61 protein-coding genes and 1 tRNA gene (2 of these 62 cut by a window edge) are annotated in these 54,236 nt (G+C 70.1%); 42 read left to right on the top strand and 20 right to left on the bottom strand.

The genetic code is table 11. The features are described 5' to 3' along the window. The 3 genes from MICNX66_RS11050 to MICNX66_RS11040 form a co-directional block, all read right to left on the bottom strand. Positions 1-152 carry the beginning of an acyl-CoA carboxylase subunit beta gene (locus MICNX66_RS11050; protein WP_370428473.1) on the bottom strand. 1,438 nt of this gene lie to the left of the window's left edge, so only the first 152 of its 1,590 coding nucleotides appear in the window; its start codon is at positions 150-152; its stop codon lies beyond the left edge, outside the window. Between the two features lie 87 nt (positions 153-239). After that, positions 240-1,229 carry a hypothetical protein gene (locus MICNX66_RS11045; protein ID WP_187661919.1) on the bottom strand — a complete coding sequence of 330 codons (990 nt, stop codon included), beginning with the start codon at positions 1,227-1,229 and terminating at the stop codon, positions 240-242. 79 nt (positions 1,230-1,308) lie between these two features. Further along, complete coding sequence (locus MICNX66_RS11040; protein WP_060923420.1) at positions 1,309-2,001, bottom strand: phosphocholine cytidylyltransferase family protein; 693 nt, start codon at positions 1,999-2,001, stop codon at positions 1,309-1,311. Between the two features lie 247 nt (positions 2,002-2,248). Here MICNX66_RS11040 and MICNX66_RS17025 point away from each other — a divergent pair, with 247 nt between their 5' ends. Genes MICNX66_RS17025 through MICNX66_RS11025 form a run of 3 tightly spaced genes read left to right on the top strand, consistent with a single transcriptional unit; the run spans position 2,249 to position 6,100 of the window. After that, complete coding sequence (locus MICNX66_RS17025; RefSeq protein WP_332107623.1) at positions 2,249-4,252, top strand: ABC transporter ATP-binding protein; 2,004 nt, start codon at positions 2,249-2,251, stop codon at positions 4,250-4,252. Next, positions 4,228-5,793 carry a hypothetical protein gene (locus MICNX66_RS11030; protein ID WP_187661918.1) on the top strand — a complete coding sequence of 522 codons (1,566 nt, stop codon included), beginning with the start codon at positions 4,228-4,230 and terminating at the stop codon, positions 5,791-5,793. The genes MICNX66_RS17025 and MICNX66_RS11030 overlap by 25 nt, the downstream gene beginning before the upstream one ends. Before the next feature lie 40 nt (positions 5,794-5,833). After that, positions 5,834-6,100, top strand: coding sequence for a DUF3039 domain-containing protein (locus MICNX66_RS11025; protein WP_060923586.1), 267 nt, complete (start codon positions 5,834-5,836; stop codon positions 6,098-6,100). A 21-nt stretch (positions 6,101-6,121) separates the two neighbouring features. Here MICNX66_RS11025 and MICNX66_RS11020 read toward each other — a convergent pair whose 3' ends face one another. Next, complete coding sequence (locus tag MICNX66_RS11020; protein WP_187661917.1) at positions 6,122-7,447, bottom strand: nicotinate phosphoribosyltransferase; 1,326 nt, start codon at positions 7,445-7,447, stop codon at positions 6,122-6,124. A 62-nt stretch (positions 7,448-7,509) separates the two neighbouring features. Between MICNX66_RS11020 and murI the strand changes: the two genes are divergently transcribed. The 4 genes from murI to MICNX66_RS11000 all read left to right on the top strand — a co-directional run bounded on the left by murI (position 7,510) and on the right by MICNX66_RS11000 (position 10,734). Further along, positions 7,510-8,346: a glutamate racemase gene (gene murI / locus MICNX66_RS11015; RefSeq protein ID WP_187661916.1), complete on the top strand. Its 837-nt coding sequence runs from the start codon at positions 7,510-7,512 to the stop codon at positions 8,344-8,346. Between the two features lie 33 nt (positions 8,347-8,379). Further along, positions 8,380-9,117 (top strand): ribonuclease PH, encoded by a 738-nt coding sequence (rph, locus tag MICNX66_RS11010; protein ID WP_187661915.1) that lies wholly within the window; start codon positions 8,380-8,382, stop codon positions 9,115-9,117. A gap of 2 nt (positions 9,118-9,119) precedes the next feature. Then, positions 9,120-9,713: an RdgB/HAM1 family non-canonical purine NTP pyrophosphatase gene (gene rdgB, locus MICNX66_RS11005; protein WP_187661914.1), complete on the top strand. Its 594-nt coding sequence runs from the start codon at positions 9,120-9,122 to the stop codon at positions 9,711-9,713. Between the two features lie 100 nt (positions 9,714-9,813). After that, positions 9,814-10,734 carry a cation diffusion facilitator family transporter gene (locus MICNX66_RS11000; protein WP_025105315.1) on the top strand — a complete coding sequence of 307 codons (921 nt, stop codon included), beginning with the start codon at positions 9,814-9,816 and terminating at the stop codon, positions 10,732-10,734. Positions 10,735-10,743: 9 nt separating this feature from the next. Here MICNX66_RS11000 and ligD read toward each other — a convergent pair whose 3' ends face one another. Further along, entirely contained in the window at positions 10,744-12,729 is a 1,986-nt protein-coding gene (gene ligD / locus MICNX66_RS10995; protein ID WP_187661913.1) for a non-homologous end-joining DNA ligase, read from the bottom strand. Between the two features lie 57 nt (positions 12,730-12,786). Between ligD and ku the strand changes: the two genes are divergently transcribed. Then, complete coding sequence (gene ku, locus MICNX66_RS10990) at positions 12,787-13,599, top strand: non-homologous end joining protein Ku (RefSeq protein WP_187661912.1); 813 nt, start codon at positions 12,787-12,789, stop codon at positions 13,597-13,599. Positions 13,600-13,611: 12 nt separating this feature from the next. Here ku and MICNX66_RS10985 read toward each other — a convergent pair whose 3' ends face one another. The 6 genes from MICNX66_RS10985 to MICNX66_RS10960 all read right to left on the bottom strand — a co-directional run bounded on the left by MICNX66_RS10985 (position 13,612) and on the right by MICNX66_RS10960 (position 17,071). Continuing rightward, positions 13,612-14,376, bottom strand: a complete 765-nt coding sequence (locus MICNX66_RS10985; protein ID WP_187661911.1) for a DedA family protein — start codon at positions 14,374-14,376, stop codon at positions 13,612-13,614. A gap of 78 nt (positions 14,377-14,454) precedes the next feature. Beyond that, positions 14,455-14,536: transfer RNA gene (locus tag MICNX66_RS10980), tRNA-Leu, on the bottom strand. A 67-nt stretch (positions 14,537-14,603) separates the two neighbouring features. Continuing rightward, the gene (locus MICNX66_RS10975; RefSeq protein ID WP_187661910.1) at positions 14,604-15,185 is read right to left on the bottom strand and encodes a hypothetical protein; all 582 of its coding nucleotides are present in this window, start codon (positions 15,183-15,185) and stop codon (positions 14,604-14,606) included. After that, positions 15,182-16,027, bottom strand: a complete 846-nt coding sequence (locus MICNX66_RS10970) for an endonuclease/exonuclease/phosphatase family protein (RefSeq protein ID WP_187661909.1) — start codon at positions 16,025-16,027, stop codon at positions 15,182-15,184. The genes MICNX66_RS10975 and MICNX66_RS10970 overlap by 4 nt, the downstream gene beginning before the upstream one ends. Continuing rightward, positions 16,024-16,821, bottom strand: coding sequence for a glycosyltransferase family 2 protein (locus MICNX66_RS10965; protein ID WP_187661908.1), 798 nt, complete (start codon positions 16,819-16,821; stop codon positions 16,024-16,026). Before MICNX66_RS10965 ends, MICNX66_RS10970 begins: the two co-directional genes overlap by 4 nt. 94 nt (positions 16,822-16,915) lie before the next feature. Beyond that, complete coding sequence (locus MICNX66_RS10960; protein WP_187661907.1) at positions 16,916-17,071, bottom strand: hypothetical protein; 156 nt, start codon at positions 17,069-17,071, stop codon at positions 16,916-16,918. A gap of 104 nt (positions 17,072-17,175) precedes the next feature. On the opposite strand from MICNX66_RS10960, the gene MICNX66_RS10955 reads away from it, so the two are divergent. The 5 genes from MICNX66_RS10955 (at position 17,176) to MICNX66_RS10935 (ending at position 21,610) form a co-directional block, all read left to right on the top strand. Next, positions 17,176-18,159, top strand: coding sequence for a hypothetical protein (locus tag MICNX66_RS10955; RefSeq protein WP_187661906.1), 984 nt, complete (start codon positions 17,176-17,178; stop codon positions 18,157-18,159). A 143-nt stretch (positions 18,160-18,302) separates the two neighbouring features. Then, a complete protein-coding gene (locus tag MICNX66_RS10950) occupies positions 18,303-19,484 on the top strand; it encodes a CpaF family protein (protein ID WP_187661905.1) in 1,182 nt (393 codons plus the stop codon). Beyond that, a complete protein-coding gene (locus tag MICNX66_RS10945; RefSeq protein ID WP_187661904.1) occupies positions 19,481-20,338 on the top strand; it encodes a type II secretion system F family protein in 858 nt (285 codons plus the stop codon). Before MICNX66_RS10950 ends, MICNX66_RS10945 begins: the two co-directional genes overlap by 4 nt. Beyond that, positions 20,335-21,273, top strand: a complete 939-nt coding sequence (locus MICNX66_RS10940) for a type II secretion system F family protein (RefSeq protein WP_187661903.1) — start codon at positions 20,335-20,337, stop codon at positions 21,271-21,273. Before MICNX66_RS10945 ends, MICNX66_RS10940 begins: the two co-directional genes overlap by 4 nt. A 40-nt stretch (positions 21,274-21,313) precedes the next feature. Further along, complete coding sequence (locus MICNX66_RS10935) at positions 21,314-21,610, top strand: DUF7882 family protein (protein WP_187661902.1); 297 nt, start codon at positions 21,314-21,316, stop codon at positions 21,608-21,610. Positions 21,611-21,634: 24 nt separating this feature from the next. Here the strand turns inward: MICNX66_RS10935 and MICNX66_RS10930 are convergent, their stop codons facing one another. The 4 genes from MICNX66_RS10930 to MICNX66_RS10915 form a co-directional block, all read right to left on the bottom strand. After that, positions 21,635-21,907, bottom strand: a complete 273-nt coding sequence (locus tag MICNX66_RS10930; RefSeq protein WP_187661901.1) for a hypothetical protein — start codon at positions 21,905-21,907, stop codon at positions 21,635-21,637. A 10-nt stretch (positions 21,908-21,917) separates the two neighbouring features. Beyond that, positions 21,918-22,097, bottom strand: a complete 180-nt coding sequence (locus MICNX66_RS10925; protein ID WP_187661900.1) for a hypothetical protein — start codon at positions 22,095-22,097, stop codon at positions 21,918-21,920. Positions 22,098-22,179: 82 nt separating this feature from the next. Then, a complete protein-coding gene (locus MICNX66_RS10920) occupies positions 22,180-22,524 on the bottom strand; it encodes a hypothetical protein (RefSeq protein ID WP_187661899.1) in 345 nt (114 codons plus the stop codon). Between the two features lie 15 nt (positions 22,525-22,539). Next, positions 22,540-23,184, bottom strand: coding sequence for a hypothetical protein (locus MICNX66_RS10915; RefSeq protein WP_187661898.1), 645 nt, complete (start codon positions 23,182-23,184; stop codon positions 22,540-22,542). Positions 23,185-23,602: 418 nt separating this feature from the next. On the opposite strand from MICNX66_RS10915, the gene MICNX66_RS10910 reads away from it, so the two are divergent. The 4 genes from MICNX66_RS10910 to MICNX66_RS10895 are packed head-to-tail and all read left to right on the top strand — an operon-like array spanning position 23,603 to position 25,046. Further along, positions 23,603-23,782: a hypothetical protein gene (locus MICNX66_RS10910; protein ID WP_187661897.1), complete on the top strand. Its 180-nt coding sequence runs from the start codon at positions 23,603-23,605 to the stop codon at positions 23,780-23,782. A 1-nt stretch (position 23,783) separates the two neighbouring features. Continuing rightward, on the top strand, positions 23,784-24,185 hold the full coding sequence (locus MICNX66_RS10905; protein ID WP_187661896.1) for a TadE/TadG family type IV pilus assembly protein: 402 nt from the start codon (positions 23,784-23,786) through the stop codon (positions 24,183-24,185). Next, the gene (locus MICNX66_RS10900) at positions 24,175-24,609 is read left to right on the top strand and encodes a TadE family protein (RefSeq protein ID WP_187661895.1); all 435 of its coding nucleotides are present in this window, start codon (positions 24,175-24,177) and stop codon (positions 24,607-24,609) included. The genes MICNX66_RS10905 and MICNX66_RS10900 overlap by 11 nt, the downstream gene beginning before the upstream one ends. Further along, entirely contained in the window at positions 24,606-25,046 is a 441-nt protein-coding gene (locus MICNX66_RS10895; protein ID WP_187661894.1) for a pilus assembly protein TadG-related protein, read from the top strand. The genes MICNX66_RS10900 and MICNX66_RS10895 overlap by 4 nt, the downstream gene beginning before the upstream one ends. Positions 25,047-25,057: 11 nt before the next feature. Here the strand turns inward: MICNX66_RS10895 and MICNX66_RS10890 are convergent, their stop codons facing one another. Continuing rightward, positions 25,058-26,299, bottom strand: a complete 1,242-nt coding sequence (locus tag MICNX66_RS10890) for an MFS transporter (RefSeq protein ID WP_187664188.1) — start codon at positions 26,297-26,299, stop codon at positions 25,058-25,060. A 122-nt stretch (positions 26,300-26,421) separates the two neighbouring features. Between MICNX66_RS10890 and prfB the strand changes: the two genes are divergently transcribed. After that, positions 26,422-27,531 carry a peptide chain release factor 2 gene (gene prfB / locus MICNX66_RS10885; protein WP_187661893.1) on the top strand — a complete coding sequence of 370 codons (1,110 nt, stop codon included), beginning with the start codon at positions 26,422-26,424 and terminating at the stop codon, positions 27,529-27,531. A gap of 57 nt (positions 27,532-27,588) precedes the next feature. Here prfB and MICNX66_RS16895 read toward each other — a convergent pair whose 3' ends face one another. Further along, a complete protein-coding gene (locus MICNX66_RS16895; protein ID WP_232089051.1) occupies positions 27,589-28,932 on the bottom strand; it encodes a DUF2510 domain-containing protein in 1,344 nt (447 codons plus the stop codon). Positions 28,933-29,106: 174 nt separating this feature from the next. Here MICNX66_RS16895 and ftsE point away from each other — a divergent pair, with 174 nt between their 5' ends. From ftsE to smpB, 3 genes are all read left to right on the top strand, one after another. After that, complete coding sequence (gene ftsE, locus MICNX66_RS10875; RefSeq protein ID WP_187661892.1) at positions 29,107-30,213, top strand: cell division ATP-binding protein FtsE; 1,107 nt, start codon at positions 29,107-29,109, stop codon at positions 30,211-30,213. Then, a complete protein-coding gene (gene ftsX / locus MICNX66_RS10870; RefSeq protein ID WP_187661891.1) occupies positions 30,210-31,124 on the top strand; it encodes a permease-like cell division protein FtsX in 915 nt (304 codons plus the stop codon). Before ftsE ends, ftsX begins: the two co-directional genes overlap by 4 nt. 68 nt (positions 31,125-31,192) lie before the next feature. Beyond that, a complete protein-coding gene (gene smpB, locus MICNX66_RS10865; protein WP_050722832.1) occupies positions 31,193-31,669 on the top strand; it encodes an SsrA-binding protein SmpB in 477 nt (158 codons plus the stop codon). 11 nt (positions 31,670-31,680) lie between these two features. Here the strand turns inward: smpB and MICNX66_RS10860 are convergent, their stop codons facing one another. After that, the gene (locus MICNX66_RS10860) at positions 31,681-33,543 is read right to left on the bottom strand and encodes a S9 family peptidase (RefSeq protein ID WP_187661890.1); all 1,863 of its coding nucleotides are present in this window, start codon (positions 33,541-33,543) and stop codon (positions 31,681-31,683) included. 184 nt (positions 33,544-33,727) lie between these two features. Between MICNX66_RS10860 and MICNX66_RS10855 the strand changes: the two genes are divergently transcribed. Together MICNX66_RS10855 and metE are read left to right on the top strand one after the other, a co-directional pair. Beyond that, positions 33,728-34,675, top strand: coding sequence for a methylenetetrahydrofolate reductase (locus MICNX66_RS10855; RefSeq protein WP_187661889.1), 948 nt, complete (start codon positions 33,728-33,730; stop codon positions 34,673-34,675). Between the two features lie 21 nt (positions 34,676-34,696). After that, the gene (gene metE / locus MICNX66_RS10850) at positions 34,697-37,006 is read left to right on the top strand and encodes a 5-methyltetrahydropteroyltriglutamate--homocysteine S-methyltransferase (protein ID WP_187661888.1); all 2,310 of its coding nucleotides are present in this window, start codon (positions 34,697-34,699) and stop codon (positions 37,004-37,006) included. 64 nt (positions 37,007-37,070) lie between these two features. Here the strand turns inward: metE and lexA are convergent, their stop codons facing one another. Further along, a complete protein-coding gene (lexA, locus tag MICNX66_RS10845) occupies positions 37,071-37,757 on the bottom strand; it encodes a transcriptional repressor LexA (RefSeq protein ID WP_187661887.1) in 687 nt (228 codons plus the stop codon). Positions 37,758-38,040: 283 nt separating this feature from the next. Between lexA and MICNX66_RS10840 the strand changes: the two genes are divergently transcribed. From MICNX66_RS10840 to MICNX66_RS10815, 6 genes are all read left to right on the top strand, one after another. Next, positions 38,041-38,409: a LysM peptidoglycan-binding domain-containing protein gene (locus MICNX66_RS10840; protein WP_187661886.1), complete on the top strand. Its 369-nt coding sequence runs from the start codon at positions 38,041-38,043 to the stop codon at positions 38,407-38,409. Between the two features lie 64 nt (positions 38,410-38,473). Further along, positions 38,474-39,568, top strand: coding sequence for a histidinol-phosphate transaminase (locus MICNX66_RS10835; RefSeq protein WP_187661885.1), 1,095 nt, complete (start codon positions 38,474-38,476; stop codon positions 39,566-39,568). Next, positions 39,565-40,182 carry an imidazoleglycerol-phosphate dehydratase HisB gene (hisB, locus tag MICNX66_RS10830; RefSeq protein ID WP_187661884.1) on the top strand — a complete coding sequence of 206 codons (618 nt, stop codon included), beginning with the start codon at positions 39,565-39,567 and terminating at the stop codon, positions 40,180-40,182. The genes MICNX66_RS10835 and hisB overlap by 4 nt, the downstream gene beginning before the upstream one ends. Beyond that, entirely contained in the window at positions 40,179-40,814 is a 636-nt protein-coding gene (hisH, locus tag MICNX66_RS10825; RefSeq protein ID WP_187661883.1) for an imidazole glycerol phosphate synthase subunit HisH, read from the top strand. The genes hisB and hisH overlap by 4 nt, the downstream gene beginning before the upstream one ends. Positions 40,815-40,926: 112 nt before the next feature. Next, positions 40,927-41,673, top strand: a complete 747-nt coding sequence (gene priA / locus MICNX66_RS10820) for a bifunctional 1-(5-phosphoribosyl)-5-((5-phosphoribosylamino)methylideneamino)imidazole-4-carboxamide isomerase/phosphoribosylanthranilate isomerase PriA (RefSeq protein ID WP_025105284.1) — start codon at positions 40,927-40,929, stop codon at positions 41,671-41,673. Then, entirely contained in the window at positions 41,657-42,454 is a 798-nt protein-coding gene (locus MICNX66_RS10815; protein WP_187661882.1) for an SseB family protein, read from the top strand. Before priA ends, MICNX66_RS10815 begins: the two co-directional genes overlap by 17 nt. 18 nt (positions 42,455-42,472) lie before the next feature. On the opposite strand, the gene MICNX66_RS10810 is transcribed toward MICNX66_RS10815, so the two are convergent. Continuing rightward, positions 42,473-42,871, bottom strand: a complete 399-nt coding sequence (locus MICNX66_RS10810; RefSeq protein WP_060922526.1) for a DUF1844 domain-containing protein — start codon at positions 42,869-42,871, stop codon at positions 42,473-42,475. A gap of 233 nt (positions 42,872-43,104) precedes the next feature. Between MICNX66_RS10810 and infC the strand changes: the two genes are divergently transcribed. From infC to pheT, 13 genes are all read left to right on the top strand, one after another. Continuing rightward, positions 43,105-43,743 (top strand): translation initiation factor IF-3, encoded by a 639-nt coding sequence (infC, locus tag MICNX66_RS10805; protein ID WP_370428515.1) that lies wholly within the window; start codon positions 43,105-43,107, stop codon positions 43,741-43,743. 72 nt (positions 43,744-43,815) lie between these two features. Continuing rightward, complete coding sequence (gene rpmI, locus MICNX66_RS10800) at positions 43,816-44,010, top strand: 50S ribosomal protein L35 (protein ID WP_025105280.1); 195 nt, start codon at positions 43,816-43,818, stop codon at positions 44,008-44,010. 31 nt (positions 44,011-44,041) lie between these two features. Further along, the gene (gene rplT / locus MICNX66_RS10795; RefSeq protein ID WP_187661881.1) at positions 44,042-44,428 is read left to right on the top strand and encodes a 50S ribosomal protein L20; all 387 of its coding nucleotides are present in this window, start codon (positions 44,042-44,044) and stop codon (positions 44,426-44,428) included. An 88-nt stretch (positions 44,429-44,516) separates the two neighbouring features. After that, positions 44,517-45,329, top strand: coding sequence for a TrmH family RNA methyltransferase (locus MICNX66_RS10790; protein WP_187661880.1), 813 nt, complete (start codon positions 44,517-44,519; stop codon positions 45,327-45,329). 23 nt (positions 45,330-45,352) lie between these two features. Beyond that, positions 45,353-46,024 carry a response regulator transcription factor gene (locus MICNX66_RS10785; protein WP_187661879.1) on the top strand — a complete coding sequence of 224 codons (672 nt, stop codon included), beginning with the start codon at positions 45,353-45,355 and terminating at the stop codon, positions 46,022-46,024. A gap of 3 nt (positions 46,025-46,027) precedes the next feature. Then, on the top strand, positions 46,028-47,401 hold the full coding sequence (locus tag MICNX66_RS10780) for a sensor histidine kinase (RefSeq protein ID WP_187661878.1): 1,374 nt from the start codon (positions 46,028-46,030) through the stop codon (positions 47,399-47,401). Continuing rightward, entirely contained in the window at positions 47,398-48,360 is a 963-nt protein-coding gene (locus tag MICNX66_RS10775) for a TAXI family TRAP transporter solute-binding subunit (protein ID WP_232089049.1), read from the top strand. The genes MICNX66_RS10780 and MICNX66_RS10775 overlap by 4 nt, the downstream gene beginning before the upstream one ends. Before the next feature lie 262 nt (positions 48,361-48,622). Beyond that, the gene (locus tag MICNX66_RS10770; RefSeq protein WP_060922536.1) at positions 48,623-49,369 is read left to right on the top strand and encodes an amino acid ABC transporter ATP-binding protein; all 747 of its coding nucleotides are present in this window, start codon (positions 48,623-48,625) and stop codon (positions 49,367-49,369) included. Positions 49,370-49,415: 46 nt separating this feature from the next. Further along, positions 49,416-50,330 carry a glutamate ABC transporter substrate-binding protein gene (locus MICNX66_RS10765; RefSeq protein WP_187661877.1) on the top strand — a complete coding sequence of 305 codons (915 nt, stop codon included), beginning with the start codon at positions 49,416-49,418 and terminating at the stop codon, positions 50,328-50,330. A gap of 84 nt (positions 50,331-50,414) precedes the next feature. After that, complete coding sequence (locus MICNX66_RS10760) at positions 50,415-51,062, top strand: amino acid ABC transporter permease (RefSeq protein ID WP_062636670.1); 648 nt, start codon at positions 50,415-50,417, stop codon at positions 51,060-51,062. Further along, positions 51,059-51,985, top strand: a complete 927-nt coding sequence (locus MICNX66_RS10755; protein ID WP_187661876.1) for an amino acid ABC transporter permease — start codon at positions 51,059-51,061, stop codon at positions 51,983-51,985. The genes MICNX66_RS10760 and MICNX66_RS10755 overlap by 4 nt, the downstream gene beginning before the upstream one ends. 49 nt (positions 51,986-52,034) lie before the next feature. Further along, positions 52,035-53,075 carry a phenylalanine--tRNA ligase subunit alpha gene (gene pheS, locus MICNX66_RS10750; protein ID WP_187661875.1) on the top strand — a complete coding sequence of 347 codons (1,041 nt, stop codon included), beginning with the start codon at positions 52,035-52,037 and terminating at the stop codon, positions 53,073-53,075. Then, positions 53,075-54,236 carry the 5' portion of a phenylalanine--tRNA ligase subunit beta gene (pheT, locus tag MICNX66_RS10745; RefSeq protein WP_187661874.1) on the top strand. It continues 1,385 nt past the right edge of the window, so 1,162 of the gene's 2,547 nt are visible here — the first part of the coding sequence; it begins with the start codon at positions 53,075-53,077; its stop codon lies beyond the right edge, outside the window. The genes pheS and pheT overlap by 1 nt, the downstream gene beginning before the upstream one ends.

The raw sequence follows: 54,236 nt of genomic DNA, 5'->3' as shown, positions 1-54,236 counted from the left end.
AGGAGTTCGATGCGCTCGCGGGCGGTCATCTTGCCCTTCGCGTGCTGCTTCTCCTTCGCCTTCGCCTCGGCGTCGACGACGGCCTCGGTGTAGCGAGCGCGCAGGTCCGCGATCTTGCCGGCGGTGGTAAAGGGGTCGGGCTTGTCCGTCACGGATTCCACCCTAGCGTCGGGTCCGCGCCGTCCGTTGGATGATCGGCACAACGGGTCGACGGATCCTTTGGCGAGGTGCGCGCCCCCTCACTTCCCGGTCGCGTCGGAACCCGGGCGCGGCGGCAGATCGTGGTCGCCGCCGCTATCACCCGCCTCGATCTCGTCCGCCGCATGCTCACGCCGGCGTCCGGCGATCTCACCCACCCGATGACCCACCCACCCCGCTCCGCGCGCCACGGTGCCGGCGGCTCCGGCGACGGCGGTGCCGGCGTAGCGCGCCCCCCGGAGCATCCGCAGCTCCATCTTCTCGGCGCCGGGCACGGGCTCCAGCTCGGCCGGCAGGGTGAGCGGTGCGGCGCCGAACGCGCGGTGGGACGTGGTGAGCACCCGGCGGCCGAGGATGTGATTGCCCGCCCCGCCGATGGCCGCGCCGATCCCGAAGGGCATCGCCTTGCCGATGAACGAGGCGCCGCCCCTGGCCGCGAACTGCTTCACGAACATCCCCTTGAGCTGGTCCACCAGGGGTCCCACCGCGGCGCGGGGCAGCGACTTCGTCACCATCTCGCCCCAGTACGCCGAGCGGCTGCCCCCGCGCCCCGCGACCTGCCGGGCGAGCTGGCCGACGAGGTCGACGCCCTCCTTGCCGAGCATGAGCGTCATGACGAGAGCGCGTGCGCGGTCGGGGTTGCCGACCGCGATGCCGTGCACCTCGGCCACCGACTGCGCGAAGAGGGCCGTGGACTCCACGAATCCCACGGTCTCGACGCCGGAGAGCGCGAGCGTGATCCCGGTGCCGATGCCGGGCACGACGGCGGTCGCCCCCACCGCGGCCCCACCCGTCGTGACGGCCGCGAGGTAGCGCCGCTCCAGGATCCGGATGATCTCGTCGGGCGTCGCGTGGGGGTTGCGGAGCCGGATGCTGCGGATGTGGGCGAGCACCAGCGGCCGCTGGATCGACAGGACCCGATCGAGCCCGCGCACCATCATGGGGTGCTCGGGGGAGCCGACCGGGGGTACGCCCTTGTCCCACGGGGCGTCGTCCGGCAGGGAGTGGATCTTGTGCACCTTGGGGGCCATGCGCCGATCCTATGGAGCCCGTCCGCGAAAACACCGAGAGCCCCGGTCCGTGGCGGAACGGGGCTCTCGGAGGGGAGCGTCACACGAAGAGGTTCGCGCGCTCCAGGTCCTCTGCGAAGTCGACCTCGACCGCGTACAGGTCGGAGACGTCCATCGGCTCGAGCAGCAGGCCGTCCTCGGCGATCGCCAGCTCGAGGCCGCGCTCGAAGTAGTCCTGGTCCTCGACGCGCTGCAGCTGGCGCATGAACGCCTTCTTGAAGCCCGACGAGATGTAGTTGATGCCGACGGCCTCGCCCAGGCCGCCCTTGACCGACTTGGACAGCTCCTTGATGAAGCCCTCCGCCGTGACGGTGTACTTCACCTCTTCGTCGCTGACCTTGGCGGTGTTGACGGTGACGAACGACTGGTCGCGCTCGATGTATGCGGCGGCGCGGCCGAGGATCATCGGGTCGAAGACGACATCGCCGTTCATCCACAGCACGCCGCTCTTGCCGGTGGCGCTCAGGGCGCGCAGAAGGCTCTTCGACGTGTTCGTCTCGTCGTAGCGGTCGTTGTGGACGTAGTTCACGGAGGGGAAGGCCTCGATGATGGTCTCGGCGCGGTAGCCCACCACCGTGGTGATGCGTGCGTCGGAGCCGAAAGCGGCGCGGATGTTGTCGTGCTGCTGGCCCATGATCGTGCGGCCGTCGTTGAGCTCGGTGAGCGGCTTGGGCAGCGCGCGGCCGAGGCGAGAGCCCATGCCGGCTGCGAGGATGACGGTCTGAAGAGTCACGAATACTCCTAAGGAAGTTGTGTTCACGGTCGGTTCACCGACCAGACACTTCGTCGTGCCGGGGATCATGCTAGCGATTCCCCCTGAGAACCCCGGGGCCAGGCAGGCCCCGTTGCCATTTCGTGATCGAGTACACACGCAACGCACAGGGACGACAACCCCCTTGCGGAAAGCGCCGGGGAGGGATCCGGTTGCGGAATGTCGCGTGGGGCCTTGGCTCTCAGCCACCCGTTGATACCGTAGGACGGTGACTTCCTCCCCTGATGACCCCACCCCCCAGGCAGAGGGAGCCGAGACTCCGACCGAGGCCTCCGCGCCCGCTCGGAAACCGGCCGCCAAGAGACCTGCCGCGTCCACCGCCGCGAAGAAGTCGACCTCGGCCTCGGCCAAGGCGCAGACGGCCGCAGCGGACAAGCCGGCTGCGAAGAAGCCCGCGGCCGCGAAGAGCACCGCGGCGAAGTCTGCTGCTGCGAAGACCACGGCTGCGAAGAGCACCGCGGCGAAGTCTGCTGCGGCGAAGACCACGGCCGCGAAGACCGCGGCTCCGAAGTCGGCAGCTGCGAAGACGACGGCCGCCACACCCTCCGCCGCGAAGACCACGGCCGCGAAGTCCACCGCGGCGAAGTCCTCCACTTCGACGAGGACTGCCGCGGCGAAGAAGCCGACCGCCGCGCGGACGGCGAGGCCCGCACCGACCAAGGCGGCAGCCGAGAAGGCCGCGCCCACGGCTGAGGTCGTGGTCGAGCCCACCCCCGCGGCGAGTGTCGATCCCGCGACCGCTCCAGCAGGCGCTCGCACGGCGTCCGCCGCCCGCGCGGCTGCGGCGAAGAACACGGCCGCACGCTCGACCGGCTCGAAGCGTCCGGCCGCGACATCGACGAAGGCGGCGAGCACATCGGCGGCCAAGACGGCTGCGGCCAAGACGGCTGCGGCCAAGGCCGCCGCGGCGAAGACCGCTGCCGCGAAGGCCTCGGCGGCCAAGACGACGGCCAAGACCACCGCCGCCAAGACCGCTGCGGCGAAGGCAGCCGCGGCGAAGGCGGCTGCGGCGAAGGCCGCCGAAGATGAGGCAGCGAAGGCCGCCGAAGACGAGGCCGTGAAGGCCGAGGCCGCGGAGGCCCAGGCGGCTGAGGTCGGGACCGTCGAGTCCGCAGCCGCAGAGGTGAGCACGGCCGAGACGCAGCCGGAGGAGTCCGGCGCGGTGCAGGCGCAGACCGTGGCCGCAGAGACCGTCGAGACGGACGAGGCCAGCACCTCGTCCGTCGAGACGGCGACACCGGCCCGAGACACCGCCGAGGAAGCGACGCCGGTCGAGGAGCCTGCTGCGGCGGAGTCCGTGGTGGAGGTGTCGGACACCGCGCTGCCGGTGACCAAGGAGCCCGCGCCCGATGACCGACGCGTCGCGGAGGAGGAGACCGTCGAGGTCGTCGAAGCGGTGATCGCCGAGGAGCCCCCGACCGAGGCCGATGACTCGGCGGCAGCCGAGCCCGCCACAGAGGCGATCCGCATCCGCGGTCTCGTGAAGCAGTTCGGCGAGAACCGCGCGGTCGACGGCATCGACCTCACCGTGCCCGCGGCCTCCTTCTACGGCATCGTCGGCCCCAACGGCGCCGGCAAGACCACGACCCTCTCGATCGTCGCGGGTCTCCTGCGCGCGGACGAGGGCAGCGTCCTCATCTGCGGCATCGACCAGGCGGCCGAGCCCCTGGCGGCGAAGCGCGTCATGGGCGTCCTGCCCGACCGGCTGCGCACCTTCGACCGGCTCACCGGCCGACAGCTGCTGTATTACTACGGGCTGCTGCGTGGGCTCTCCGCCGACGTCATCGAGAAGCGCACCGGCGACCTCGCCAGGGCCTTCGACCTCGGCGACGCCCTGAACCGGGTCGTGTCGGACTATTCCGCGGGCATGACGAAGAAGATCATGCTCGCCGGCGCGATGATCCACTCTCCGCGCGTCCTCGTTCTCGACGAACCGTTCGAATCCGTCGATCCGGTCTCCTCCGCCGTGATCCTCGACATCCTCCGCGCCTACGTCTCGCACGGCGGCACGGTGATCCTGTCGAGCCATGGGATGGATCTCGTCGAGCGCGTGTGCTCCCGGGTGGCCATCATCGTCAACGGTGAGGTGCTGGCCGAGGGCACGATCGACGAGGTGCGCGCGGGACAGACGCTCGAATCGCGCTTCGTGGAGCTCGCAGGTTCCAGCGGAGAGGTGGAGGGGCTCGAGTGGCTGCACACGTTCTCCGACTGAGGTTCGCGCTTCTCCTGGGCGCCCTGCGCGGGGAACACCGGGCGCGCACCCTGCTCTCCTTCGGCGCGGTCGTCGCGGTCACCGTGGTGGTCTGCGTGGCGGTCTTCAGCCTCGGCGACGCGCCGGTGCCGGTCTCCCAGGCCGTGACGGTGCTCGGTGGCGCTGCCCTTCTGCTCGGCTTCCTCGTGGGGCCGCTGCTCGTGGGAGCCGTCGATCAGCTCGATCCGCGGCGCTTCGCGGTGTTCGGCGTCGACGAGCGGAAGATGCCAGGGGTGCTGGCGCTCGCGTCGCTGGTCAGCGTGCCGAGCCTCGCGCTCCTCGCGGTCTACATCAGCGTGACGGTCGTCGCGATCCGCGCCGGCGCGCCGTGGGTGCCGGCCGTCCTCTTGGCGGTGATCGGGCTGCTGTCGACCATCCTCCTCTCCCGGGTCGGGATGGCGCTCAATGCGCTCCTGCTCCCGGAGCGTCGTTCCCGGGAGCTCACCGCGCTGTTCGCCCTGGCCCTGATCGTCATCGCGTTCCCGGTCGCCGTGTTCCTCGGCTCGCTCCGCTGGGACGGTGAGGTGCCGGCGTCACTGGCGACCCTGACCTCGGTGATCGGCTTCACGCCGCTCGCCGCCTCGCCGGCGGCGATGTTCGCGGCGGCCGAAGGCGAGACGGCCGCGGCCTGGGGAAGCGGACTGGTGGCTGCCGTCACCCTCGCGCTGCTGTGGTTCGCCTGGACCTGGTTCGTACGGCGCCTGCTGACGACGACCGAGCGTCCGGTGGCGGCGCGCGAGCGCAGCGGACTCGGCTGGTTCGGCCTGCTGCCCTCCAACGCCTTCGGCGCCATCGCGTCGCGAAGCCTCGTGTACTGGCTGCGCGACCGCCGGTACATCATGAACATCATCGTCGTGCCCGTGGCGGGCGTGCTGACGGTGTTCCCGCTGATCGTCGCGGGCGTGCCGGTCGAGATCGCCGCCCTCGTCCCCGTGCCCGTCATGGCCCTCTTCTTCGGATGGCTGCCCCACAATGACGTCGCCTACGACTCGACGGCCCTCTGGACGCACGTCGCGAGCGGTGTCCGCGGGGTTCCGGACCGTCTCGGACGCCTGGTGCCGGTGCTCCTGGTCGCCGTGCCGGTGCTGGCGATCGCCGTACCGCTCTCGCTCCTGCTGGCCGGGCGCTGGAGTCTTCTCCTCCCGCTCGTCGGCCTCGGTGCGAGCCTGCTGTTCTCCGCCCTCGGCATCTCCAGCGTGGTGTCGGTGGTGGCGCCGTACGCGGTCTCCCGTCCCGGGGACAGCCCGTTCCAGCAGCCGCAGCGCCCGACCTCCCGAGGGATCTACGGCCCGGCGGCGGCGTTCCTCGGTGCGATCGTCCTGAGCGTGCCCACCATCTGGCTGTTCGGTGCGAGCATCGTCGCCGATCCGGGCTTCGCGCCGGCGGCTTTCTGGGTCGGCATCGCCACCGGCATCGTCGCCTTCATCGGAGGAGCTGTGATCGGCGGACGCATCTTCGAGCACAGCGGCGAACGTCTGATGGAGTTCGTCGAGACCGCGTGAGACCGCCCCGCCGAGGCGGAGACGCGGCTAGAATCGCGGGATGAGTACTCCGCTGGACAGCCCCGATCAGGGCGGCGTGGCAACGCTTGATCGCGAACTGGAAGAGCTCCTCCGCGAGGAGAACATCGAACCGGGCGACCACGAGCGCTTCTCGCACTACGTCAAGAAGGACAAGATCCTCGAGTCGGCGATCACAGGCAAGCCCGTCCGCGCGCTCTGCGGCAAGAAGTGGACGCCGGGCCGTGATCCGGAGAAGTTCCCGATCTGCCCGACGTGCAAGGAGATCTACGAGTCGATGGTCGGCTGACCGCCGTCGCTCGGCCCCGCTTCAGTCCGCCTCGACGTAGACCGTCGGGATCGCCGGATCGGACTTGCTGAGTGCCAACGCACGCACCGGCAGCTCTTCACGGACACGCAGGTGATGCGCGCGGGCGGCTGCCGTCCCTGCGGCGCCCTCGAAGGCGGTCTCGATCTCTCCGCCCTCGACGAGGGTGACCTGGAGCGGTCGGCCGTCCGGGTGCTCGGCAGGCGTGTCCAGCGCCTCGAACCCGTCCGAGACGACGACCGTCTCCGCCGCGGCGACCCCGTCGCTGAGCGTACGGAACGCCGCCTTGCGGCCCCCGAACGACGCCTTGTCCGCGGACGCCTTGGCGACCCCGACCCACGAGCCGTCGGCGTCCTGCCGGGCGACGAGCTTGTAGACCATGCTCGCCGTGGGGTATCCGGAACCGGTCACGACGGAGGTGCCGACGCCGTACGCGTCCACGGGGGAGGCCGCTAGCGCGGCGATCGCGTACTCGTCGAGGTCGCTCGTGACCGTGATGCGGGTCTCGGTGGCGCCGAGCTCGTCCAGTTGCGCTCGGACCTCGGCGGCGACGGTCGGCAGGTCCCCGGAGTCGATGCGGACGCCGCCGAGCCCGGTCCCGGCCACCCGGATCGCCGTCTCGACGCCGGTGCGGATGTCGTAGGTGTCGACGAGGAGCGTCGTGTCCACGCCCATGCTCTCGACTTGAGCACGGAAGGCGTCCTCCTCGCTGTCGTGCAGCAGCGTCCACGAGTGCGCAGCGGTGCCCATGGTCGGGATTCCCCAGGCGCGGCCGGCCTCGAGGTTGCTCGTGGCGCCGAACCCGGCGATGTACGCCGCCCGTGCTGCGGCGACAGCGGAGCGCTCGGCTGCCCGCCGGGAGCCCATCTCGGCGAGAGGACGCTCGCCGGCGGCGATGCTCATGCGGGCCGCGGCCGTGGCGACCGCGGAGTCGTGGTTGAGGACGCTCAGGGCGAGCGTCTCCAGGACGACGGCGTCCGCGAACGATCCCTCGACCGTGAGGATGGGCGACCCGGGGAAGTAGAGCTCGCCCTCGCGGTAGCCCCGGATCGTGCCGGTGAAGCGATAGCGCTCGAGGGAGGCGAGGGTCTCGGCGTCGACGACGCGCTCGTCGCGGACGAAGCGCAGCTCGTCGTCGCCGAAACGGAAGTCGCGCAGCAGGCCGAGCAGTCGTCCGGTTCCGGCGACGACGCCGAAGCGGCGTCCGCCGGACAGGCGTCGGGAGAAGAGCTCGAAGACACTCGGGCGGGAGGCGGTGCCGTCCCGGAGCGAGGCGGCGAGCATCGTGAGCTCGTAACGGTCGGTGAGCAGCGCCGTCGACGTGGTCATGCGCTCAGCTTAGTGAGGCCGTGATGCACGAGGCGGCGCGCACGCGGGTAGGCTGGGGAGTCATGAACGACGCGCCCATCGGGATCTTCGACTCCGGTGTCGGCGGGCTCACGGTGGCCAGGGCCATCCGCGCCCAGCTGCCCCGCGAATCGTTCGTCTACATCGGCGACACCGCCCACTCGCCGTACGGCCCCAAGCCCATCGCCGACGTCCGACGCTATGCGCTCGAAGTGCTCGACACCCTGGTCGACCAGGGCGTGAAGATGCTGGTCATCGCCTGCAACACGGCGTCGGCGGCGATGCTGCGCGACGCACGCGAACGCTACGACGTGCCGGTGGTCGAGGTGATCGGCCCCGCCGTGCGCCGCGCGGTGTCGACCACGAGGAACGGCCGTGTCGGTGTGATCGGCACGGTCGGCACGATCGGTTCGCGGGCCTACCAGGACATGCTCGAGGTGAACGAGCGCCTGCAGGTGTTCACCGCCGCGTGCCCCCGGTTCGTCGAGTTCGTCGAGGCCGGTGTCACCGGCACCCCCGAGGTGCTGGCCGTCGCCGAGGAGTACCTCGCGCCACTGCGCGAGGCCGACGTGGACACGCTCGTCCTCGGGTGCACGCACTACCCGTTCCTCCGCGGCGCCATCAGTTACGTCATGGGGGAGGGCGTGACCCTGGTCTCCAGCGACGACGAGACCGCGGGCGACGTCTACCGCCAGCTCGTCCGCGGCGACCTGCTGGCGCCCGCCGATGCCACCGCCACCTACGTCTACGAGGCCACGGGCGACTCCGCCGACGACTTCACGGCGCTCGCCAACCGACTCATGGGTCGCGAGGTGCGCGACGTGCAGCTCGTCCAGACCGGCGTCATCACGCTTCCCGATTCCGCCCTCGACGCGCGCTGAGCCCGTCGCTCCATCCCCGACCGAGAGAAGCTCATGACCGACATCGTCCGCGCCGACGGCCGTTCCACCTCGCAGCTGCGCGAGATCACCATCGAGCGCGGCTGGAGCGCGCAGGCCGAGGGGTCGGCTCTCATCAGCTTCGGCGGCACGAAGGTGCTGTGCACCGCCTCGTTCACGAACGGCGTGCCGCGGTGGCTCACCGGCAAGGGCAAGGGCTGGGTCACGGCCGAGTATGCGATGCTCCCGCGAGCGACGAACAGCCGCAACGACCGGGAGAGCGTGAAGGGCCGCATCGGCGGTCGGACGCACGAGATCTCCCGACTCATCGGCCGCGCGCTGCGCGCCGTCGTCGACACCAAGGCGCTCGGCGAGAACACCATCGTCATCGACTGCGACGTGCTCCAGGCCGACGGTGGCACCCGCACCGCGGCGATCACCGGCGCCTATGTCGCCCTGGCCGACGCGATCGAGTGGGGCCGGGAGAAGAAGTTCATCGGCAAGAACTCGACGCCGCTGCTCGACTCCGTCTCCGCGGTGTCCGTCGGCATCGTGGACGGGGAGCCGATGCTCGACCTCGCCTACGTCGAGGATGTCCGCGCCGAGACCGACATGAACGTCGTCGTGACCGGCCGCGGCCTGTTCGTCGAGGTGCAGGGCACGGCCGAAGGGGCGCCGTTCGACAAGCGTGAGCTCGACGCGCTCCTCGACCTCGGCGTCGCCGGCTGCGCGGACCTGAAGGAACGGCAGCTCGCCGCTCTGGCAGGAGCCTGAGCATGCGCGTCGTCCTGGCGACCCACAACCCGCATAAGGTGGCGGAGTTCCAGCAGATCGTGCAGCAGACACGGCCCGACCTGGAGGTCGTCGGCTACGACGGCCCCGAGCCGGTCGAGGACGGAGTGACGTTCGCTGAGAACGCGCTCCTCAAGGCGCGAGCGGCCGCCGCGCACACCGGCCTCGCGGCGCTCGCCGACGACTCCGGCATCTGCGTGGACGTGCTCGGCGGGTCGCCCGGAGTGTTCTCGGCGTACTGGGCCGGTCAGAAGAAGGACGCCGCGGCGAACCTGGAGCTGCTGCTCGATCAGCTGCGCGACATCGCCGACCGTCATCGCTCCGCGCACTTCACCTCGACGATCGCCCTCGTCCTCCCGGACGGTCGCGAGCACGTGGTGGAGGGGATCTGGCCAGGACGGCTCGCCCGCGAGGCGTCGGGAGCCGGCGGTTTCGGGTACGACCCGATCTTCATCCCGGACGGTCAGCCGGACGGCGCACAGCGCACGGTCGGGGAGTACTCGGCGGAGGAGAAACAGGCGCAGTCCCACCGCGCGCGCGCCTTCGCCGCGCTCGTGCCGCTGCTCGCCGCGCTCTGAGGGACCCGCAGAAGAACCCCTGCTGACGGTGAGAATCGTTACTGTTCCCGACTAGCCGGGAACGGCCTTGTCGGGCCCACCGCCGGGCTAGCCTGGGGGCATGCACGATCATGCGCCCGCCCCTGGCGGTCTCCGTTCGGCGAGCAGCCGCCGCCTCCTCGCGATCTCCCTGACCCTCACGGCCACGGTGATGATCGTGCAGGTCGTCGGCGCCCTCCTCACCGGCTCGCTGGCGCTGCTCGCGGACGCTGCGCACATGTTCACGGACGCCTCGGCGCTCGTGATCGCACTGATCGCCGCGACCGTGGCGGCGCGCCCCGCGGACGACCGCCGGACGTTCGGCTACCAGCGGGCCGAGGTGTTCGGCGCACTCATCAACGCGGTCATCCTCATCGCCCTCGCCACGGTCGTCGCCGTGCAGGGCGTGCAGCGGCTGCTGAACCCCTCCGAGGTCGAGGTCGCGGGAGGGCTGATGCTCGTCGTCGCCGTCGTCGGCCTCGTCGCGAACGCGGTGTCGATGTGGCTGCTCAGCCGGGCCCAGCGGACGAACCTCAACGTGCGCGGCGCCTACCTCGAGGTGATGGGCGACCTGCTCGGCTCACTGATGGTCATCATCGCGGCCGGTGTGATCCTCGTGACGGGCTGGATGCCGGCCGACGCCCTCGCCTCGCTGTTCATCGCGGCGATGATCATCCCCCGGGCATTCGTCCTGCTCAAGGAGGTGTTCTCCGTCCTCGCCGAGTCGGCGCCGAAGGGCATGGCCGTCGGGGAGATCCGCACTCACCTGCTCGGCTACGACGGCGTCGTCGGAGTCCATGACGTGCACGTGTGGCAGCTCACCCGCGGAGCCCCCGTCTTCACCGCGCACGTCAGCGTGCGCCCGGACCTGCTGGCGGACGGCCGCTCGGCGGCGCTGCTGTCGGAGATGCAGGCATGCCTCGCGGATCACTTCGACGTGGCGCACTCCACGTTCCAGATCGAACCGGCCGAGCAGAGCGACTGCGAACCGCACCACGCCTGAGGGAGCCGCTCACGCCTCGACGGTGATCTCGTCGACCGTCTTGTCCGGGCGCAGACCCCGCCAGCGGGCGTGCCGGAGGATGCCGTCCGGCGTCCAGTTCGCGAACTCCACCTCGCCCACGAGTTCGGGGCGCACCCACAGGGCGTCCGAGGCGTCCGGGCGGGGGACGCCGTCGAGCGGTGCGCGTGGCACCCGCAGCGGCTCCAGGCGGGCCAGGAGGTCGCGGAGGATGCGATCCGTGAAGCCGGTGCCCACGCGGCCGATGTAGCGGAGGTCGCCACCCTCCGGGATCGCGAGGAGGAGAGAGCCGAGAGTGCCCTCGCGCTCGCCCTTCCCCGGGCGGATGCCGACGATCACCGCCTCCTGCATGCGGGTGTTCTTGAGCTTGAGCCAGGAGGGTGAGCGCTGGCCGGCACGGTACCGGGAGGCGGGATCCTTCACGACGACGCCCTCCAGCCCGAACTCCTCGCTGGCGGCGAGCGCTGCGTCCACGTCGTCGAAGACGGGAGGGACCTGGATGGGCGCGTCGACCCCCGCCACGATGTCGCGGAGCAGAGTGCGGCGCTCGCGGAGCGGCATCCCGGTGAGATCGTGGCCGTCGAGACGGAGCAGGTCGAACAGCATGTACACGACCGGTGTGCGCACGACCTCGCGCTCGATCTCCCGGGGCCGGGTGAGGTGCATGCGGTTCTGCAGCAGGGAGAAGCTCGGCCGGGCGGCGCTGTCGAAGGCGACGATCTCCCCGTCGACGATCGCCTCGTCGACCGGGAGGAACGGGGCACCGTCGGCCGTCAGCTCGGGATAGCGCGCGGTGATGTCGGTGCCGCGTCGGGCGTGCAGCGACATGTGCCCGTCGCGCCAGGTGCCGATCGCACGGATGCCGTCCCACTTCACCTCCACCCATGACGGCGAGCTGAGGCTTCGGGCGATCGCCGGGGTGCCGTTCTCGGCGAGCATCGGCGCGAGCGACGGGAGAGTGGTCCCGGTGGGGGACGCCGTCTGCTCGGCGAGCGGCCGGCCGCGACGGGCGGGGGAGGGCGCCGCCGCCCGGATCGCGGGAGCTCGAGCCGCTGTCGCGGCGTGCGCGTTCGCCGGCAGAGCAGGAGTGTCGGGGCGGAGGGAGGAGAGCGGATCGAATCCGGCGGCGGCGCGCGCGAGCACCTCGTCCAGCTCGAGGTGAGCGAGGTCCGGGTCGTCGAGCTCCTCCCAGGTGCGCGGCGCCGCGACGCCGGGGCGGGCGCGCCCCCGCAGGGAGTACGGGGAGATCGTCGTCTTCTTGCCGTTGTTCTGGCTCCAGTCGAGGAACACCTTGCCCCCGCGCACGGCCTTGGACATGACGCTCGTGGCGAGGTCCGGGTGCTCGTTCTCGATGATGCGCGCCAGCTCTTTGACCACGGCGGAGACCTCGTCGCTGGTCTGCTCGCCGGGCAGGGCCGCGTAGAGGTGGATGCCCTTGCTGCCGCTGGTCACGGGCAGAGGGTCGAGCCCCATCCCGGTGAGGAGCGTCCGAGCGATCCGGGCGACCGCGGCGCACTGCGCGAGGTCGGCGCCGGGTCCCGGGTCGAGGTCAAGCACGAGACGGTCGGGGCGGCCGGGGAGCCCGTCCGGGGTGAACCGCCACTGCGGCACGTGCAACTCGATCGCCGCGACCTGCGCGAGCCAGACGAGCGTGGGCACGTCCTCCACCAGCGGGTACGCCTTGGGGCCGTCGGAGTGCTGGATGTCCTGTCGGGGGATCCAGTCCGGGGCGCCGGGCTCGAGCTGCTTCGTGAAGAAGGAGTCCTCGGGAGCGGCGGCGGTGCCGACCCCCTCGACCCAGCGCTTGCGGGTGACCGGGCGGCCGTCGAGGAGCGGGAGGAGGAGCGGAGCGATGGTGGTGTAGTAGGCGATGACCTCGCCCTTGGTCGTGCCCGTCTCCGGGTAGACGACCTTGTCGAGGTTGGTCACCCGCAGCCGTCGGCCATCGACCTGCACGACCTGCGCCTCTCCCACCATGGAGCCAGCGTAGTCAAGGGGTGGTCGTGACGGGTGTGGCTGGTGTCTACTGGTGTGATGAGGACGATCTGGAAGGGCGCCCTGACGTTCGGGCTGGTGAACGTGCCGGTCAAGGTGTACTCGGCGACCGAGGACCACGACGTGCCGCTGCATCAGGTGCATGAGAAGGACGGCGGTCGCATCCGCTACCAGCGCACGTGCGAGGTGTGCGGCGAGACGGTGGCCTACTCCGACATCGATCGCGCCTACGTCGACGACGGGCAGACCGTCGTGCTCACCAAGGACGACCTCGCGGCGCTGCCGGCGGAGAAGAGCCGCGAGATCGATGTCGTGGAGTTCGTGCCCTCCGACCAGGTCGATCCGCTCACCCTCGACAAGCCGTACTACCTGGAGCCCGACTCGAAGTCTCCCAAGGCGTACGTGCTGCTGCGCAAGACCCTCGAGCAGACCGACCGCACCGCGATCGTGCGGTTCACGCTGCGCCAGAAGACCCGGCTCGCCGCGCTGCGCGTGCGGGGCAAGGTCCTCGTGCTGCAGACGCTGCTCTGGTCGGACGAGGTCCGAGAGGCGGAATTCCCGTCGCTCGACGAGGACGTGCGGATCTCGAAGAAGGAGCTGGAGTTGTCCTCGTCGCTCGTGGACAGCTACTCGGCCGACTTCGATCCCGAGGAGTTCGTCGACGAGTACCAGAAGGAGCTCCGCACCCTCATCGACGCGAAGATCGAGGCCGGGGAGACGTTCGACGTGGCGGAGACCTTCGGCGGCGATGCCGAGAAGGCGGCCGACGGCGGCGAGGTCATCGACCTGATGGAGGCGCTGCGCGCCAGCGTCGCCCGCTCCAAGGAGAAGCGCTCCAAGAACGCGGGCTGATCCGCGGCCGGGTCAGTGCTTCCCGTCGCCGTCCAGGTCGGGGGCGCGATCGAACACGTCGGCGTCGAGGACGAGCTCCTCGGCCTCCTCGTGATCCGTCACGACGTCCTCTCCTGCGGCCGCGGCCTTCTTGGCCTTGTGGCGCTCGGAGAAGTAATGCCACAGGGTGACGAGCGCGGTGCCGCCGACGGCGATGAGCAGGATGATGTCGATGTACTCGACGACGAGGTCTCGCACCCACGGGATGTAGGCGATGAGGTAGCCGACCATCGTGAGTCCGAAGCCCCAGATCATCGCCCCGATGAAGTTGTAGAGCGAGTAGCGCCGCCACGGCATGTGGCCCACGCCCGCGGCGACCGGGGCGAACGTGCGCACGATCGGCACGAAGCGCGCGAGGATCACGGTGAGGCCGCCGAAGCGCTCGAAGAACGCGTTGGTGCGCTCGACGTTCTTCCTGCTGAACAGGCCGGATTCCTTGCGTTCGAACACCGCGGGGCCGCCCTTGTGCCCGATGACGTAGCCGACCTCGCCGCCGATGAACGCGGAGAGCGCGATGAGGAGCGAGACGACCCAGATGTTCACGCCGAAGACGTTGCTCGTGTGGGTCAGCAGGCCCGCGATGATGAGCAGCGTGTCACCGGGGAGGAGGAAGCCGACCAGCAGACCCGTCTCGGCGAAGATGATGAAGCAGACCACGAGGAGCGCCCACGGACCCGCCGCCCCGATGATCGTCTGCGGATCGAGCCATGGGATGAGCGCGGTAGGGGCGTGCAGCATGCTTTCGAGCACTGGCGGGATTCCCGTCGGTCGTGAGGTGTCGGCGGTGGAGCGATGCGGGCGCCGAAGCACCCGTCGTGCGGAAGGTGGGACTTGAACCCACACGCCCTGGGGCACAGGAACCTAAATCCTGCGTGTCTGCCAATTCCACCACTCCCGCGCGGTGGCTTCAGTCTACTGACCCGCGCCCCGTTCGACCCTGGGGATCGTCCCGCAGTTCCGCGCCGTCACGCCGAGCGGCGACGCTCCAGCCGGACGACGGCGACGAGGACTCCAGCCGCAAGAGCCCCGAGTCCTCCCATGGCCATGTCGCCGATGGTGTCTTCGTAGGTGACGAAGATCTCGTCGGTGACGAAGGTGCGGCCCGCCCACTCGATCATCTCCCACACGGCGCTCGCCGCGAGCCCGATCACGGTGCAGAGCACGAGGGGGATGCGGGCGCGGAACGCCGCGGACTCCTGCGCCGTGACGATGCCGAGGCGGGAGAGCACGAGGTAGCCGGTGGCGGCGAGGGCTCCCGTGCAGACGAAGTGCACGACGAGGTCCCACCCGGTGAGCGTGCGGTACAGGTCGAACACGTTGCTCGCGGCGGCGACGAGCACGATCAGGCCGATTGCCAGGTCGATGCCGCCGCGCATGCCGAGGACGCGGGGGAGCATGAGGGCGGGGAGGGCGAGTGCGAGGATGCCCGCATCCGTCGGGGTCGACCAGATCGCCGCGACGAGGACGCTGAGGACGCCGATCACACGAACGGCGTCGGCGCCGTACTCGGCGATGGAGTGCGGCGGGCGGAGGAAGTCCTCCTTCATGCGGTCTCCTCGGGTGGGATGGCGCCGGGGGCGAGGTCGATCAGGGCCTGCACGGCGAGATGATCCGACGGCCAGCCTCCTCCATACTGCCGGGCGTTGATGCCCGCCCGGCGCACGGGCAGCGCGGGGAAGGTGAGGATGCCGTCGATGCGGCGTCCTCGGCGGGGTGACCGGTAGCCGGCGAATGTGCGCCAGGCCGGTGTGCGGCGGGAGACGGCCGCCGTCCACGAGTCGCGGAGGACGTCGTCGGCTTCGAGGGCGCGCCACGGTGCCGTGCCGGCGGGGGCGTTGAAATCCCCGACGAGGACGACGGGGCTCTCCGCTGCGGCGGCGACGTCGTGCACCGCCTGCGCTTGACGGAGCCGGGCCCACAGCGAGAACGCGTCGAGGTGGGTGTTGAGCACGGTGAGGGCGGCGCCGGTGCGGCGGTCGCGGAAGGACGCCTCCACCACCACCCGCGGGGAGACGCTCAGCCAGGAGCGGGAGCCGGGGCGGTCGGGGGTGCGGGAGAGCGCGACCTGTCGCCAGCCGCCCAGTTCCAGTCGGTCGGCGTCGTAGAAGAGCGGACAACCCTCGCCGCGGGGTCCGGCGAGGCGGCCGTGGCCGACGCGGTGGAACGACGGGCCGAGCGCGGCGGAGACCTCGGCAGCCTGCGCGGGCAGGGCCTCCTGTACGCCGAGGACCTCCGGCCGCTCCGCGCGGAGGAGCGCGGTGAGCCGGGGACGTCGAACCGACCAGCGGTCGGCGGGCGGCCAGGCGAGCGCGCCGAGGTCGCGGCGGATGTTGAGGGTCATGACGTGCAGCTCGGTGGTGGACGGCGATCCGAGGAGCGGCGCGGTCATCGGCGGGCTCCCGGCGCGGGGACTCCGAGGCGGTGCAGCACCCGGCGCAGCGCGAGCCGCACCCAGCGCACCGGAGGGAAGTCCTCGGGCCAGTGCACGAGGACGGTGCGAGCGCCGATCCAGGAGCGGCGGGCGAAGGAGCGTCCGCTGCCGAACGGGCGCATGGAGATGCCCATATCGGTGTGCAGAAGCCAGCGGATGCGGTGGCGCTCGCCGACATGGAAGGCGAGGTCGAGGTCGTCGTGAAGCGCGGCATCGTCGCGGTGCACCCGGTCCCGGACGGCGAGCCAGGCCGAGCGGCGGAGGGCGAGGTTCGATCCGAACAACGGCCCGTGGCCCAGGGCGGAGCCGCACACGACGACGTAGGAAAGGAGGTAGGCCGCCGCGAGGGGCCTCCGCAGGAACCGGGGACCGTCGACGAAATGCGCTCCGCCCGTCCACGCTCCGACCCGCGGATCCCGCACGTACGCGGCCGTCATCGTCTCGACCCACCGCGGCCCCGGTACCCCGTCGGCGTCGAGCCGCAGGATCACGTCGCCCGTCGCCGTGTCGTACCCGGTCGCGCTCGCGGCCGGGATGCCCGGAGTCTCGCACCGCACGACCCGCGCGCCGTGCCGGGCGGCCACCGCGGCCGAATCGTCGGTCGAGGCGTTGTCCACGACGATGATCTCGTCGGGCGGGAGTGTCTGCCGGGCGAGGGCGCGGAGGCATCGCCGCAGTTCCGCCGCATCGTCCTTGACCGGGATGACCACGCTCAGGGTCGGTTCAGGGGCGGCTGGTGTGGCGCGGTGCACGTCGTCTCCTCGCAGGTCTGCTCCTCAGCCTAGGGAGCGCGACGACGGGCGACGTACCGGTTGACACCGGGGCGGGCGGCTCGATACGGCGGCGTCAGGACGAGCCATCGATGCAGACGGCCTGCCCCTCGACGAACGTGTCGATCGCAGTCCGGCGGAGTGCCTGCTCGCGGTCGGGGTCCGCGGCGTCGCCGTTCTGGACGCCGACGCGGTAGTCGTAGAGCGCGCGCAGGTCAGCCTTCCTTTCCATTCGATGCGTGGGTTTTCGAACTGCGCATGGGTAGCTATCTGCGCGCTATGTTGTGTGCTGTGTGCGTCCGGATCCGGTTCGGGCGAACGTGACAGGAGGCGGAGATGGCGACAGGTCGCAACGAAATCGAAAGTCTGAGTCGCTGGTTTCAGTCTCAACTGGGAAAGCTCCGACGTGAAGACAGCCCCGGTATCGACGAGATTGCAGTAATCCCGCTCCTCGCGGTGTGGCACAGGCTCCTTGAATGGGCGGCCGGTGAAATGCTCGCAGATGGAGAGCTCGAAATCGTTGTAAACGCCGCGCAGGAGGCAGAGAAGCAGTACAAGGCCTACCTCGCGACTGTGGGCGACGCGAAATCTCTTGCGCTCGTCAGTATGCGGGGGAACCTCGATGTGTTTCCGGCACTGTTCGACGAACTCGTCAAGCGTGGACTGCCCGCCGACATGTTCTCTGGGTTTCGCGCGGAGATTAATCTCGCGGGCGAGGAAGCCCTGCGCTCGCAGTCAATCGTCGCTTACGTGACGCGCCGAATGGAAAGACTCGATAGCGCGGTCCAGGACGCATCGAGTTCTGCCCACCTAGCAAGTGAGGCTTTGGCGCTCGCCCGCAAGGCCGCTACGGAGACGGCCACAGGCGCTCTGGAAAAATCCTTCGAGACCACCGCAAAGAGCAGCGCACGATCGGCGTTCTGGTTCAGGGTGGGTACGTTAGTCACACTTGGGGTGACCGTACTGTTCGGGTTGGTCTATGCCGCCGGAAGCACGGTGGAATCCGTGGACAATTGGCAGGAGGTGGTCTATCGCGTTGCGATCCTTTCTGCACTGGCTGGCATCGCGGCGTACCTTGGTCGGCAGGCTAGTAATTATCACCGCATCGCCACGTGGGCTCGCGCTATCGAGATCCAGCTCAAGGCCTTTCTCGGCTTCATCAACGAGATCGAGGATGAAGAAGCCCGCCAGACCATGTACACGCTCTTCGCGAGGCGGGTCCTGGAAGCGCCTCCGGATGGAAAAGCATCAAACGACGAGGTGACGAACCTCATCCAGCCAATCATCGATCAGGCAGTGAAGTTACGACCGAGCCCCTGAGCCTTTCGTAGACCCGCCCGCCCGAGTCAGTTGATCTGTTCATGCCTGCACGGCACCGGGTGTCATGCAGGGCCAGCCGGTAGCTGCTCGAGTGTTGTGGATAACTCCGCGGGCCGGGAGCTGATCGTTGCGAGGATGCAGGGATGGAGCAGCCCGCGTCGATCATCGCCGACCTCGTTCGGCGTCGGCTGCGGACCGAGGGTGTGGATCCGGCGATCGACCCAGAGCGGGCGCGGGAGGTTACAAGGGCGGAGGTGCGGCGCCACGACGATCGGGCTCTCGCGCGGGGCGGCGTGCTCGTGGAGGACGAGGCGGCGTGCGTGCGGGACGTTCTCGCGGCGGTGAGCGGGTTCGGCGCTCTGCAGCCCCTGCTCGACGACCCCGGCATCGAGGAGGTGTGGATCAACGGAGACGGGGTCGTGCATACCGCGCGGGGTGGTGTGGCGGAGCGGACAGCGCTGCGGCTGGACGAGGCGACGGTGCGGGATCTGGTGGAGCGCATGCTGCAGGCGACGGGGCGGCGCGTGGACATAGGGCAGCCGTTCGTCGATGCCTCCCTGCCGGACGGTTCGCGGCTGCACGTGGCGATCGCCGATGTCGTCCGCGGGTCGTGGGTGGTCAACATCCGCAAGTTCCTTCCCGGGCACCGCTCGCTCGACGCGCTGACGGCGCAGGGCGCGCTGACTCCTGATGCCGCGCATGCCCTGGGTGAGGCGATGCGGGCAGGTGCGTCCGTGATCGTGTCCGGGGCGACCCACGCGGGAAAGACGACCATGCTCGGCGCGTTGCTGGCCGCCTGCGCGGCGGACCAGCGCATAATCACGGTCGAGGAGACATTCGAGCTCGCGGTGGTCGGTCCTGATGTGGTCGCGCTGCAGGGGCGCCAGCCCAGCCTCGAAGGCACGGGTGAGATCACGCTGCGACGATTGGTGAAGGAAGCGCTGCGGATGCGGCCGGACCGGCTCGTAGTGGGGGAGGTGCGTGACGCGGAAGCGCTCGACCTCGTGTTGGCGCTCAACACCGGCGTCCCCGGCGCCTGCACGGTCCACGCCAACTCCGCTGCGGAGGCGCTCGACAAGCTGTGCCTGCTGCCGCTCCTCGCCGGGCGGAACATCGACCGCGGCTTCGTCGCTCCGGCGATCGCGTCGTCGGTCGATCTCGTCGTCCACTGCGCGCGCGATGCGGCAGGCCGACGATACGTCGAGGAGATCGTCGCCCCGACGGGTGAAGTGGTCCAGGGACGGGTGCTCAGCACTCCGGTCTTCGGCGCCGCCGCACACCGGCCGCTACGGTCGACCTCGGTCGGTTCGGGGGTCCTCGCATGACGATCCTCCTCGGCGCGACGCTTGCGGCCGGCGTGCTCCTGACCCTGTCGCCATGGCTGTGGCCGACGGCAGAGCGCTCCACCTCCACGGCGCACCGCGGACGCCTGGTCCGTCTGTCGGGTGAGGCGGGGTTCCCGTCCCTGCAGACCCGCTCCCTCGTGATCGGCATCGCCGGCGCCGCCCTCGGTGCGGCGTCCCTCGTCTGGCTCGTCACGGGGAGTGCCGCGCTCGCGGTCCTCGCCGGGATCGCCGGCGGGACTGCGCCGATCGCCTACCTGCGCGGCCGACGACTCCGGCTGCGGCGTCTGCGCCGGCAACTCTGGCCCGATGTCTGTGACCTGCTGATCGCCGCTATCCGCGTCGGCCTGTCGCTTCCGGATGCGGTGGCCACCCTCGCCGAGTCGGCGCCCCCGGCGCTCCGCCCCGCATTCGGCGTGTTCGCCCGAGACCTGCGGAGCAGCGGACGGTTCGACGCGAGTCTCGACCGGTTGAAGGTCGTCCTCGCCGATCCGCTCGGGGATCGGATCATCGAGACGCTGCGGATGGCGCGGCAAGTCGGCGGCACCGAGCTCATCGGCGTGCTGCGGGCGTTGTCCTCATCCGTCCGTGCTGACGCGGCGCTCCGCGGCGAGGTCGAGGCGCGGCAGTCGTGGATCCGGGGAGCCGCCGTCCTCGGCGCCGTGGCGCCGTGGATCATCCTCACCCTCCTGATCCTCCGTCCGGAGGGGGCGAAGGCGTACAGCACACCGGAGGGCATCGTCGTGATCGTCGTGGGCGCGGTCGTCTCGGTCGTCGCGTTCCGCCTCATGATCCGCATCGGTCGGCTGCCCGAGCCCCGTCGGTGGTTCGGGTGAGTGGGCTCTCCGCGCTGGCCGTGGCCGTGCTGCTCGGCGGTGGCTTCGCGGCGGGGGTCCTGGCGCTTCTCTCCGGCCTGCCGCGGTGGCGCGCTGCGTCCCTCGCTTCACGGATCGCGCCGTACATCCGCGACGTCGTCGACGATGACGTGCTGCCGCGGGAGGCTCTTCCCCGGGCCGGCGCGTTGCCTGCCGGTGGATTCCGCCTGGGAACCCTCGGTGGGGAGATGATCGACCGCGTCCTCGGCGGGAGCGAGGGACTCCGACGACGACTCGCGCAGGCGGGCTCGCCCCTCGATCCCGTCGCCTTCCGTGGACGCCAGCTCGCCTCAGGTGTGGTCGCGCTCGTCTGCGGAGCGCTCGCCGTCATCGTCCTCGTGCTGATCGGTCGGTGGTCCGTTCCCGTCGGTGCCATCCCGCTCCTGGCGGGAGCGGCGGGCGCCGTCGGCTACGACATGCGACTCTCGGCGCGGGTGCGGGCACGGAAGGTGCGCCTCGCCGAGGAGTTGCCGACGACCCTGGAGTTCCTGGCCCTCTGCCTCTCTGCGGGCGAGGGCTTCCTCGACGCCGTGAAGCGCGTGGCCGGCGTGGGGTCGGGGGAGCTCACGGTCGAGCTGCGTCGCGTGATCGTGGAGGTCGGGACGGGGTCGTCCCTCGCCGACGCGCTGGCCGCCATGGCGGGTCGGCTGGAGCTTCCGGGGCTGACCCGAGCCGCGGACCAGATCGTCGCCGCGATCGAGCACGGAGCACCCCTCGCCGCGGTGCTGCGCGCGCAGGCCGATGACACCAGGGAGGAGGCCAAGCGCACGCTCATCGAGCAGGCCGGACGGAAGGAGATCTTCATGCTCCTGCCGTTGGTCTTCCTCATCCTGCCGTTGTCCGTCGTGTTCGCGATCTACCCTGGCCTGTTCATCCTGCGGCTCGGCATCGGATGAGTGGTCGTCGGGGGAGGCCGTGGGGGCTTACCTTTTGTCTATGGGAAGTCTCGAGTACAACAGCTCTCGTCCGCCGATCGAGGTCGACGACACCGTGCTGGCGCATCTGAAGATCGTGATCTCCACGAAGCTCCGTCGCCAGGAGAGCTTCATGATGACGTGGCCGTCGGGGAAGAAGAGCCCTGGCCGACTGTCCGCGTGGATGCACCCGGCGATCCCGCTGGTGCTCGAGTTCGACGCCGAGCCGCCGCCGGCGATCGATCCGGCCCGGGTCAGTCACATGATGGAGCGGCTGAACGCCCGCGGTGAGCTCGTCATCGACGAGTTCACCTCCTGATCCCACGGCGGCTCTCCGCGGCGCTCAGACGTCCCAATCCGGCAGTCCGCCGAGGTCTGAGGCGAGGCTCCCCTCGTCGGAGGCCTTGACCTGGAAGAGGAAAACCCGCGAGGTCGGGTGGACGAGCACGCTCGCCAGGCCGTCCGACGTGGCGAACGAGACGAAGGTGGGTTCAGCGCGCGCGGCGGCCTCGATCCTCTCTCGGAGGGCGGCGACATCGGTGCCGCGAGGCAGGGGATAGGTGAGCCCGTCGATCTCGACTCTGGCCCGCATCTCATCGTCAGGTCCAGGGCGCATGCGTGACAGGCTATCCCTCGTCGGGATGACCGGACCCGGGGTTGTGCGATTCGCGTGACGGGAGTACAGGGCCTCGCCGCTTCGCCCTCCGCGCGCCGATGACGATGACGATGACGGCGACGAGGATCACCACGCCGACGACGATCGCGATCAGCACCGGAATCGACGGCAGCAGGGGGTTGGGCTCCATAGGCGGGAGCCTATTGCGTTCCGGCGGTTCCGATAGGCAGTGACGCACTCCGCCCGGATGCACCGTCTCGGCATGAGCGGCCTTACCTCGAGATCCACCTCACACCGTCGATGTCGGGCGGTAACCGAGTTGCAGCGTTCGTCTCGAGCTCTTCTACCAGGGGAATGAGGACTTCCCAGAGCGCCCAATGCTGCGGTGTACCCGTTTCTCCTGGTGTCTTGTTCTTACTGCGCATATGGGCCGGAAGTGGCGTACGCCAACCGAAGCGCGACCCGGCGGAGTCTGTAACGTGCAGCGTCAACGACTCGCCGTCGGCTTCCAGATGCGTCAACTCGAGTTCCGCCGGCACCACGATCGTCCCGTGCGCCTTATCCCATTCTTCGCGGACCGCTGAGAGAAAGGTCTCTGCATTCACGTCGCTACCCATGCGTAATGCTGCCCTTCATCCCGCAACGTTAATGACCCACTGGGGGCACACCGTGACGCCCATACAGTATGCCGTGATAAGTCCCTTTTGCTTGCCGTCGCTCATGCGGGCGTTCTCGATCACCACTTTCACTGTCATCGAGCGCTTCGGCTTGCAGGAACCGATCCAGCACTCCCATTCGATCGCGTCCGTCAAGTAAATGATGGAGGTGCCTTGAGTGACGCGGCCGCCGGTCGGCCTCGGGAACTTTGTGGTCTTCTTGATCATGTTGAGGTTGACATGATGCTTGTTCTGAACCTTGGTGAGACCCCACGTGGTTCCGTTGCCCGCGCGAGCAACGATCGGCTTTGCAATGTTATCGGTCCACGTCGAGACGATCCGATAGGCCGTGTCACCCGCGGCCATCGCTGCGCGGTCTTTTGCTGACCCACTCGGCATCTTGCTCGAGTCATAAGGGGCAGCCAATGGAGTGTCCGAGGCCTCGAGGGATTCCACCTCGGCGATCTGGGCTTCTACGTCGGTTTGCGCGGCCGTGCCAGCGCTGTCTGTCGGCACGAAGCCGAATGTAGTGATCGTCGTCCGCTCGGACTCGTCGGGTGCTTTAGCCGCTGCCGGCGCGACGCCTGTTCCCAGCATCGCGACGATAGCAACCAACGCCATCCCTGCACGCCATCCCCACATCTCCGAACCCCCATCATCGCTATATGGCTCGCACCTGCGGGCCAGCGTCACAGTAACCTCGGAGCGATGAGGTGTCTGTCCCCTTTTTGGGGGACACAAGACAAAAGACACAAGATGAGCCACTATGTGGCAGTCCGTGAGGATCTGTCGGCGAGCACGTCATCGCGTCCGGCCGTGGACGTGTGGCGCCTCCGTGGCTAGGCGAGCTTCGGCATGGCGCGAGATGCACGCGAACAACACGGGTGCGCTCGGTGACTTCTGGCACGATCTGGCAAGCCGGCTCCGGCTCGGACAAAGACCGCCTCGAACTGGTGTCGCCGCGTGAGGGCGCGGGTCACCCGCACGGTCCTGTGGATAATGTCCGCGCCGCGGCAGGTCTTCGATGCACACTGGCCGCATGATCTCTCGTGCGCGCTCGATGTTCCGTGCCTTCAACGACGACGAACGGGGAGACGTCCCGGGCTGGGTGCTCGTCACTCTGATGACCGCGGGGCTCGTCGTGCTCATCTGGGCGGTCGCCGGGCCTGCGCTCACCTCCCTCTTCGAGCAGGCCATCCAGCGGGTGTCGGGGCTCTGACATGCGCGCGCTTGCGGGGGTGATCGACGACCGCGGATCGAACCCGGTGGAGTTCGTGCTCGTCGGCACCCTGCTCACCGCGCTGACCCTCGCTGTGCTGCAGCTCGCGTTCGCGATCTACGTGCGCAACGTCGTCCACGATGCGGCCGTCGAAGGCGCGTACTACGCGGCGCTCGCCGACACGACCGACAAGGAGGGGGAGGAGCGGGCGCGCGAGGTCATCCGTCGCGCGGTCGGCCCCTCCTACGCCGACGACATCACGGTCGCCTCGGCGCGGCGGGAGGGACAGGAGACCGTCGAGGTCCGCATCCGGACGACCCTCCCGGTGTTCGGCCTCGTCGGTGTCCCGGCAGCCCTGCAGGTCGAAGCCTCCGCACCGCCGGAGTCGTTCGATGCGCGATGACGCGGGATCGAGCTCGCTGGAGTTCATCACGGTCGGGGTGATCCTGCTCGTGCCGCTGCTGTACCTCGTGATCGCCGTGGGTTCGGTGCAGGAGCAGTCGCTCGGCGTCGAGGCCGCGGCGCGGCAGGCCGCACGTGCCATCGCCTCGGCACCCGACGTCGCAGGGGCCGCAGTCCGCGGGGAGCAGGTGCTGGACGGGATCGTCGCGGAGTACGGCATCGATCGCGGAGCGGTCGACGTCGCGGTGTCGTGTCGCCCCCGGGCATCGGCCTGTCCGGCGGCGGGAGCGACGGTGGTCGTCACGGTCTCGACCCGGGTACCGCTGCCTCTGGTACCCGGGGTCCTCGGACTCGACCAGGCGACGTCCGTCCCCGTGGAAGCCGTGTCGGTGCAGAAGGTCACCCGACGCTGGAGCGGTGGATGAGCCGGCGCACGCGCGACGCGGACAAGGACGGAAGGGGCGACGACGAGGGGAGCGTGCTGCTCCTCGTCCTCGGCTACCTGATCCTCGCGCTCGCCGTGCTGTTCGTGTGTGTCTGCGCCACCGACCTCTACATCGCCCAGAAGCGGCTGGACGGGCTCGCGGATGCGGCGGCGCTCGCCGGAGCGGACGGCTTCACGCTGCAGGTGGAGGGGGAGGTGCCGCGCGCGACGCTCACCGACGCGGGGGTGGCCGAGCAGGCGGTGCCGCTCGTCCGTGACGCGGGGTTCGCGGCGACCGTCGTCGACGCGGGCACCCCGGACGGCGTGAGCGCGCGTGTCACCGTCGCAGCGCTCTGGCATCCGCCGCTGCTCTCGCCGTTCGTGCCCGACGGGGTGCCGCTGCAGGCGACGGCGACGAGCCGCACGGCGCTGCGCTAGCGACCGGGCGCTCAGTCCTCGGACGGGTCCGGCGTGCTCGGGGGCGTGCGGGGGACGAACCGGGGGATCCAGCGGACGAACCCGGCGGCGCCGACGAGTCCGATCAGGCCCATGGCTCCCGCCGCGAACGACAGGGACGCGACCGCGGTGATGCCCGAGACGAGGAGCGGGGCGACCGCGCCGCCGGCATCGGTCAGCGTGCGCCACGACCCGAGGAACGCGGCGGGGTCGTGCTTCGGGGCGACATCCGCGCCGAGGGTCAGGAGGATGCCGCTGGACAGCCCGTTGCCGACACCGAGGACCGCGGCGAACATCCCGAACCAGAGCACCGCGGAGTCGACGTCGTGCGTGACCGACAGGGCGAGGAACCCGGCACCCATCAGCACCATCGCGGGCATCGCCGCCCAGAGCCGGCCGAAGCGGTCCATCACCTGGCCGCTGGCGTAGAAGAGGGCGAAGTCGATGGCTCCGGAAACGCCGACGACAAGGGCGATGGTCGAGGCGTCGAGGCCCAGCGAGAGTCCCCACAGCGGGAGGACGACCTGTCGCGCCGACCGCACCGCCGAGAGCGAGGCCGCGGCGAGCCCGAGCCGACCGAGCACTCCGCGCTGGCGCCACATCGTCTGGAAGATCCCGACCCGCTCGATGGTCGGGATCGACCCGCTCACGGCCTCGCCGCTGTCCTCCGCGAACCGGACGGTGGTCCGCAGTGGGGCGACGGTCTTCTCCGGATCCGGTCCGAAGAGCACGAGCACGACCATCACCACGAGGCAGGCGAGGAAGAACCAGATCGCGGCAGCCTCGGCGCCGAAGAGCTGCAGGAGACCTGCGGAGACGAACGGGCCGATGAAGATGCCCAGGCGGAAGCTGCCGCCCAGCAGGGAGAGCGAGCGGGCACGGAACGCCAGCGGCACCCGCGTGGTCATGAACGCGTGCCGGGCCAGCCCGAAGGCGGCTGCGCACAGGCCGAGGAGGAACACCGACGCCGCGAGGACCCCGAGTGACGGCGCGAGGACCATGCCGACGGCGGCGAGGATGGCGATGACGCCCGCGATCACCATCGTGAACCGCTCGCCGATGCGCCCCACGGCCCACCCGGCCGGGAGGTTGCCGCAGAGCTGGCCGACCACGAGCGCCGAGGCGACGAGGGCCGCGAAGGCGACGTCGGCACCCATCGACGCGGCGATGACCGGGATGAGCGGGATGACCGCACCTTCACCGAGGGAGAAGAGGACGGTCGGCAGGTACACCATCGGCCCGAACTGGCGGAGGACCGTGGATGCGCTGCTCACGTCCCTCACGCTACTCCGGTCGGCGCGAAGGGCCGGACACGCCCGTCCCCGCGCGCGCGGGCGGCACGTTAGGCTGAGGTGTCATGCTCGAACTAGATCTCTCCGCCGAAATCCAGGCGCTCAGGCACACCTTCGGCGACATCAGCGAGGTCGTCGATGTCAACCGTCTCCGCGAGGACATCGCGCGTCTCAGCGAGGAGGCCGGCGCGCCCGACCTCTGGGACGACACCGAGAACGCCCAGAAGGTCACCAGCGCCCTGAGCCACCGCCAGTCGGAGCTCGCCCGCATCACCGGCATCGCTCAGCGCCTCGACGACCTCGAGGTGCTCGTCGACCTGGCGAACGAGATGGGCGACGAGGAGTCGGCGATCGAGGCGCGCAAGGAGCTGCAGACGCTCACCGACCTCATCAACCAGCTCGAGGTGCAGACGCTGCTCGACGGCGAGTACGACGAGCGCAGCGCGATCGTCACCATCCGCTCCGGCGCCGGCGGCGACGACGCCACCGACTTCGCCGAGATGCTCATGCGCATGTACCTGCGCTGGGCGGAGCGTCACAAGTACCCCGTCAAGGTGATGGACACCTCGTACGCGGAGGGCGCCGGTATCAAGTCGGCGACCTTCGAGATCGACGCGCCCTACGCCTTCGGCACGATCTCCGTCGAGGCCGGCACGCACCGCCTCGCGCGCATCAGCCCGTTCGGATCCGCGGACAAGCGCCAGACGTCTTTCGCCGCCGTCGAGGTCATCCCGCTCATGGAGGAGGCGACCGAGGTCGACATCCCCGAGAACGACATCCGGGTCGACGTCTTCCGCTCCTCCGGCCCCGGTGGACAGTCCGTCAACACGACCGACTCCGCCGTGCGCATCACCCACCTCCCGACCGGCATCGTCGTGTCGATGCAGAACGAGAAGTCGCAGATCCAGAACCGCGCCGCGGCCATGCGGGTGCTGCAGAACCGTCTCCTGCTGCTGCAGAAGGAGCAGGAGGCCGCCAAGAAGAAGGAGCTCGCGGGCAACATCACCGCGAGCTGGGGCGACCAGATGCGCTCCTACTTCCTCTACGGCCAGCAGCTCGTGAAGGACCTGCGCACGGGCCAGGAGTCCGGCAACCCGGCCGCCGTGTTCGACGGCGACCTCGACGACTTCATCTCCGCGGGCATCCGCTGGCGCAAGCGCAAAGACGAGGACTGACCCACACGACGAAGGCCCCGGGAGCTCCCGGGGCCTTCGTCGTGTGGTGCGGAAGGGTCAGCGTGCCGACGCCTCGACGGTCACGCGGGCGACCTCCTGCAGCATCTCGTCCGTGATGACGATCACGTAGGACGGGCTTTCGGCGACGTCGAACGAGACGGTGCCCTCCGCCGTCGTCCCGGCGTTCTGCTCCGTGGACTCGAGCGTCGCGTCGCCGAAGATGTCGTAGTCGCCCTCGACGCCGTCGGCCGTCTCGACGGAGAAGTAGAGCGGGTTGACGTAGGTCGTCCCGTCGAGCGTCTCCCAGGCCACGTCGATCAACAGATAGCCGCCGTTGGCGGCCTCGAAGTCCGTGCCGTTGGTCGGTCCGAACGTGGCGGAACGGATGGTGACCTCGGCCGTGCCCTCAAGCTGCGGCACGGCGACCGGCTCGCCCAGCGTGCCCTCGGCGACCTCACCCGTACCCGCGTCGCCGGTGTCGTCGGTCTCCGGCGCCGGGCTCTGGCTCGTGCCGTCGTCGTAGTCGGGAAGCGTGACCGGGCGCACGGTGTTCGCGACGGCCAGCACGAAGAAGATGCTCACGACGATCGCGACGATGCCGCCGAGCACCGACACCCCGAGGCCGGTGATCCCCGGCCACTTGGTGCCCTTCAGGAACAGGGAGATGAGCGAGACGATGAACCCGGCCGCCAGGAGGAACCAGGCGAACGGGAGCGTCAGGGGGATGAACGCGAGGATGAGGCCGAGCGCGGCGATCCCGAGACCGACGAGGCCGAGCACCGACATCTTCTTCGGGCCGTCGGTGGCCGGTGCCTGGCCCGGATAGGCGGCCTGTCCGGGGTACGCGCCCTGTCCGGGGTACGCGCCCTGTCCGCCCGGTACCTGTCCCGGGTAACCGCCGCCACTCTGCGAGCCCGGGTACGCACCCTGCGCCGGATATCCGCCCTGGCCCTGATACGCGTTCTGGTCGGGGGAGAACGGTGCCGCGGGGGGATAGGCCGCCGTGCCGCCGTCGGTACCGGCCGGAGGGACGATCGGTGCCGCGCCGGGGAGGTCGTGCGCACCGCTGGCGGGCGCCGTCCAGTCCTGCGCGGGCTCGGGAGCGACGATGAAGTCGGTCGCGGGCTCGTCCGGGGCGATCTCCCGTTCGGCGGCGACGGGTTCGGGTGTGGAGGGCTCCGCTGCGGCGGTCGGTCCCTCCGCCGGGGGAGCGCCGTCGGAAGTCGCCGCGGAGGCGCTCTCCGCGGAAGTGCTGTCCGCGCCCGCGTCCTCAGCCGCCGCAGCGGTCGTGTCCTCGGGCGTCGCGGTGGTCTCCGGCGCGAAGTGTTCGGTCCACTGCTGGCCGTCCCACCAGCGCAGGCGCCCGGAACCGTCGTCGTACCAGCCGGCAGGTGTCGTCATGGGGGTCCCCTCCGTGTGTGCGCTCGCGTGGTGGACGCGAATCGACACTCCATGTATAGCAGCGGGCGCGGACCTCGGTGGGCCGACGGGGGAGGAGGAAGAGCGGCACGGCGTGCCGCGCGGCGGGGTGTCGTGCCGGGGCGACGCCCGTGCCGCGCTTAGGCTCGAATCGCCATGATTCGGTTCGAGAACGTCACGAAACGCTACCGCGGGACGTCGAAGCCCGCCCTGTCCGGTGTCGACTTCGAGGTGCAGCGCGGGGAGTTCGTCTTCCTGGTCGGCGCCTCCGGGTCCGGCAAGTCCTCCTGTCTGCGCCTCATCCTCCGCGAGGACGTGCCGACGACGGGCCGTGTCGCCGTCCTCGGCCGCGACCTGCGGGCTCTGGCGAACCGGAAGGTGCCCTACTTCCGTCGGCACATCGGCTCGGTGTTCCAGGACTTCCGCCTGCTCCCGTCCAAGACCGTCCATCAGAACGTCGCCTTCACGCTGCAGGTCACCGGCTCGTCCCGGGGCTTCATCCAGCAGGCGGTTCCCGAGGCGCTCGCCCTCGTCGGGCTCGACGGCAAGGAGAAGCGCATGCCGCACGAGCTCTCCGGCGGCGAGCAGCAGCGCGTCGCGATCGCCAGGGCGCTCGTCAACCGTCCTCAGGTGCTGCTCGCCGACGAGCCCACCGGAAACCTCGACCCGGCGACCTCCGTCGACATCATGCAGCTGCTCGCCCGGATCAACGCGGGTGGCACCACGGTGCTCATGGCCACCCACGAGGCCGGGTTCGTCGACCAGATGCGCCGCCGCGTGATCGAGCTCCGCGACGGCGAGATGGTTCGCGACGAGGTGCACGGCGGATACGGCGACACCTCGAACATCCCGCGCCTGGTGCCGGAGGAGGTCCGCGGTGCCGCGGCCGCCGCAGCCCTCACGGCCGTGCAGGAGGTGCAGCGCCAGACCGCCGACCTCTCCGTGGTCCGCGCTGCCCTGGCGGAGGAGCTGGACGCCCAGCGCCGTGCCGCCGCCGCGTCCCCCGCGGTCACCAGGCCCGCCGCCGAACCCGCTCCGCAGGTGGTCGAGCCGCCGGAGCCCTCGCGGGAGCCCGGCGTGGTCGAACCGCCGGACGTCGTGCAGCCACCGGCCGCGCCGCAGGCCGCTGCCGAGCGTCCCGCGCCCGCCGGTCCGCGCACGCATCCGATCGTGATCCCGGAGGTGGACGTCGCCGAGCTCGGCGTCGCCGACCGCCTCGGGCTGTCCGACCAGGACGACGAGGAAGTGGGCCCGACCTCATGAGAATCGGCCTGATCCTGACCGAGGCCCTCGTCGGCCTGCGGCGCAACATCTCGATGGTCATCTCCGTCGTGCTCGTCACCTTCGTGTCGCTGACGTTCGTCGGCGCCGCGATCCTCATGCAGTCCCAGATCGGCGTCATGCGCGGCTACTGGGCCGAGCGCGCCCAGGTGGCCGTCTACATGTGCTCCGCGGTGTCGGAGTCGGACACCTGCGTCGACGGCGCGGCGAGCGAGGAGCAGGTCGCCGCCGTGCGCGCCCAGCTCGAGGGCGACGCGTTGTCGCCGCTCATCAGCTCCATGACCTTCGACACGAAGGAGGAGACCTACGCCAAGCTCGTCGAGCAGGTCGGGGAGGAGCAGGCCAGCGTGCTCTCGCCCGATCAGGCGTTCGAAGTCTTCTTCGTCACGATGAAGGACCCGGGCCAGTCGCAGGTCCTCGCCGAGGCCTTCAACGGCCAAGCCGGAGTGGAACAGGTCCAGGACCAGCTCCAATACCTCGAACCGCTGTTCTCCGCACTCACCGTGGCGACCTACATCGCCGTCGGTATCGCGGTCCTCATGCTCATCGCCGCGACGCTTCTGATCGCCACCACCATCCGCTTGTCCGCCTATGCGCGGCGGAAGGAGATCGGGATCATGCGCCTGGTCGGCGCCTCGAACCGCTTCATCCAGACGCCGTTCGTGCTGGAGGGCGTCTTCGCCGCGTTGCTGGGCTCGGCTCTCGCGAGCGCGGCGGTCGTCGCCGGCATGCACTTCGGCGTGAACGGCTATCTCCGCGGACGGGTGCCGTTCATCACGACGTGGGTGACCATGCAGGACGCGATCCTCGTGGTCCCGGTCCTCGTCGGGATCGGCGTCGTGCTCGCGGCGCTCTCGGCCGGCTTCGCGATCCGGCGTTGGCTGCGCACCTGATACCCTGAAAGGCTGCTCGACCGATCCGCTGTCGAGCCGTCCACAGCACCACAGCACAGGAGATCATCATGCCCAGGGAACGCGGGGAGAAGGTCATCGCGACCAATCGTCGCGCGCGTCACGACTACAACATCGAGAAGTCGTACGAGGCGGGGATGGTGCTCACCGGCACCGAGGTGAAGTCGCTCCGTCAGGGGCGCGCGAACCTCAGCGACGGGTACGCGTTCGTGAAGGGCAACGAGGTCTTCCTCGATGCCGTGCACATCCCGGAGTACTCGCAGGGGCACTGGACGAACCACTCGGCCAAGCGCATCCGCAAGCTGCTCCTGCACCGGGAGGAGATCGCGAAGCTCGCCCACGCCGTCTCCGCGGGCGGGTACACGCTCATCCCGCTCAAGCTGTACTTCTCGGACGGTCGCGCCAAGGTCGAGATCGCCCTCGCGAAGGGCAAGCGCGAGTACGACAAGCGCCAGACCCTCCGTGAGCGTCAGGACACCCGCGAGGCCGAGCGCGCGATGCGCCTGCGCAACAGGGTCGGCGAGTAGCCCGAGCCGGCTCAGAGGCTCGGCGTGAAGCCGAACACCCGACCGAGGAACGCGAGCTCCCGCTCCAGCGCGTCGACGATGGTCTCCGCGCTGCGGAACCCGTGGCCCTCGCCCGGGTACAGCACGTAGTCGTGGTCGATGCCGTTCGCCGCCAGAGCGTCGCGGATGGCCTCGGACTGGGACGGCGGCACGACGCGGTCCTCCCCGCCCTGCAGCAGCAGCACCGGAACGTCGATGCGGTCGGCGTGCGTTAGGGGCGAGCGCTCGATGTAGACGTCCTCGGCCGCGGGGAGCGGACCCACGAGGCCGTCGAGGTACGACGCCTCGAAGTCGTGGGTCTCGGCGACGAGCAGCCGGAGATCCGCGACACCGTAGCGGCTGATGCCGGCCGCGAACGTGCCGCCCCGGACGAGTGCGGAGAGCACCGTCCAGCCGCCGGCCGAGCCTCCGCGGATGGCGATGCGGGTGGGGTCTGCCAGCCCGGCGTCCGCGAGGCCGCGGGCCGCCGCGATCACGTCGTCCACGTCGACGATGCCCCACTGTCCCTGCAGACGGTCGCGGTAGGCGCGTCCATATCCCGTCGATCCGCCGTAGTTGACGTCGAGGACCCCGATGCCCCGGCTCGTGAAGAACGCGATGGAGGCGGAGGCCGCACCGGTGACATGGGCGGTCGGACCGCCGTGCACGAGCACGATGTAGGGCGGCAGCTCCCCGTCGGCGCCGCGGGGGTCTCCGGGCGCGGCGGGCGGATACGCGAACGCGTGCACGGGGCCGTGTGCCCCTTCCACGACGATCTGCTGCGCCCCCGGCATCCAGTCCTCGTCGACCGGAGCGCCACCGGTGATGGTCTCGACGGTCCCCCTGTCGACATCGACGCACCAGATGCCTGAGGTCACGCGCGAGCCGTCTCCGCTGAGCAGCACGCGGGAGCCGGCGACGTCGTCCACGCTGAGGTGCCCGTCGCCCGGCACCGTGATCGCCCGGGTCTCGCCGTCCGCGGACACGAGCTGCACCTCGTCGCGTCCATTCGTGCGCACCGCCACGAGGCGCCCGTCGGCCAGGACCTGGAACCAGCGGTTGCCGAGCACCCAGAGGCCGTATCCGGTATCCGCGTCCGACGAGGTCAGCGCGCGCGAGGCGCCGAGCCGGAGGCCGTCCAGTGCGAGGTGCTGGAGCTGCCAGCGCCCTGAAGCGTCGTCGGCGAACACGAGCGCGTCGTCGCCGCGCCACTCCGGCTGCAGGGCCGCGGAGGTGGGGACGCGGGTGACGGTCCCGCCGTCCACCGCCCCGATGGCGAGGGCGGCACTCTCCCACGGCATGCTGTCCGCCTGCCACTCGACCCAGGCCACCCGGCTGCCGTCCGGCGAGAGAGCGGGGTGGGCGAAGAATCCGGTGCCCTCCGCGATCACGCGCACCGCAGCCGCTTCGTCGGCGGCCGAGCCGTCCACGGGGATCTCCACGATCGCGCGGCGGTGCGGGGCGGCCGAGAGGTCTTCGCGGACCGCAAGCAGGCGGCCGCTCTGCACGCGCAGCCCGCCGTAGGACGGGCCGGCGGCGGTGAGGGGGCGCGGCTCCGCGCCGCGGTCCATGCGGTGCACACGCTGGTCGGCGCCGGAGACGAAGTACAGGGTGTCGCCGTCGACGGTCCAGGCACCGCCCCCGTACTCGTGCACGCGGGAGCGGGCGCTCCAGGGTGCCGGGAGGATCTCCGCCCCCGTCGAGCTGCGCACCGTGACGCGTCCGCCCTCGGCGGGCACGGACTCGGCCCACCACACCTCATCGCCGACGAAGCGTGCTCCATCGATGCGGGGAGCCGCTCCGGCGACGGCGGCGGCGGTGAAGGGGGAGGGCCAGGAGCCGAACGGTGAGGACATGCGTCGAGCCTACGGGCGGTGACACACGACGTCACACTCGTGCGGCGGGCCGAGGGCGTGTTCTAGGTTTCTGGAAACGCCCGGTTGATCCCGGACGTGGAGCGACAGCCGAGCCCGGCACCCGCCCGCGAACGACGTGCTCTTCGTCGTGCGCGGACCCCGGCCCCTGTCCCCTGGAGAGAAGATGTCTTCCCCGTTCGATGCCTCCCACGCCTCCCGCGTGCCGTTCTCCTTCGAGCTGTATCCGCCCCGCTCGGAGTCGAGCCAGGAGGCGCTGCACGAGACCGTCCGTCACCTCGCCGCGGCCGGGCCCGCGTTCCTCTCGGTGACCTATGGCGCCGGCGGCTCGACCGGGGGACGCTCGCTCGACGTGCTGCGGTTCATCCGCGAGCACACCGACGTCGAGCCCCTCGCCCATCTCACGTGCGTCGGCAACACCTATGCCGGGGCCACGGCGCTCATCCGGGAGTTCCTCGACGCCGGGATCCTCCGCTTCCTCGCCCTCCGCGGCGATCCGCCCGCGGGCCGGACGGAGCCCTTCCTCGGAGACCTGGAGAGCGCGGCTCAGCTCGTGCAGCTCATCGATCGCGTCCAGGCCGAACGTGCTCCGTACCAGGAGTCCCCGGTCCCCGGCCTTCCCGGAGCCGCGCTGGTGGCCCCCCGGCAGAAGGTCGACATCGCGGTCGCGGCCTTCCCGAAGGGGCACCCGCGGGCCACGCACCGCACCCAGGACGTGGAGGCTCTGCTCGCCAAGCAGGCGGCGGGGGCGACCTTCGCCATCACCCAGCTCTTCTTCCACCCGGACGACTACCTCGCCTTCGTGGAGCGAGCTCGAGCGGGCGGCGTCACCATCCCGATCCTTCCCGGCATCATGCCGATCACCTCACCTGCCCGGCTGGCCCGGGTGCTGGAGCTCACGGGGGAGGACCTGCCGAGTGAACTCTCGGTCGCCCTCGACGTCGAGCCCACCGCCGAGGGGCGCCGGGAGATCGGGATCTCGTGGGCCGCGCGCCTCGCCGCCGACGTCGTCGCCGGCGGCGCCCCCGGCGTCCACCTGTACGCCTTCAACCAGCACGAGACCGTCCTGACCGTCCTCGCCGAAGCCGGCATCGTCCCGGCGCTCCGGCACTAGTCCCCGCCGAAAGGAAACACCATGACCGCATTCCCCGAGGGCACCATCCTCGGCTATCCCCGCATCGGCCGCCGCCGCGAGCTCAAGAAGGCCGTCGAGGCGTTCTGGGCGGGCCGCATCGACGAGCAGGAGCTGGAGCGGACGGCAGCGGACCTGCGCGCGGCGACCCGTGAACGCCTGGCCGCCCTCGGCCTCGGTCGCACGGACTCGTCGATCCCGGAGTCCTTCTCGTTCTACGACCAGGTGCTCGATGCCGCCGCCACGGTCGGCGCCATCCCCGCGCGCTTCGACGACCTGCGGGAGGCGGACGGGACGATCGGACTCTCCGCACTGTTCACCGTCGCCCGCGGCGAGGGGGAGCGCGCGCCGCTGGAGATGACGAAGTGGTTCGATTCGAACTACCACTACCTCGTGCCGGAGATCGGCCCGGAGACGGCGTTCTCCCTCGCCAGCGACCGGCTGGTGCGCGAGGTCGCCGAGGCCGCGGCCGCCGGATTCGTCACGCGTCCCGTGGTCGTCGGACCGGTCACGCTGCTGGCGCTCGCGAAGGCGTCGGACGACGCGCCGGAGGGCTTCGAGCCGCTCTCGCGTCTGGAGGACGTGCTGCCGGTCTACGTCGATCTGCTCGTCCGCCTGCGCGCCGCGGGTGCCGAGTGGGTGCAGCTCGACGAGCCCGCGCTCGTCAGCGAGTCGCTGCCGGCCACGACCGCCCAGCTCGCCTCGGCGGCGGAGCGCGCGCTCGCGGTGCTGGGCAGCGCCGAGGAACGTCCCTCGATCCTCGTCGCGGCCCTGTATGCGAGCCTCGGCGAGACGTTCGGGACCGTGGCCGCGGCCCCCATCGAGGCGATCGCCGTCGACCTCGTGCGCGGTGCCATCCCGGAGGCGGTGCCTGGCCTCGAGGGCAAGACCCTCGTCGGCGGTGTGATCGACGGTCACAACATCTGGCGTGGCGACCTCTCCGCGGCGTTCGACTCCCTGGCGGCGCTCCGCGCGCTCGGTGCTCCGGTGTCCGCGGCCACCTCGACCTCGCTGCTGCACGTGCCGCACGACGTGCAGGACGAGACCGCGCTCGACGAGCGCCTGGTGTCCTGGCTCGCGTTCGCGGACCAGAAGGTGCAGCAGGTCGTGACCCTCGCCCGCGGTCTGTCCGAAGGGCGCACGGCGATCGCGACCGAGCTGGACGCCGCGACCGCTGCGCTGCAGGATCGCCTGAGCGCTCCCGGCGTGCGCGACGGTGCGGTGCGTTCCCGTGCGCTGACCGACGCCGACTTCGCCCGTGCTCCGTACGCGGAGCGGGAAGAGGCGCAGAATGTCCTCGGCCTGCCGGTGCTGCCCCTGACGACGATCGGTTCCTTCCCGCAGACCGGCGACATCCGCCGCGCACGCGCGCAGTTCCTCCGCGGCGAGATCCCCGAGGACGACTACGAGGAGTTCCTCCGCCGTGAGGTCGCCGCGGTCGTCTCGCTGCAGGAGGACCTCGGCCTCGACGTCCTCGTGCACGGCGAACCCGAGCGGAACGACATGGTGCAGTACTTCGCCGAGCACCTCGACGGCTTCGCGGTCACGCAGCACGGCTGGGTGCAGTCGTACGGCTCGCGAGCCACGCGTCCGTCGATCCTCTGGGGCGATGTCTCCCGCCCGGCGCCCATCACGGTCGCCTGGTCGGCATACGCCCAGTCGCTCACCGCGAAGCACATGAAGGGCATGCTCACGGGGCCGGTCACCATCCTCGCGTGGTCCTTCGTCCGCGACGACCAGCCTCTGGGGGAGACCGCGAACCAGGTCGCGCTCGCCCTCCGCGACGAAATCGCCGATCTGGAGGCCGCGGGCATCCAGGTGATCCAGGTCGACGAGCCGGCGCTGCGCGAGCTGCTGCCGCTGAAGCAGACCGACCAGCCCGCGTACCTGGACTGGTCCGTCGCCTCGTTCCGTCTGGCGACGGGCGGTGCCGCGGCGGCCACGCAGGTGCACACCCACCTCTGTTACTCGGAGTTCGGCGTCGTGATCGACGCGATCCGTGCGCTCGACGCCGACGTGACGTCGATCGAGGCGGCCCGCAGCCGCATGGAGGTCGTCGCGGACATCGCCGAGGTCGGCTTCGACCACGGCATCGGCCCCGGTGTCTACGACATCCACTCGCCGCGTGTGCCGACGGTCGAGGAGGTCGAGTCCCTGCTGCGTCGCGCGGTCGAGGAGATCCCGCTCCGTCAGCTCTGGGTGAACCCGGACTGCGGCCTGAAGACCCGCGGCTACGCCGAGACCACGGCATCGCTGCGGAACATCGTCGAGGCCACCCGCCGGGTGCGCGAGGACGTGGTGGTCACCGCCTGACACTCCTGCTCAGCGAAACGACGAAGGCCCTCCCGGTGCACCGGGAGGGCCTTCGTCGTGTGTCTCAGACGGCGCGCATGACCGCGACGACCTTGCCGAGCACGACGGCTTCGTCGCCCAGGATCGGCTCGAACGCGGAGTTGCGGGGGAGCAGCCAGGTGTGGCCGTCGCGACGACGAAGCACCTTGACGGTGGCCTCGCCGTCGAGCATGGCGGCGACGATCTCGCCGTTCTCCGCGGTGTTCTGCGACCGGACCACGACCCAGTCCCCGTCGCAGATCGCGGCGTCGATCATCGACTCGCCGGAGACCTTGAGCATGAAGAGGTCGCCCTTGCCGACGAGCTGCCGGGGGAGCGGGAAGATCTCCTCCACCTGCTGATCGGCGGTGATGGGCACGCCGGCGGCGATGCGGCCGACCAGCGGGACCAGGGCGGCGTCGCCGACCGGGGTCGCCACATCCGCGGGGTTCTCCGCACCGGTGCCGGGGAGGTCGATGAGGACCTCCATGGCGCGCGTCTTGCCCGGGTCGCGCCGCAGGTAGCCGCTGAGCTCGAGCTGACCGAGCTGGTGCGTGACGCTGGACAGCGACTTGAGTCCGACGGCATCGCCGATCTCGCGCATGCTCGGCGGGTAGCCGTTCTGTGCGATGGAGGTCTGGATGACCTCGAGGATCGCCATCTGCTTCGGGCTGAGGCTCTTGCGACGGCGGGTGCGCGGCGCCTCGGACTCGAGGGCTGAGGTGTCGCTCATGGTGCTCCTTCACTGCGTGATCCGACGTGCCGCTTCGAATGTCGGTGGCCCGTGGTGGGGTGTCCTTATCGAAACCGTATCCGAGAAAAGCGCGGATCTGGAAGATCTGTTCGAGCGTGTCGGGCGATTCGCGGGCCGCGGTTTCGAAGACAGCTTGACAGATGTTCGAACTCGAAGATATCTTCGGAACGTAGCTTCGCATCCACGGCTCCCGGCCGAGGCGCGGATGCGAAAGCTACGCCAACCTCCCCGGGCTCCGGCGCCGGGACAGTAAGGAGCAGACATGAGCAGCATCAGCCTCAGCACCGCGACCGCCTTCCCGGCATCGGCCCGTCCGGCCACCCGGCTGCGGATCACGGCACGCGGTCGCCGCGCTCTGCTCGCGCTCGCCTCGGTCCCGCTCGCGGCGGGCATCGCCTTCGCCGCCATCAGCGGGGGCAGTGCGATCGCCTCCGGCGCGGACGCACCGGCCGTCTCCGTCGAGACCGTCACGGTCATGCCCGGCGACACCCTCTGGTCGATCGCGAGCAGCATCGCCCCCGAGGCCGACCCCCGCGAGGTCATCGGTGAGATCAGCCGCATGAATCTCCTGCGCGGCGGCGAGCTGCAGGTCGGTCAGGAGCTCGCGCTCCCGGCCCGCTACACCGACTGACGCGGAGCCCGAGTCTTCCGATCCGGTCGTCACGATGACCTCGGCTCTCCGTGCTCCTCTTAAGATGGGAAGGGTGACCTTCTCCCTCAACGATCTCCCGCTCCGCGACGATCTGCGCGGACTCACCCCGTACGGCGCGCCCCAGGCCCCGCTGCCGGTGGCTCTGAACGTGAACGAGAACACGCATCCCGTTCCCGACGAGGTCGCCAGCGACATCCTCGATGACATCGCCGTGGCGATCCGGGACGTGAACCGGTACCCGGATCGTGAGTTCACGACGCTGCGGGAGGCCTTCGCCGACTACCTGGGTCACGGCCTCACGCCGGAGCAGATCTGGGCGGGAAACGGCTCCAACGAGGTGCTGCAGCACATCTTCCAGGCTTTCGGCGGTCCGGGCCGCACGGCATTCGGCTTCGGCCCGACGTACTCGATGTACCCGCTCATCGCGAAGGGCACAGGGGCGTCGTGGATCGCCGGCACCCGGCAGCCGGACTACACCGTCACCGCGGAGGAGGCGGCGGAGCAGGTCCGTGCGGCCGACCCGGACATCGTGATCCTCTGCTCGCCGAACAATCCGACGGGCACGCCGCTGGGGCTCGACGTGGTGGAGGCCGTCTACGACGCCGCCCGTGGCGTGGTGATCGTCGACGAGGCCTATCAGGAGTTCGCGCCGCGCGATGCCCCGTCTGCACTGACTCTGCTGGAGGGCCGGCCGCGGCTGGCGGTCTCCCGCACCATGAGCAAGGCCTTCGCCTTCGCCGGTGCCCGCGTCGGCTACCTCGCCGCCGACCCCGCGTTCATCGACGCGCTGCGTCTGGTGCGCCTGCCCTACCACCTGAGCGCCCTGACGCAGGCGGCGGCCGTCGCCGCGCTCCGCAATGCCGACGTCATGCTCGGGATGGTGCAGGAGATCGTGGAGCAGCGCGACCGGATCACGGCCACGCTGGAGGCCCTCGGCTACACGCCCCACCTCTCGTGGTCCAACTTCGTGCTGTTCGGCGGCGTCGCGGACCCGCAGGCCACCTGGCAGCAGCTCTACGATCGCGGCGTGCTCGTCCGTGACGTCGGCATCCCCGGTCACCTGCGGGTGAGTGCCGGTACGGAGGCGGAGACCACGGCGTTCCTGGACGCCCTGGCCTCGATAGGATCGGCATCATGACCATCCCCGCGCCCACCGCACGCACCGCGAGCCGCGTGCGCCGCACGTCGGAGTCCACCGTCGAGGTCGAGCTCAACCTGGACGGTACCGGCGCGAGCCGCATCGACACCTCGGTGCCGTTCTTCGACCACATGCTCACGGCGTTCGCGAAGCACTCGCTGACGGATCTCACCGTGCGGGCGTCCGGCGACACCCACATCGACGCGCACCACACCGTGGAAGACGTCTCGATCGTGCTCGGTCAGGCGATCCTCGCCGCGCTCGGGGACAAGTCCGGCATCTCCCGCTACGGCGACGCCCTCGTCCCCCTGGACGAGGCGCTCGCGCAGGCGGTCGTCGACATCTCCGGTCGCCCGTACCTCGTGCACGAGGGTGAACCCGCGGGCTTCGAGCACCACCTGATCGGCGGGCACTTCACCGGATCGCTCGTCCGGCACGTCTTCGAAGCCATCACCTTCAACGCCGCCCTCACCGTGCACGTCCGGGTCCTGGGCGGGCGCGACCCGCACCACATCGCCGAGGCCGAGTTCAAGGCGTTCGCGCGGGCGTTCCGTCAGGCGAAGGCGCTGGATCCCCTCGTCGACGGCATCCCGTCCACCAAGGGAGCCTTGTGAGCGCCGCGCCCCGGGTCGCCGTCTTCGACTACGAGTCCGGCAACGTCCACTCCGCGGTCAAGGCGCTCGTCGCCGCGGGAGCCGACGCCGTCCTCACGCGCGACCGCACCGAGGCTCTCGAGGCCGACGGGTTCGTCGTGCCCGGCGTCGGAGCCTTCCAGGCCGTGCGGGACGCACTGCACGCTCACGGCGGCGACGAGATCATCGGCCGTCGTCTCGCGGGCGGTCGACCGGTGCTGGGTATCTGCGTCGGCATGCAGGTGCTCTTCGAGCACGGCGTCGAGCGCGGGCACGACACCGCGGGCCTCGGCGAGTGGCCGGGCGCCGTGACGGAGCTCAACGCCCCTGTCCTGCCGCACATGGGCTGGAACACCGTGGAGCCGGGGGAGGACACCGTCCTGTTCCGCGGGATCGAGCAGGAACGCTTCTACTTCGTGCACTCCTATGCGGCGCAGTCCTGGGAGCTCGATGTGATCCCGCCGTTCCCCCAGCCCGTGCTCACCTGGGCGACCTACGGCGGTCCCTTCCTCGCGGCCGTGGAGAACGGCCCGCTCTCGGCGACGCAGTTCCACCCCGAGAAGTCCGGAGACGCCGGCATCCAGCTGCTCCGGAACTGGGTGCAGAGCCTCTGATCCGGAGCCGCGTCGGCGCCGGGCGTCATGCGGTTTGTCCCGCGCCCCGCGGCGGACTACCCTCGTCTCTCGTGCCCTCTCGGGCCGCAGACCCACCCGAACCAAGGACCCCATGAACGACTTCGCGCAGTCCCCCTCGCTCACGCTCCTCCCCGCGGTCGACGTCGCCGGCGGCAAGGCGGTCCGTCTGACCCAGGGGGAGGCGGGCACGGAGACGAGCTACGGCGACCCGCTCGACGCCGCGGGGGAATGGGTCTCGCAGGGGGCCTCCTGGATCCACCTCGTCGACCTCGACGCGGCGTTCGGACGTGGCAGCAACGCCCCGATCCTGCGCAAGGTCATCAAGCAGTTCAAGAACGTCAACGTCGAGCTCTCCGGCGGCATCCGGGACGACGCGAGCCTGGAGGCGGCTCTGGAGAGCGGCGCCGCCCGCATCAACCTCGGCACCGCCGCCCTGGAGAACCCGGAGTGGGCCGCCGACGTGATCAGCCGCTTCGGCGAGGCGATCGCCGTCGGCCTCGACGTGCGCGGCACGACGCTCGCGGCGCGGGGCTGGACGAAGGAGGGCGGTGACCTCTGGGAGGTGCTCGAGCGCCTCGAGGACGCTGGCTGCAGCCGCTACGTCGTCACCGATGTGACCAAGGACGGCACGCTGCGCGGTCCGAACCTGGAGCTCCTGCGTGAGGTCACCTCGCGCACGCCGAAGCCGGTCGTCGCGTCGGGCGGCATCTCGAACCTCGACGACATCGCCGCCCTGCGCGACCTTGTGCCGCTGGGCGTCGAGGGCGCCATCGTCGGCAAGGCGCTGTACGCGGGCGCCTTCACGCTGGCGGAGGCCCTGGATGTCGCCGGAGACTGACCCCCACGCCTGCGGGCCGGAGCCGCACAACCGGGCGGACTCGGCCGGTGTCCCCTGGGAGGGGCGCAGCTTCGAGTCGAATCCGCACGCCGCGGACGACGGCTCGGCGGACCCTGCTCTTCTCGCCGCCCTGCTCCGCTTCCGCGCGGGGGAGGGGAGTCAGACGGAGGTCGTCGACGCGTTCCGCTCCGCGCGGGTGCTCATCCCGCTGATCGCCGAGAAGGGTGAGGAGGGTGTGGCCCCCAGCGGCCTCGCGGTGGACAAGACGCAGGAGCTGTCGATCGTCACCGTCGCCGCACCGGACGGGCGCCGCGTCCAGCCGGTGTTCTCGTCGGTCGAGACGATGCAGCGCTGGGACCCGTCGGCGCGACCCATCCCTGTCGAGGCCGTCCGCGCCGCGCTGGCCGCATCGTCGGAGGATACCGACCTGATCGTGCTCGACCCGACCTCGGACACGGAGTTCGTGATCCGGCGACCCGCCGTCTGGGCCGTGGCGCAGGGGCACGCGTGGGAACCGAGCTTCCTCTCGCCCGAGGTGGTCACCGCGCTCCGGGAGAGCATCGCCCACGAACTCGCCGTGATCGACGTCGCGGTCGCGCCCGGTGACCCGGATGCGCGGCTGCGCGGGCCAGAGCTCATCGTGGTGCTGGAGCTCGTCGACGGCCTGGAGCGCGAGGTCCTGGATGCGGTGCTCGCGCGCCTCGCCCAGCGGTGGGCGGCGGATGACCGCATCGCCGTCCTCGCCGACTCGCTGACGGTCAAGCTCCGCCGCAGCGTCTGAGGCGGAGCTCCGACCGGATCAGGTGACGGGGCCGGTCCACTTCTCGCCGGGGCCCTTGCCGATCGGGTCCGGGATGGTCGAGGCCTCGCGGAAGGCGAGCTGCAGCGAACGGAGGCCGTCACGCAACGAGCGGGCGTGCATGTCGCTGATCTCGGGGGCGCCGGCGGTGATGAGTCCCGCCAGCGCGTTGATGAGCTTGCGCGCCTCGTCCAGGTCGAGCTGAGCCGCGGCCTCCGGGTCGTCCGCCAGGCCGAGCTTGACGGCGGCAGCACTCATGAGGTGCACGGCGGCGGTGGTGATCACCTCGACGGCCGGAACGTCGGCGATGTCGCGGACGGCCGAGGAGGCCGCTTCTTCCTGCCGAGCCCATCGCTCCTCGCGCTCGCGGGCCGCCTCGTCCGATGCCTGGTTCGTCACTTCGCCTTGCTTTCTGTTAGACTTTGGCGGGCTCCGGAGCGTCATGCTCCGGAACGAAAGAGGATTCACTTCCCACCCGCGCTTGCCGTTCCAGGCTACCGGGTCTTGCGCTCCGCCGGCTCCGCTCGTCACGAGGGGACCGGTAGACAGGGTGCGGAGCCGGCGTCTGAGAGCCGGCGGGTGGGGGACGACTCCGATTTCGCCCGAGATGCAGACAGCATCACGGTGGCCGAATCACATCGTCTAAGGAGCTCCGCATCAGCGATCCCCGTACCAATGAGCGCATCCGCGTCCCCGAGGTCCGCCTCGTCGGCCCCGCGGGTGAGCAGATCGGCGTTGTCCGCATCGAGGCAGCGCTGCGTCTCGCACAGGAAGCCGATCTCGACCTCGTCGAGGTCGCCCCGAACTCGAAGCCGCCCGTCGTCAAGATCATGGACTACGGCAAGTTCAAGTACGAGGCCGCGCAGAAGGAAAAGGAAGCGCGTCGCAACCAGGCGAACACGATCCTCAAGGAAGTCCGCTTCCGTCTGAAGATCGAGGCGCACGACTACACGACGAAGCTCAAGCGCGCCGAGGGCTTCCTCAAGGCCGGTGACAAGGTCAAGGCCATGATCCTCTTCCGCGGTCGCGAGCAGTCGCGTCCCGAGCAGGGTGTGCGTCTGCTGCGCAAGTTCGCCGAGGACGTCGCCGAGTTCGGCACCGTCGAGTCGAACCCGACCATCGACGGCCGCAACATGGTCATGGTCGTCGCGCCGCACAAGAGCAAGTCCGAGGCGAAGCAGGAGCAGAACGCCGTGCGCGCCGCGAACAAGCAGGCCGCGCGCGATGCGAAGAACGACGCGGACGCTTCCGCGGACGCCCCGGCGGAGTAGATCCGCCCCCAGAACTCCCGCACCGCGGGTTGACACCGTCGCCTGAGAAGGCGCCATACGAAGGAAGAGAAGATGCCGAAGCAGAAGACCCACTCGGGTGCTAAGAAGCGCTTCAAGATCACCGGCAGCGGCAAGCTGAAGAAGCAGCAGGCCGGGATGCGCCACAACCTCGAGCACAAGTCGAGCCGTCGCACCCGCCGTCTGAACCAGGACCAGGTGCTCGCGAAGGCGGACTTCAAGGTCGCGAAGAAGCTTCTCGGTCGCTGACGCGCCGAACGCACGATAGGAACACAGGAAAATGGCAAGAGTCAAGCGGGCGGTCAACGCCCACAAGAAGCGTCGGGTCATCCTCGAGCGCGCCTCCGGCTACCGCGGTCAGCGTTCGCGCCTCTACCGGAAGGCCAAGGAGCAGGTCATCCACTCCCTGGTCTACTCGTACCGGGACCGTCGCAAGCGCAAGGGCGACTTCCGTCGTCTCTGGATCCAGCGCATCAACGCCGCTGCCCGCCAGAACGGCATGACGTACAACCGCTTCATCCAGGGCCTCAACCTCGCGGGTGTCACGGTCGACCGTCGCATGCTCGCCGACCTCGCGGTGAACGATGCCGCGACGTTCACGACGCTGGTCGAGACGGCGAAGAAGGCTCTGCCCTCCGACGTCAACGCGCCGAAGTCGGTCGCGTAAGCATCTCGCTTCCGAACGGGCGTCTTCCTCCGGGAAGGCGCCCGTTCCGCGTATCCGGGCGGTGGCGGGCTGACCGTAGACTGAGTCCGTGCTGGAGAACCCCCGTTCCCCCCGAGTCCGTGCCGTCGCCAAGCTGACCAAGCGCAGCGCGCGTACCGAGACCGGGCTGTTCCTGTTGGAAGGTCCGCAGTCCGTCCGTGAGGCGCTGACGTACCGTCCGGAGGCGATCATCGAGCTGTTCGCGACCCCTCACGGGTGGGAGAGGCACGCGGACATCCGTGCCGCGGCGGCGGAGGCGGACGTCGAGGTCGAGTACGTGAGCGAGGACGTGCTCAACGCGATGGCCGACACGGTGACCCCGCAGGGGCTCGTCGCGGTCGTCCGTCAGACGCCGACCTCGGTGCGGGACATCTTCGATGCGGCACCGCGTCTCGTCGCGATCTGCGAGGAGGTGCGCGACCCTGGCAACCTCGGCACGATCATCCGGGCCGCCGACGCCGCCGGCGCCGATGCCGTCGTGCTCACCGGTCGCACGGTCGATCCGTACAACCCCAAGGTGGTGCGGGCGACGACCGGCTCGCTCTTCCACCTTCCGGTCTCGGTGGGCGGTGAGCTCGACGAGGTCGTCCGACGGGCCCACGATGCGGGCCTGCAGATTCTCGCGGCGGACGTGAAGGGGGACGACCTCCTCGCGGCACGCGCCGACGGCGTGCTGGGCGAGCCGACCGCCTGGCTGTTCGGCAACGAGGCGCGCGGGCTCGAGGATGAGGCGCTGACGCAGGCCGACCGTGTCCTCCGGTTGCCGATCTTCGGGCGCGCCGAATCGCTCAACCTGGCCACCGCGGCGAGTGTCTGCCTGTATGAGAGCGCGTTCGCCCAACGCGCGGCCTCCACCGGCTGACCCGGCGAAGAACGGGACGCGGGATGCGGATACTGATCGTCGAGGACGACGAGCGGGTGGCGGGGGCCTTGCAGGCCTTCCTCGCGCGCTCGGGCTATGCCACCGTGCATGCGGCCGACGGGGCCGCGGCGCTGGACCACCTCGATGCCGACACCGAGGTGGTGCTGCTCGACCTCGGGCTGCCGGATGTCGACGGCATCGACCTCTGCCGCCGCATCCGCGGGCGCTCCGACGTGCCGATCGTCATCGTCACCGCGCGTAACCAGGTCGCCGAGCGCATCAAGGGGCTGCGCGCCGGTGCCGACGACTTCGTGGTGAAGCCCTACGACGTGCACGAGCTCCTGGCGCGGATCGAGGCGGTCACCCGACGATCGCGGCCGCTGCGGACGGAGCCGGACACCCGCGTGCTGCTGCAAGGCGGCGCGGTGCAGATCGACCTCGTCGCGCGGGAGGTGCAGGTCGGCGGGGTGCCGCTGGCGCTCACCCGCAAGGAGTTCGACATCGTGGGCGTGCTCGCGCGGTATCCGGGTGTCGCGGTGCCGAAGGAGCGCCTCATCCGCGAGGTCTGGAACACCGATTGGCGTGGCTTCGGCCACTCCCTCGAGGTGCACGTGGCGGCCATCCGGAAGAAGAGCGGCGATCGCGCGTTCATCGAGACCGTGCGCGGCGTCGGCTACCGGCTCGCGGGGTCCTGACGCGTGCGCCGCCGCCTGACCGTCGTCTTCCTCGTGCCGTTGATCATCGTGCTCGTCGCACTCGGCGGCGTGACCGGGTGGAGCGCGGCACGCAGCGTCCAGCAGTCGTTCTATGCCGAGCAGCTCGGCGACCTCGGGTACTTCGCGACGAGCGCCCGACAGGCGCTGCGCTCCGGGAGTCCGGCGGTGATGGACGCCGAGGTCCGTCGCTTCCAGGAGGTCTACGGAATCGAGGTGACCGTGTTCGATCTCACCGGCAGCCCCTGGGCGGCCGGTGACCACGGAGACGCGGTGCTGTCGGAGGAGGATGCGCAGCGGGTGCGGCTGGCGCTCTCCGGTCGCCGCGCCGAGCAACCGACGTCCTCCCCGTGGGTCGTGTCCGATGCGGCGCTGGTGGAACCCGTGTTCGACGACGGCGATGTGATCGGTGCGGTGCTCGTCAGGGGCGGCACGGACACCCCGCAGACCGTCATCCTGCGGCAGACGCTCGTGCTCGCACTCATCGTCGTGCTGCTCAGCGCGCTCGGCATCCTCTTGGTCGCGGGGCTCGCGCGCTGGGTGCTCTCGCCGGTGCGCCGTCTCGACGAGGCGATGGCGGCGATCGAGCGGGGGGAGATGGACGCCCGGGTGGCCGAAGGCACCGGCCCGCCCGAGCTGCGGCGCATGACGCGGGTCTTCAACGGCATGGCCGATGAGATCGAGCGCGTCATGACGAGACAGCAGGAGTTCGCGCTGAACGCCTCGCACGAGCTGCGGAATCCGCTCAACGCGCTGTTGCTGCGCGTCGAGCACCTCGCGACGGGGCTGGGACGCGAGTGGGACCACGACGTGGAGGAGACCAGGGAAGAGGGCCGGCGGATGACCCGCATCCTGGAGACCCTCCTCGGACTCGCCCGCGGCGGTCGCACCGACTCCACGATGTCGGCGGTCGATCTCGCCGCCGTCGCCGGCCGCCGGGTCGAGGCCTGGCAGGAGGTGGCGGCGCAGCGGGCCATCGTGGTGCGCCGGACGGGGGAGTCGTCGGTCATGACGATCACCGACCGCACCATCGTGGAGAGCGCGCTCGACGCCGCGATCGACAACGCGGTGAAGTACTCGCCGGAGGGCTCGTCCATCGAGGTCGGTGCGCAGCGCGCGGGCGACGAATGCCAGCTCACCGTGCGCGACCACGGTCCCGGGCTGTCACCGGAGGATGCGTCGTCGGCGGCGGACCGCTTCTGGCGGAGCGCGGACAGCGGCGACATGCCGGGAACCGGTCTGGGGCTGGCGATCGCGACCGACCTCCTGGCGACGGTCGGGGGCGAGCTGCGGGTGCGCGGCGCCGACGGCGGCGGGCTCCTCGTAGCCCTCGTCCTTCCCGCGGAGGCGGCAGCGTGAGCGGGCGGGGGCGGCGTGTCGTCGCCGGGATGCTCGCGCTCGTGGCGGCGGTCGGGTTGAGCGCGTGCAGTCCGCGTTCCGAGGACTGGACGCAGACCGTCGCCGTGCTCGCCGCGGGCAGCCCCACCGGTGTATACCACGACTACGGCAGCCACCTCGCGACAGAGCTGTCGCGTGAGCTCGACGTCGACCTCACGGCGGAGGTGACGGCGGGATCGGTGGACAACCTGTTGCGCGTGAGCGCGGGGGAGGCCCTCCTCGGCTTCGCGCAGGGCGATGCGGCCGCCGATGCCGTGGCGGGGACGGGCGCCTTCGCCGAGCCGCTGGATGTGCAGGCGGTCGCCCGCCTCTACGACGAGTACCTGCAGATCGTCGTGCGGGACGACTCGGCCGTCGACGACCTCGCGGACCTCGCCGGGGGGACGATATCCCTCGGGGCCGAGAACTCGGGGGTGAACGTGATCGCGACCCGGGTGCTGCACGCCGCCGGCGTGGCCGCGGATACGATCGACGACCCGCAGCTCGACCTCGGCGGGTCGATCGCCGCGATGGAGCGGGGCGAGATCGACGGCTTCTTCTGGGTGGGCGGGCTGCCGACACCTGGCATCGCGGACCTCGCGGAGACCGTCGACGTGCGCCTGCTCCCGGTCGAGCAGGACTGGGTGAACGCGGTCAACGAGCGGTACTCCCACGCGTATCGGCCCGCCGACGTGCCTGCAGGCACCTACGGCCTCGATGCCTCGGTGACGACGTTGGCGGTGCCGAACTACCTCGTCACCGCCGGCAGCACCCCGCCCGGCGTGGTGCACGATCTCGTCGCGGGCCTGTTCGCGGCGCGTACCTCGCTGGCGGCCGACGTACCGGCGGCGGCGCTGCTGGACCGCCGGTCGGCGATCTTCACCGGGCCGGTGCCCCTGCATCCCGGCGCGGAGCAGTACTACCGCGATCTGCGCCGGTGACCGGCGCCCCCTCAAGAAATCCTCAAGATCCCTGACAGCCGTACGCCGGCTCTGCCAGGGTGAGGTCGATCGCACACGATCGGACACCTGCTGCCTGCTGTCGCTGGGAGCGTGGCAGCAGGGCGATCCCGCGGCCCGAGGGGGCGGGCCGTGGGGTGCCTCTGCGAGGATGCATTGGCGCCGCGATCAGGTGATTACGAACGTGTAAACCTCACCGTGGTGCCTGGAACCGCGCGCATCGCGTGGCTAGTTTGGAGAAATGATGACCTCTGAAACCCCGCTCGTCGTCGTCGAGAACGTCCAGAAGCACTACGGCGAGTTCCAGGCGCTCAGCGACATCGACCTCACCGTCAACGCGGGGGAGGTCGTCGTCGTGATCGGCCCCTCCGGCTCGGGCAAGTCGACGCTCTGCCGCACGATCAACCGCCTGGAGACCATCACCAGCGGCTCGATCCGCATCGACGGCAAGGAGCTGCCCGCGGAGGGCAAGGCTCTCGCGCACCTGCGGGCCGACGTCGGCATGGTCTTCCAGTCCTTCAACCTCTTCGCGCACCTCACGATCCTCGAGAACGTGACGCTCGGCCCGATCAAGGTCCGCGGACTCAAGAAGTCCGACGCCGAGGCGGAGGCCATGATGCTCCTCAAGCGCGTCGGCGTCGCGCAGCAGGCGAACAAGCTCCCCGCACAGCTCTCCGGCGGCCAGCAGCAGCGCGTCGCGATCGCACGGGCCCTGGCCATGCAGCCGAAGGTCATGCTCTTCGACGAGCCCACGAGCGCGCTCGACCCCGAGATGATCAACGAGGTCCTCGACGTCATGGTCGAGCTCGCCCAGGAGGGCATGACGATGATCGTCGTCACCCACGAGATGGGCTTCGCCCGCAAGGCGGCCGACCGCGTCGTCTTCATGGCGGACGGCCGGATCGTCGAGGAGGCCACGCCCGAGGAGTTCTTCACGAACCCGAAGAGCGACCGCGCCAAGGACTTCCTCTCGAAGCTCCTCACGCACTGACTTCCCAGACCCAGCACCCACAGCACAGCACACGAAGGAGACGCACATGCGACGCACACGGACACTGGCCGGATTCGGGATCGCCACGGTGGCGCTGCTCGCGCTCACGGCCTGCAACAGCGGCACGCCGTCGAGCACCGGCACGTCGGGCAGCGACGAGGGCGACGCCTCGAGCAGCACGCCCTGGACCATCGAGGAGGACGTCACGATCGAGGGGAGCCCCACGTTCGACCGCATCTCCTCGTCGGGCACCGTCAAGGTGGGCGTCAAGGAGGACCAGCCCGGTCTCGGATACCTCGACCCCGTGACGGGCGAGCGCACCGGCTTCGACGTCGACATCGCCCGCTGGATGGCGGCATCCCTCGGTGTCGACCCGGAGAAGATCGAGTTCCAGGCGATCGCCTCCGCGAACCGCGAGCAGGCCATCGTCAACGGCGACATCGACTACTACGTCGGCACCTACTCGATCACGGACAAGCGCAAGGAGCAGATCGCCTTCGCCGGTCCCTACTTCGTCACCGGCCAGGGCCTCCTCGTCGCGGCCGACAGCGACATCGCGAGCGTCGACGACCTCGACTCCTCCACGACGGTCTGCTCGGCGACGGGTTCGACGCCGATCCAGAACATCAAGGAGAACTACCCCGAGGTGAAGACGAAGGAGTACGACACGTACTCCAAGTGCGTCGAGGACCTCAAGAACGGCCAGGTCGACGCCGTCACGACCGACGAGGCGATCCTCATCGGCTACGCGGCCCAGGACCCCGACAACCTCAAGGTCGTCGGCGAGCCGTTCAGCGAGGAGCGCTACGGCATCGGTGTGGCGAAGGGCGACGACGCGCTCGTCGAGTACTTCAACACCCAGCTCACCGACGGTGGTGACATCTGGCAGCAGATCTTCGACAACAACCTCGGCGCCTCCGGTGTGAAGGCCGAGCAGCCCGAGGTCGACCCGGTCGGTTGATCTCGCGGGGGCGGTCGGTCCGACCGGCCGCCCCCGTCCTCCTCGGCGTCGACCTGACGCGGAAACGAACCGAAAGGCACAGCAGTGGGAGTGATCTCGGACCACCTCGACCTCTGGGGTGAAGCGCTGTGGGGAACCATCGCGCTGTTCCTCGGCGGTGGCCTCATCGCCGTGGTGCTCGGACTCATCGTCGGAGCGGCCCGCGTGTCCCCGGTCCCGATCGCGCGCGGCGTCGGCGCCGTGTACGTGAACTGGATCCGGAACACCCCGCTCACGCTGGTGATGTTCTTCTTCGCGTTCTGCCTTCCGATCCTGCTCGGGGAGCGGGTCAACTCCCTGCTGCTCGCCACGATCGCGCTCGGCATCTACACCGCCACCTACGTCGCTGAGGCGATCCGCGCCGGCATCAACACGGTGCCGGTCGGACAGGCGGAGGCGGCACGGGCCATCGGCCTCAACTTCGGCCAGGTCATGCGCTTCGTCGTGCTGCCCCAGGCCACGCGGTCCGTGGTCCCGCCGCTCATGAGCGTGCTCATCGCCCTCATGAAGAACACCACGGTGGCCGCCGGCTTCTCGGTGGTCAACCTCGGTACGATCCGAGCGGCACTCAGCGAGCGGGGCGAGAACGCCCTCGTCGTGCTGCTCTGGGTCATGGTCATCTTCGTCGTGCTCGTGCTGCTCCTGAGCTGGGTGCAGCGCGTACTCGAGAACAAGTGGAGGATCGCGCGATGAGTTCCGTCCTGTTCGACGTCCCCGGGCCTCGCGCCGTCGCCCGCAACCGGATCATCGGCGCCGTCACGATCCTCGTCGTCCTCGCCGTGCTCGGCTGGGTGGTCTGGCGCCTGTACGCCACCGGCCAGTTCTCCGCGGAGAAGTGGAACATCTTCACGTACTCGGCGGTCTGGGTGCGCTTCGGGGAGGGGCTGCTCAGCACGCTCTCCGCCTTCGCGGTCGCCGGTGTCGGTTCGATCGTGCTGGGCTTCGTCCTCGGCATCGGCCGCCTCTCCGAGCACGCCTGGGTGCGGGAACCGGTGCGGTGGATCATCGAGATCATGCGGGCGATCCCCGTCCTGATCCTCATGATGCTGCTGTACTACGGCCTCCCGGTGATCGGTATCCGGATGCCCCCGTACTACGCGGTCGTCATCGCGCTCATCGTCTACAACGGCTCCGTGCTGGCGGAGGTGCTCCGCGCCGGGATCGAGTCGCTGCCGCGCGGGCAGAAGGAAGCCGGCTACGCGATCGGCCTGCGCAAGACGGGGGTCATGTACTTCATCCTCATCCCGCAGGCCGTCCGGGCGATGATGCCCGTGATCATCGCGCAGCTCGTGGTGGCCCTGAAGGACACCGCGCTCGGCTTCATCATCACGTACCAGGAGCTGCTCTACGTCATCAACCAGATCGGCAACCAGGCGCCCTACGGGTCGCCGCTGATCCCCGCCGCGATGGTCGGCGGCTCGATGTACGTCGCGGTCTGTCTCGTGCTCTCCTACGTCGCCTACCGCCTGCAGCGCCGGGCCAAGCGCTCGGCCAAGGCCGGTCCCGTGGAGCCGGACCCCCGCCAGCACGACGGCGAGACGAACACGTCGCTCATCGTGATGCAGCGGGGTCTCGGTAAGCACGACAGCAACAACTCCGGCGGACTGGCGGTGTGAGCCACGACCGGCGCGGGACGCCTGTCCCGCGCCGGTAGACTCGACTCCCGTGTCAGAGTCTCCGGAAATCACCCCCGAAGCGGTCGAAGCCGCTGTCGCCGACGCCCTCGCGGCGATCGAGGCGGCCGCCGACACCGCCGCGCTGAAAGCCGCCCGTGCGGCGCACGTCGCGGAGGGATCGCCGCTCGCGGTCCTGAACGCCTCGATGCGCCAGGTCGCCCCCGAGAACAAGGCCGCGTTCGGCAAGCTCGTCGGTCAGGGCCGCGGTCGTGTGAACCAGGCGCTCGCGGCGAAGGAGGCCGAGCTGGCCGCCGCCGAGGTCGCCGCGCGCCTGGAGGCCGAGCGCGTCGACATCACCGCCGTCCCGTCGCGGACGCGCGTGGGCGCCCGCCACCCGCTGGCCCTCCTGCAGGACCACGTCGAGGACATCTTCGTCGGCATGGGATGGGAGATCGCGGAGGGGCCGGAGCTCGAGCACGAGTGGTTCAACTTCGACGCCCTGAACTTCGACGTCGATCACCCCGCCCGTCAGGAGCAGGACACCTTCTACGTCGACCCGACGTCGCGCCACCTCGTCATGCGTACGCACACGAGCCCCGTGCAGGTTCGATCCATGCTCGACCGCGAGGTCCCCATCTACGTGCTGTGCCCGGGCCGCGTGTACCGCACCGACGAGTTCGACGCCACGCACCTCCCGGTCTTCACGCAGTTCGAGGGCCTGGTCGTCGACAAGGGCATCACGATGGGGCACCTCAAGGGCACGCTCGACCACTTCGCGAAGCAGCTCTTCGGCCCGGAGGCCAAGACCCGCTTCCGCACGAACTACTTCCCCTTCACCGAGCCCTCCGCCGAGCTCGACCTGTGGCACCCGACCTTCAAGGGTGGCGCGCGCTGGATCGAGTGGGGCGGCTGCGGCATGGTCAACCCGAACGTGCTGCGCGCGGCCGGGATCGACCCGGAGGTGTACAGCGGCTTCGCGTTCGGCATGGGCATCGAGCGGGGCCTGATGTTCCGCAGCGATGTGCAGGACATGCGCGACATGGCCGAGGGCGATGTCCGTTTCAGCGAGCAGTTCGGGATGGTGGTGTGATGCGCGTCCCGCTTTCGTGGCTGCGTGAGTACGTCGATCTGGCAGCGGATGCCACGCCCGAGGACGTCCTCGCGGCACTGGTGACCGTCGGCTTCGAAGAGGAGGACGTGCACCGGTTCGACATCACGGGTCCCGTGGTGGTCGGCCAGGTCGTCTCCCTCGAGCCGGAACCCCAGTCGAACGGCAAGACGATCAACTGGTGCCAGGTGGACGTCGGCCCCGAGCACGGCGGCGTCCGTGGGATCGTCTGCGGCGCGCACAACTTCGTCGTCGGAGACAAGGTCGTCGTGACCCTGCCCGGCGCTGTCCTCCCGGGCCCGTTCCCCATCGCCGCCCGCAAGACCTACGGCCACGTGTCCGACGGCATGATCGCCTCGGCGCGCGAGCTGGGGCTCGGCGACGAGCACAACGGCATCGTCGTGCTGAGCGACCTCGGTATCGATGCGCCCGTGGGCACGGACGCGATCGCGCTGCTGGGCCTCGACGACGTCGCGGTGGAGATCAACGTCACGCCGGACCGCGGCTACGCGTTCTCGGTGCGCGGTGTCGCCCGGGAGTACGCGCACGCCACGGGGGCGGCCTTCCGCGACCCCGCCGAGCGCGATTTCGCCGAGCTGCAGCCCGGTTCCGGGCACACGGCCGTGGTCGACGACCAGGCACCGGTGCGGGGCAAGGTCGGCGCCAGCGAGTTCGTCACCCGGGTCGTGCGCGACGTCGATCCGTCTCGGCCGACTCCGCCGTGGATGATCGCGCGCCTGAGCCTCGCCGGCATGCGTTCGCTGGGTGTGCTCATCGACATCACGAACTACGTCATGCTCGAGCTCGGGCAGCCGCTGCACGGCTACGACCTGGACAAGCTCACGGGCGGCATCACCGTCCGGCGCGCGACGCCGGGGGAGAAGATGACCACGCTCGACGGCGTGGAGCGGAAGCTGCACGTCGAAGACCTCCTCATCACCGACGACTCCGGTCCCATCGGCCTCGCCGGCGTCATGGGCGGCGGCACCACCGAGATGAGCGACACCACGCGGAACGTCCTCATCGAGGCGGCGACCTTCGACGCGACGACCATCGCCCGCACGGCCCGTCGGCACAAGCTCCCGAGCGAGGCGTCCAAGCGCTTCGAGCGCGGCGTCGACCCGCTGATCCCCTTCGTCGCGG

Source organism: Microbacterium sp. Nx66, from assembly GCF_904066215.1.
In the GTDB taxonomy this organism is placed as follows: Bacteria; Actinomycetota; Actinomycetes; order Actinomycetales; family Microbacteriaceae; genus Microbacterium; species Microbacterium meiriae.
Note: the sequence above shows the minus strand (reverse complement) of the source record. Positions and strands in the feature narration are given on the sequence as shown.

Excerpts from the sequence above, each read along its gene's own strand:
- MICNX66_RS10905 (WP_187661896.1), top strand. The coding sequence starts at position 23,784 with ATGCGCGCGCTTGCGGGGGTGATCGACGACCGCGGATCGAACCCGGTG.
- hisB (WP_187661884.1), top strand. The coding sequence starts at position 39,565 with ATGACCATCCCCGCGCCCACCGCACGCACCGCGAGCCGCGTGCGCCGC.
- prfB (WP_187661893.1), top strand. The coding sequence starts at position 26,422 with ATGCTCGAACTAGATCTCTCCGCCGAAATCCAGGCGCTCAGGCACACC.
- MICNX66_RS10895 (WP_187661894.1), top strand. The coding sequence starts at position 24,606 with ATGAGCCGGCGCACGCGCGACGCGGACAAGGACGGAAGGGGCGACGAC.
- MICNX66_RS10920 (WP_187661899.1), bottom strand. The coding sequence starts at position 22,524 with ATGGGTAGCGACGTGAATGCAGAGACCTTTCTCTCAGCGGTCCGCGAA.
- MICNX66_RS11025 (WP_060923586.1), top strand. The coding sequence starts at position 5,834 with ATGAGTACTCCGCTGGACAGCCCCGATCAGGGCGGCGTGGCAACGCTT.
- priA (WP_025105284.1), top strand. The coding sequence starts at position 40,927 with ATGAACGACTTCGCGCAGTCCCCCTCGCTCACGCTCCTCCCCGCGGTC.
- ftsX (WP_187661891.1), top strand. The coding sequence starts at position 30,210 with ATGAGAATCGGCCTGATCCTGACCGAGGCCCTCGTCGGCCTGCGGCGC.
- rpmI (WP_025105280.1), top strand. The coding sequence starts at position 43,816 with ATGCCGAAGCAGAAGACCCACTCGGGTGCTAAGAAGCGCTTCAAGATC.
- MICNX66_RS10935 (WP_187661902.1), top strand. The coding sequence starts at position 21,314 with ATGGGAAGTCTCGAGTACAACAGCTCTCGTCCGCCGATCGAGGTCGAC.
- MICNX66_RS11020 (WP_187661917.1), bottom strand. The coding sequence starts at position 7,447 with ATGACCACGTCGACGGCGCTGCTCACCGACCGTTACGAGCTCACGATG.
- MICNX66_RS16895 (WP_232089051.1), bottom strand. The coding sequence starts at position 28,932 with ATGACGACACCTGCCGGCTGGTACGACGACGGTTCCGGGCGCCTGCGC.
- MICNX66_RS10840 (WP_187661886.1), top strand. The coding sequence starts at position 38,041 with ATGAGCAGCATCAGCCTCAGCACCGCGACCGCCTTCCCGGCATCGGCC.
- MICNX66_RS10770 (WP_060922536.1), top strand. The coding sequence starts at position 48,623 with ATGACCTCTGAAACCCCGCTCGTCGTCGTCGAGAACGTCCAGAAGCAC.
- rph (WP_187661915.1), top strand. The coding sequence starts at position 8,380 with ATGACCGACATCGTCCGCGCCGACGGCCGTTCCACCTCGCAGCTGCGC.
- MICNX66_RS10835 (WP_187661885.1), top strand. The coding sequence starts at position 38,474 with ATGGGAAGGGTGACCTTCTCCCTCAACGATCTCCCGCTCCGCGACGAT.
- MICNX66_RS10815 (WP_187661882.1), top strand. The coding sequence starts at position 41,657 with ATGTCGCCGGAGACTGACCCCCACGCCTGCGGGCCGGAGCCGCACAAC.
- MICNX66_RS11000 (WP_025105315.1), top strand. The coding sequence starts at position 9,814 with ATGCACGATCATGCGCCCGCCCCTGGCGGTCTCCGTTCGGCGAGCAGC.
- MICNX66_RS10975 (WP_187661910.1), bottom strand. The coding sequence starts at position 15,185 with ATGAAGGAGGACTTCCTCCGCCCGCCGCACTCCATCGCCGAGTACGGC.
- murI (WP_187661916.1), top strand. The coding sequence starts at position 7,510 with ATGAACGACGCGCCCATCGGGATCTTCGACTCCGGTGTCGGCGGGCTC.
- MICNX66_RS10765 (WP_187661877.1), top strand. The coding sequence starts at position 49,416 with ATGCGACGCACACGGACACTGGCCGGATTCGGGATCGCCACGGTGGCG.
- ku (WP_187661912.1), top strand. The coding sequence starts at position 12,787 with ATGAGGACGATCTGGAAGGGCGCCCTGACGTTCGGGCTGGTGAACGTG.
- MICNX66_RS10785 (WP_187661879.1), top strand. The coding sequence starts at position 45,353 with ATGCGGATACTGATCGTCGAGGACGACGAGCGGGTGGCGGGGGCCTTG.
- MICNX66_RS10945 (WP_187661904.1), top strand. The coding sequence starts at position 19,481 with ATGACGATCCTCCTCGGCGCGACGCTTGCGGCCGGCGTGCTCCTGACC.
- MICNX66_RS10960 (WP_187661907.1), bottom strand. The coding sequence starts at position 17,071 with ATGGAAAGGAAGGCTGACCTGCGCGCGCTCTACGACTACCGCGTCGGC.
- MICNX66_RS10955 (WP_187661906.1), top strand. The coding sequence starts at position 17,176 with ATGGCGACAGGTCGCAACGAAATCGAAAGTCTGAGTCGCTGGTTTCAG.
- MICNX66_RS10755 (WP_187661876.1), top strand. The coding sequence starts at position 51,059 with ATGAGTTCCGTCCTGTTCGACGTCCCCGGGCCTCGCGCCGTCGCCCGC.
- MICNX66_RS10890 (WP_187664188.1), bottom strand. The coding sequence starts at position 26,299 with ATGGTGTACCTGCCGACCGTCCTCTTCTCCCTCGGTGAAGGTGCGGTC.
- rdgB (WP_187661914.1), top strand. The coding sequence starts at position 9,120 with ATGCGCGTCGTCCTGGCGACCCACAACCCGCATAAGGTGGCGGAGTTC.
- MICNX66_RS10930 (WP_187661901.1), bottom strand. The coding sequence starts at position 21,907 with ATGCGCCCTGGACCTGACGATGAGATGCGGGCCAGAGTCGAGATCGAC.
- MICNX66_RS10855 (WP_187661889.1), top strand. The coding sequence starts at position 33,728 with ATGTCTTCCCCGTTCGATGCCTCCCACGCCTCCCGCGTGCCGTTCTCC.
- MICNX66_RS10910 (WP_187661897.1), top strand. The coding sequence starts at position 23,603 with ATGATCTCTCGTGCGCGCTCGATGTTCCGTGCCTTCAACGACGACGAA.
- rplT (WP_187661881.1), top strand. The coding sequence starts at position 44,042 with ATGGCAAGAGTCAAGCGGGCGGTCAACGCCCACAAGAAGCGTCGGGTC.
- MICNX66_RS10860 (WP_187661890.1), bottom strand. The coding sequence starts at position 33,543 with ATGTCCTCACCGTTCGGCTCCTGGCCCTCCCCCTTCACCGCCGCCGCC.
- MICNX66_RS10915 (WP_187661898.1), bottom strand. The coding sequence starts at position 23,184 with ATGGCGTTGGTTGCTATCGTCGCGATGCTGGGAACAGGCGTCGCGCCG.
- MICNX66_RS10950 (WP_187661905.1), top strand. The coding sequence starts at position 18,303 with ATGGAGCAGCCCGCGTCGATCATCGCCGACCTCGTTCGGCGTCGGCTG.
- smpB (WP_050722832.1), top strand. The coding sequence starts at position 31,193 with ATGCCCAGGGAACGCGGGGAGAAGGTCATCGCGACCAATCGTCGCGCG.
- MICNX66_RS10925 (WP_187661900.1), bottom strand. The coding sequence starts at position 22,097 with ATGGAGCCCAACCCCCTGCTGCCGTCGATTCCGGTGCTGATCGCGATC.
- MICNX66_RS10900 (WP_187661895.1), top strand. The coding sequence starts at position 24,175 with ATGCGCGATGACGCGGGATCGAGCTCGCTGGAGTTCATCACGGTCGGG.
- MICNX66_RS10970 (WP_187661909.1), bottom strand. The coding sequence starts at position 16,027 with ATGACCGCGCCGCTCCTCGGATCGCCGTCCACCACCGAGCTGCACGTC.
- MICNX66_RS10985 (WP_187661911.1), bottom strand. The coding sequence starts at position 14,376 with ATGCTGCACGCCCCTACCGCGCTCATCCCATGGCTCGATCCGCAGACG.
- lexA (WP_187661887.1), bottom strand. The coding sequence starts at position 37,757 with ATGAGCGACACCTCAGCCCTCGAGTCCGAGGCGCCGCGCACCCGCCGT.
- ligD (WP_187661913.1), bottom strand. The coding sequence starts at position 12,729 with ATGGTGGGAGAGGCGCAGGTCGTGCAGGTCGATGGCCGACGGCTGCGG.
- metE (WP_187661888.1), top strand. The coding sequence starts at position 34,697 with ATGACCGCATTCCCCGAGGGCACCATCCTCGGCTATCCCCGCATCGGC.
- MICNX66_RS11045 (WP_187661919.1), bottom strand. The coding sequence starts at position 1,229 with ATGGCCCCCAAGGTGCACAAGATCCACTCCCTGCCGGACGACGCCCCG.
- ftsE (WP_187661892.1), top strand. The coding sequence starts at position 29,107 with ATGATTCGGTTCGAGAACGTCACGAAACGCTACCGCGGGACGTCGAAG.